Source organism: Streptomyces alanosinicus (assembly GCF_014650595.1).
GTDB lineage: Bacteria > Actinomycetota > Actinomycetes > Streptomycetales > Streptomycetaceae > Streptomyces > Streptomyces alanosinicus.
Genome location: NZ_BMVG01000009.1, coordinates 1 through 56702, shown reverse-complemented (window position 1 = coordinate 56702; position 56702 = coordinate 1). Strand labels below are relative to the sequence as shown.

Annotated in this window: 45 protein-coding genes and 5 pseudogenes (1 of these 50 running past the window's edge); 12 read left to right on the top strand and 38 right to left on the bottom strand. The window is 72.0% G+C overall.

Going from position 1 to position 56702, the window contains the following annotated elements; translation table 11 throughout:
- The 7 genes in view from IE277_RS20770 to pqqA are tightly spaced (at most 12 nt apart) and all read right to left on the bottom strand, a layout consistent with a single transcriptional unit that may run on beyond the window.
- Positions 1-3262 carry the 5' portion of a glycosyl hydrolase family 28 protein gene (locus IE277_RS20770; protein ID WP_229881875.1) on the bottom strand. It extends 212 nt beyond the left edge of the window, so only the first 3262 of its 3474 coding nucleotides appear in the window; its start codon is at positions 3260-3262; its stop codon lies beyond the left edge, outside the window.
- A 12-nt stretch (positions 3263-3274) separates the two neighbouring features.
- Positions 3275-4132 (bottom strand): heparin lyase I family protein, encoded by an 858-nt coding sequence (locus IE277_RS20765; protein WP_189954587.1) that lies wholly within the window; start codon positions 4130-4132, stop codon positions 3275-3277.
- Positions 4129-5331 carry a glycoside hydrolase family 88/105 protein gene (locus IE277_RS20760; RefSeq protein WP_189954585.1) on the bottom strand — a complete coding sequence of 401 codons (1203 nt, stop codon included), beginning with the start codon at positions 5329-5331 and terminating at the stop codon, positions 4129-4131. Before IE277_RS20760 ends, IE277_RS20765 begins: the two co-directional genes overlap by 4 nt.
- Positions 5328-6455 carry a pyrroloquinoline quinone biosynthesis protein PqqE gene (gene pqqE / locus IE277_RS20755; RefSeq protein ID WP_189954583.1) on the bottom strand — a complete coding sequence of 376 codons (1128 nt, stop codon included), beginning with the start codon at positions 6453-6455 and terminating at the stop codon, positions 5328-5330. Before pqqE ends, IE277_RS20760 begins: the two co-directional genes overlap by 4 nt.
- Positions 6452-6727, bottom strand: coding sequence for a pyrroloquinoline quinone biosynthesis peptide chaperone PqqD (gene pqqD, locus IE277_RS20750; RefSeq protein ID WP_189954581.1), 276 nt, complete (start codon positions 6725-6727; stop codon positions 6452-6454). Before pqqD ends, pqqE begins: the two co-directional genes overlap by 4 nt.
- Positions 6724-7440 (bottom strand): pyrroloquinoline-quinone synthase PqqC, encoded by a 717-nt coding sequence (pqqC, locus tag IE277_RS20745; RefSeq protein ID WP_189954579.1) that lies wholly within the window; start codon positions 7438-7440, stop codon positions 6724-6726. Before pqqC ends, pqqD begins: the two co-directional genes overlap by 4 nt.
- The gene (gene pqqA, locus IE277_RS20740) at positions 7437-7604 is read right to left on the bottom strand and encodes a pyrroloquinoline quinone precursor peptide PqqA (protein ID WP_189954577.1); all 168 of its coding nucleotides are present in this window, start codon (positions 7602-7604) and stop codon (positions 7437-7439) included. Before pqqA ends, pqqC begins: the two co-directional genes overlap by 4 nt.
- Before the next feature lie 315 nt (positions 7605-7919).
- Here pqqA and IE277_RS20735 point away from each other — a divergent pair, with 315 nt between their 5' ends.
- The gene (locus IE277_RS20735) at positions 7920-8756 is read left to right on the top strand and encodes an aldo/keto reductase (protein WP_189954574.1); all 837 of its coding nucleotides are present in this window, start codon (positions 7920-7922) and stop codon (positions 8754-8756) included.
- 111 nt (positions 8757-8867) lie between these two features.
- Here IE277_RS20735 and IE277_RS20730 read toward each other — a convergent pair whose 3' ends face one another.
- Complete coding sequence (locus IE277_RS20730; protein ID WP_189954572.1) at positions 8868-9479, bottom strand: hypothetical protein; 612 nt, start codon at positions 9477-9479, stop codon at positions 8868-8870.
- A 211-nt stretch (positions 9480-9690) separates the two neighbouring features.
- Here IE277_RS20730 and IE277_RS20725 point away from each other — a divergent pair, with 211 nt between their 5' ends.
- Positions 9691-10395, top strand: a complete 705-nt coding sequence (locus IE277_RS20725) for a glycoside hydrolase family 75 protein (protein WP_189954570.1) — start codon at positions 9691-9693, stop codon at positions 10393-10395.
- Between the two features lie 64 nt (positions 10396-10459).
- Here the strand turns inward: IE277_RS20725 and IE277_RS20720 are convergent, their stop codons facing one another.
- The 3 genes from IE277_RS20720 to IE277_RS20710 all read right to left on the bottom strand — a co-directional run bounded on the left by IE277_RS20720 (position 10460) and on the right by IE277_RS20710 (position 14784).
- Positions 10460-11389: a class I SAM-dependent methyltransferase gene (locus IE277_RS20720; RefSeq protein ID WP_189954567.1), complete on the bottom strand. Its 930-nt coding sequence runs from the start codon at positions 11387-11389 to the stop codon at positions 10460-10462.
- Between the two features lie 169 nt (positions 11390-11558).
- Positions 11559-13274, bottom strand: coding sequence for a glycoside hydrolase family 6 protein (locus IE277_RS20715; protein ID WP_189954565.1), 1716 nt, complete (start codon positions 13272-13274; stop codon positions 11559-11561).
- Between the two features lie 28 nt (positions 13275-13302).
- Positions 13303-14784: a cellulose binding domain-containing protein gene (locus IE277_RS20710; protein WP_189954564.1), complete on the bottom strand. Its 1482-nt coding sequence runs from the start codon at positions 14782-14784 to the stop codon at positions 13303-13305.
- Between the two features lie 260 nt (positions 14785-15044).
- Between IE277_RS20710 and IE277_RS20705 the strand changes: the two genes are divergently transcribed.
- Positions 15045-17975, top strand: a complete 2931-nt coding sequence (locus tag IE277_RS20705; RefSeq protein ID WP_189954562.1) for a glycoside hydrolase family 48 protein — start codon at positions 15045-15047, stop codon at positions 17973-17975.
- A gap of 18 nt (positions 17976-17993) precedes the next feature.
- Here the strand turns inward: IE277_RS20705 and IE277_RS20700 are convergent, their stop codons facing one another.
- From IE277_RS20700 to IE277_RS20690, 3 genes are all read right to left on the bottom strand, one after another.
- Positions 17994-18743, bottom strand: coding sequence for a class I SAM-dependent methyltransferase (locus tag IE277_RS20700; protein WP_189954560.1), 750 nt, complete (start codon positions 18741-18743; stop codon positions 17994-17996).
- Between the two features lie 5 nt (positions 18744-18748).
- The gene (locus IE277_RS20695) at positions 18749-19057 is read right to left on the bottom strand and encodes a 4a-hydroxytetrahydrobiopterin dehydratase (protein ID WP_189954558.1); all 309 of its coding nucleotides are present in this window, start codon (positions 19055-19057) and stop codon (positions 18749-18751) included.
- A gap of 87 nt (positions 19058-19144) precedes the next feature.
- Positions 19145-20281: an ADP-ribosylglycohydrolase family protein gene (locus tag IE277_RS20690; RefSeq protein ID WP_189954557.1), complete on the bottom strand. Its 1137-nt coding sequence runs from the start codon at positions 20279-20281 to the stop codon at positions 19145-19147.
- A 28-nt stretch (positions 20282-20309) separates the two neighbouring features.
- Here IE277_RS20690 and IE277_RS20685 point away from each other — a divergent pair, with 28 nt between their 5' ends.
- The 3 genes and pseudogenes from IE277_RS20685 to IE277_RS20670 all read left to right on the top strand — a co-directional run.
- Entirely contained in the window at positions 20310-21143 is an 834-nt protein-coding gene (locus IE277_RS20685) for a helix-turn-helix domain-containing protein (protein WP_189954555.1), read from the top strand.
- A gap of 98 nt (positions 21144-21241) precedes the next feature.
- Entirely contained in the window at positions 21242-22105 is an 864-nt protein-coding gene (locus IE277_RS20680; protein ID WP_189954553.1) for a Sco1979 family transcriptional regulator, read from the top strand.
- 174 nt (positions 22106-22279) lie between these two features.
- Positions 22280-22670, top strand: a pseudogene (locus IE277_RS20670) (respiratory nitrate reductase subunit gamma); the annotation flags it as partial.
- Positions 22671-22681: 11 nt separating this feature from the next.
- On the opposite strand, the gene dnaK reads toward IE277_RS20670, so the two are convergent.
- From dnaK to IE277_RS20650, 4 genes are all read right to left on the bottom strand, one after another.
- Positions 22682-24559, bottom strand: coding sequence for a molecular chaperone DnaK (gene dnaK / locus IE277_RS20665; RefSeq protein ID WP_189954551.1), 1878 nt, complete (start codon positions 24557-24559; stop codon positions 22682-22684).
- 137 nt (positions 24560-24696) lie between these two features.
- Positions 24697-25122 (bottom strand): OsmC family protein, encoded by a 426-nt coding sequence (locus IE277_RS20660; RefSeq protein ID WP_189954549.1) that lies wholly within the window; start codon positions 25120-25122, stop codon positions 24697-24699.
- Positions 25123-25267: 145 nt separating this feature from the next.
- A complete protein-coding gene (locus tag IE277_RS20655) occupies positions 25268-27352 on the bottom strand; it encodes a phage holin family protein (protein WP_189954547.1) in 2085 nt (694 codons plus the stop codon).
- Positions 27353-27508: 156 nt separating this feature from the next.
- The gene (locus tag IE277_RS20650; RefSeq protein WP_189954545.1) at positions 27509-27940 is read right to left on the bottom strand and encodes a hypothetical protein; all 432 of its coding nucleotides are present in this window, start codon (positions 27938-27940) and stop codon (positions 27509-27511) included.
- A gap of 85 nt (positions 27941-28025) precedes the next feature.
- On the opposite strand from IE277_RS20650, the gene IE277_RS20645 reads away from it, so the two are divergent.
- Both IE277_RS20645 and IE277_RS20640 read left to right on the top strand, forming a co-directional pair.
- The gene (locus tag IE277_RS20645) at positions 28026-28799 is read left to right on the top strand and encodes an MBL fold metallo-hydrolase (protein ID WP_189954916.1); all 774 of its coding nucleotides are present in this window, start codon (positions 28026-28028) and stop codon (positions 28797-28799) included.
- A gap of 74 nt (positions 28800-28873) precedes the next feature.
- Positions 28874-29428, top strand: a complete 555-nt coding sequence (locus tag IE277_RS20640) for a DedA family protein (RefSeq protein WP_189954915.1) — start codon at positions 28874-28876, stop codon at positions 29426-29428.
- Here the strand turns inward: IE277_RS20640 and IE277_RS20635 are convergent.
- From IE277_RS20635 to IE277_RS20625, 3 genes and pseudogenes are all read right to left on the bottom strand, one after another.
- Positions 29391-30598 (bottom strand): annotated as a pseudogene (locus IE277_RS20635) (MBL fold metallo-hydrolase). The gene IE277_RS20640 and the pseudogene IE277_RS20635 overlap by 38 nt on opposite strands.
- Positions 30595-31851 (bottom strand): aminotransferase class I/II-fold pyridoxal phosphate-dependent enzyme, encoded by a 1257-nt coding sequence (locus tag IE277_RS20630; protein ID WP_189954543.1) that lies wholly within the window; start codon positions 31849-31851, stop codon positions 30595-30597. The pseudogene IE277_RS20635 and the gene IE277_RS20630 overlap by 4 nt, the downstream one beginning before the upstream one ends.
- Before the next feature lie 130 nt (positions 31852-31981).
- Positions 31982-32695: a hypothetical protein gene (locus IE277_RS20625; protein ID WP_189954541.1), complete on the bottom strand. Its 714-nt coding sequence runs from the start codon at positions 32693-32695 to the stop codon at positions 31982-31984.
- A gap of 373 nt (positions 32696-33068) precedes the next feature.
- Here IE277_RS20625 and IE277_RS20620 point away from each other — a divergent pair, with 373 nt between their 5' ends.
- Positions 33069-33446 carry a DUF2795 domain-containing protein gene (locus IE277_RS20620; RefSeq protein WP_189954539.1) on the top strand — a complete coding sequence of 126 codons (378 nt, stop codon included), beginning with the start codon at positions 33069-33071 and terminating at the stop codon, positions 33444-33446.
- Between the two features lie 37 nt (positions 33447-33483).
- On the opposite strand, the pseudogene IE277_RS20615 reads toward IE277_RS20620, so the two are convergent.
- From IE277_RS20615 to IE277_RS20605, 3 genes and pseudogenes are all read right to left on the bottom strand, one after another.
- Positions 33484-33776: pseudogene (locus IE277_RS20615) on the bottom strand (DUF6158 family protein).
- 100 nt (positions 33777-33876) lie between these two features.
- Positions 33877-35496: an ABC-F family ATP-binding cassette domain-containing protein gene (locus IE277_RS20610; RefSeq protein WP_189954535.1), complete on the bottom strand. Its 1620-nt coding sequence runs from the start codon at positions 35494-35496 to the stop codon at positions 33877-33879.
- Between the two features lie 93 nt (positions 35497-35589).
- A complete protein-coding gene (locus tag IE277_RS20605) occupies positions 35590-36246 on the bottom strand; it encodes a histidine phosphatase family protein (protein WP_189954534.1) in 657 nt (218 codons plus the stop codon).
- Positions 36247-36471: 225 nt separating this feature from the next.
- On the opposite strand from IE277_RS20605, the gene IE277_RS20600 reads away from it, so the two are divergent.
- Positions 36472-37293, top strand: a complete 822-nt coding sequence (locus IE277_RS20600) for a class I SAM-dependent methyltransferase (RefSeq protein WP_189954532.1) — start codon at positions 36472-36474, stop codon at positions 37291-37293.
- Positions 37294-37348: 55 nt separating this feature from the next.
- Here the strand turns inward: IE277_RS20600 and IE277_RS20595 are convergent, their stop codons facing one another.
- Both IE277_RS20595 and IE277_RS20590 read right to left on the bottom strand, forming a co-directional pair.
- Positions 37349-38050 carry a GvpL/GvpF family gas vesicle protein gene (locus IE277_RS20595; protein WP_189954530.1) on the bottom strand — a complete coding sequence of 234 codons (702 nt, stop codon included), beginning with the start codon at positions 38048-38050 and terminating at the stop codon, positions 37349-37351.
- Between the two features lie 162 nt (positions 38051-38212).
- Positions 38213-40066: pseudogene (locus IE277_RS20590) on the bottom strand (transketolase); the annotation flags it as partial.
- Positions 40067-40272: 206 nt separating this feature from the next.
- Here IE277_RS20590 and IE277_RS20585 point away from each other — a divergent pair.
- Positions 40273-40620 (top strand): VOC family protein, encoded by a 348-nt coding sequence (locus tag IE277_RS20585; RefSeq protein WP_189954526.1) that lies wholly within the window; start codon positions 40273-40275, stop codon positions 40618-40620.
- Positions 40621-40670: 50 nt separating this feature from the next.
- On the opposite strand, the gene IE277_RS20580 is transcribed toward IE277_RS20585, so the two are convergent.
- The 10 genes and pseudogenes from IE277_RS20580 to IE277_RS20535 all read right to left on the bottom strand — a co-directional run bounded on the left by IE277_RS20580 (position 40671) and on the right by IE277_RS20535 (position 53545).
- Positions 40671-42665 carry a DUF5107 domain-containing protein gene (locus IE277_RS20580; RefSeq protein WP_189954525.1) on the bottom strand — a complete coding sequence of 665 codons (1995 nt, stop codon included), beginning with the start codon at positions 42663-42665 and terminating at the stop codon, positions 40671-40673.
- Between the two features lie 85 nt (positions 42666-42750).
- Positions 42751-43302, bottom strand: coding sequence for a GNAT family N-acetyltransferase (locus tag IE277_RS20575; RefSeq protein ID WP_189954523.1), 552 nt, complete (start codon positions 43300-43302; stop codon positions 42751-42753).
- Between the two features lie 190 nt (positions 43303-43492).
- The gene (locus IE277_RS20570; RefSeq protein ID WP_189954522.1) at positions 43493-45358 is read right to left on the bottom strand and encodes a CocE/NonD family hydrolase; all 1866 of its coding nucleotides are present in this window, start codon (positions 45356-45358) and stop codon (positions 43493-43495) included.
- A 74-nt stretch (positions 45359-45432) separates the two neighbouring features.
- Positions 45433-46356, bottom strand: a complete 924-nt coding sequence (locus IE277_RS20565; protein ID WP_189954520.1) for a S66 peptidase family protein — start codon at positions 46354-46356, stop codon at positions 45433-45435.
- Positions 46353-48305 (bottom strand): prolyl oligopeptidase family serine peptidase, encoded by a 1953-nt coding sequence (locus tag IE277_RS20560; protein ID WP_189954519.1) that lies wholly within the window; start codon positions 48303-48305, stop codon positions 46353-46355. Before IE277_RS20560 ends, IE277_RS20565 begins: the two co-directional genes overlap by 4 nt.
- A 16-nt stretch (positions 48306-48321) precedes the next feature.
- Positions 48322-49638, bottom strand: coding sequence for a M20/M25/M40 family metallo-hydrolase (locus IE277_RS20555; RefSeq protein WP_189954517.1), 1317 nt, complete (start codon positions 49636-49638; stop codon positions 48322-48324).
- Positions 49631-50464 carry a M55 family metallopeptidase gene (locus IE277_RS20550; RefSeq protein WP_189954515.1) on the bottom strand — a complete coding sequence of 278 codons (834 nt, stop codon included), beginning with the start codon at positions 50462-50464 and terminating at the stop codon, positions 49631-49633. The genes IE277_RS20555 and IE277_RS20550 overlap by 8 nt, the downstream gene beginning before the upstream one ends.
- 716 nt (positions 50465-51180) lie before the next feature.
- A pseudogene (locus IE277_RS49565) lies at positions 51181-51315 on the bottom strand (transposase); the annotation flags it as partial.
- Between the two features lie 236 nt (positions 51316-51551).
- Positions 51552-53135, bottom strand: coding sequence for a multicopper oxidase family protein (locus IE277_RS20540; protein WP_189954511.1), 1584 nt, complete (start codon positions 53133-53135; stop codon positions 51552-51554).
- The gene (locus IE277_RS20535; RefSeq protein WP_189954509.1) at positions 53132-53545 is read right to left on the bottom strand and encodes a hypothetical protein; all 414 of its coding nucleotides are present in this window, start codon (positions 53543-53545) and stop codon (positions 53132-53134) included. Before IE277_RS20535 ends, IE277_RS20540 begins: the two co-directional genes overlap by 4 nt.
- Positions 53546-53613: 68 nt before the next feature.
- On the opposite strand from IE277_RS20535, the gene IE277_RS20530 reads away from it, so the two are divergent.
- The gene (locus IE277_RS20530) at positions 53614-54066 is read left to right on the top strand and encodes a MarR family winged helix-turn-helix transcriptional regulator (protein WP_189954507.1); all 453 of its coding nucleotides are present in this window, start codon (positions 53614-53616) and stop codon (positions 54064-54066) included.
- A 59-nt stretch (positions 54067-54125) separates the two neighbouring features.
- On the opposite strand, the gene IE277_RS20525 is transcribed toward IE277_RS20530, so the two are convergent.
- Together IE277_RS20525 and IE277_RS48845 are read right to left on the bottom strand one after the other, a co-directional pair.
- Positions 54126-55025, bottom strand: coding sequence for an oxidoreductase (locus tag IE277_RS20525; protein ID WP_189954505.1), 900 nt, complete (start codon positions 55023-55025; stop codon positions 54126-54128).
- Between the two features lie 189 nt (positions 55026-55214).
- On the bottom strand, positions 55215-55349 hold the full coding sequence (locus IE277_RS48845; RefSeq protein WP_268252639.1) for a hypothetical protein: 135 nt from the start codon (positions 55347-55349) through the stop codon (positions 55215-55217).
- Positions 55350-56702: the final 1353 nt, after the last annotated feature.

Sequence of the window (56702 nt, the reverse complement as noted above, 5' to 3'; positions counted from 1 at the left end):
ACTGCCCGTTGTCGGAACGGGGGGTGAAGGCGGCCGCCGGTGTGGCGTACGACGTACCGATCCAGGCCTCGTCGATGCGCAGCCGCTGATAGCGGGTGGTGTCGGTGGCCGCCGCCCAGGTGCTGTCGACCTCCAGGCGCACGTAGCGGGCGGTGGCGGCGGCCAGGTCGATGCCCTGGATGCCGCGGGCGCTGGGGAGTTGGCCCTTCTTGACGGGGCTGCCCCAGTCCTTGCCGTCGTCGCTGACGTAGACCTTGTAGGCCTTGATCCGTGCGGACTGTTCGGTGGCCGAGCGGGCGTAGGCGACGGAGTCCTCACGCTGGTTGAGCCCGAGGTACCGCACCTTCTTCGAGGCGCCGAGGTCGAAGGTGAGGCTGACGGGCAGGGTCTTGTCGTTGTCCCAGTAGGTGAGGTAGTCGCCGTCCGCGGCGGCGGAGCCGGGGTGGCCGCTCGCGGAGGCGCTCGCGGTGACCTTGACGCCGGTGGCGATGCCCTGACGGCCGGCGGTGATCACCTTGAACACGGTGTCGTACGGGTCCCAGCCGCCGAGGCCGCTGAGGGTGAGCACACCGCCGGACTGCGACCAGGCGACCGGTGCCCCGGTGCGCAGGTCGGTCACGGAGGCGATGCGGTAGCCGTTGTCGCGGATCCGCAGGGTGCCGGTGCTCGGCGGGGTCAGGACATGGATGTACTGCCGGTCGGGGTCGTCCTTGGCGAGGGTGGTGACGCCGTGGGCGCCGTCGTTCCAGAAGCCGGGTGTGAGGCCGCCGTACATGTAGCCGCCGCCCTCGGTGCCGTGCAGCGACTCCCAGATGCGGTTCAGATAGCCGTCGGCGAAGCTGTTGAAGGCGGCCTGGTTGGCCGGGAACGTGCCGTTGACCTGGGCGGTCTCGGCCATCAGGGCCTTCACCGAGGAGCCCGCGTTGGTGACGAGCCGGCCGAGGGTGAGCCCCCGGTCGACGGTGGGGTCGGAGCCGTCGTACCACCAGGCGCCGGTCGACGGCAGCTTGAAGTCGGCCTCGGTGAGCCGGGGCTGGGCGGTGTAGACCGCCTGTGGGTAGTCGTAGGCGGGCGTCATGCCCGTCTTCTGCTCGTTGCTGATCATGTCCATGATCGGCGTGTCCTCGTTGTTGTTGCTGAGGGTGTAGTTCGGGCGCTTCTGGTAGATCTGCTGATAGAGGTTGTGGCTCAGCCAGTAGTCGTTGTCGTTGTCGATCCAGAAGCCGCCGAGGTCCGGGTAGCGGTCCATGACCTCGAAGAAGTTGTCGTAGCTGAACTGCCCGAAGCCGTCGCGGGTGGTCAGGTCGACGTTCCTGCCCTTGTAGGCGGAGTAGGCCGCCGAGTCCAGCCACTCGTGGCCGCCGTCGGCGTGCCACTGGGGGTCGTCGGTCATATAGAGGATGACCTTCATGCCCTTCGCCTTGGCGGCGGTGATCAGTTCGCCGAGGAAGTCCCGCTTGGTGGAGCAGGAGCCGGGGATCTTCGACGGCCAGGGGCGGGCGTAGCCGAGCCGGCTGTGAAAGGTCGCCAGCACGATGTACTGCGTATGCAGCTTCCTGGCTTCGTTCACCCAGTGGTCCGGGGTCCAGCCGCCGCTCGTGACGTCCTTCTCCCAGGCGCCGCAGTTGGTGTGGGCGGGGGCGGTGCGCAGCCCCCAGTGCAGGAAGAGGCCGCCGACGGAGGCCCGCAGGAAGGCCTGGCGCGGGTTCTCCACATCGCGCGGGCGGGCCGCCGCGGAGCAGTTCTGGCTCGATCCGCTCGCCGCGACGCGCAGTGCGCCGCCGGTGGTGGTGTGGCTGTCGGTGAGGCAGTAGCCCGTGACGTTCTGGAAACCGATGTCGTGCGGTGACCTGCTGCCCTTCTGGGCGGTGAACCGGGTCAGCCGGATGCCGCTCGCCGCGTCGGCGATGAGGGCGGGGCGGCCGTCGTCGGCGGCGTAGCGCACACCGCTGTCGGTGAACCGGATGTCGTCGGTGTTGTGCAGATACCAGCCGTAGGCCGGCCGGGTCCCGATGCTCCTCGGGTTGTAGTCGCCCGGGTCGTTGCCCGGCACCCCGGTGGACATGGTGCCGTTGCCGCCCGGGACCGTGATGTCGACGTTGTCGAACGTGACCCCGCTGATCCGGTGGCCCCTCTCGCCCCACAGGGTCGGGCTGAAGGAGGGGCTGTCGCCAGTGGCCGTGATGTCGTCGTACGTCACGTCGCTGATCGATCCGACACCCGGACTGTTGCCGCACCGTCCGCGCGTGCCGATCTTCTCCATGATCGGCGAGTGGACGCCGGTCATGGTGATGTCGCGGTAGTGGACATCGGAGATCTTCGCGCCGTCCATGGAGACCATGCCGAGGCCGGACTTGTCGGCGCCCTCGATGCGGATCTTCTCGAACTGGTAGTCCGAGAAGTCGCCGCAGGTCTCGGAGCCGAACATCAGGGCGTTGCAGCAGCGTGCCGAGAGGACCGAATCGCTCACCCGGACATGGCCGTTGGAGAGTTTGACGCCGAGGGCGTAGTCGCTCTTGAAGACGAGGGCGTCGTCGTTGGCGGCGATGTGCGCGTTGGTGATCGTCACGTTCGTGGTGGAGATGACGTTCCAGCCGTCGCGGTCGCTCGCGGTGTCGATGGTCAGATGGTCGGAGACGACGTTCGTGCAGCCGTTGACCAGGGCGGCGAAGTGGCCGCCGCGGCGCAGGGTGAGTCCGTCGCCGAGGCGCAGTCCCGCGCAGCGGGTCAGCGACAGGATCTTGTCGGCCTGGCCGGGCTTGGGGTTGCCGGTGACGAGGTTGCCCGCGCCGTCGATGACACCGTCGCCGGTGAAGCCGATGTCCGTCAGCTTGTCGCCGTAGATCATCGCGTTGTGGAAGTGGCTGTGCCCGTAGTCCTGGTACTTGTCGTTCGGGTTGGACTCGGGTGGATCGTAGGTGTTCGCCGAGGAGCCCTGGAGCGTGGCGCCCTTGTCGACCTGGAGCGTCACATGGCTCTTCATGTGGATGGTGTTCTTGGACTTGTAGGTGCCGGCCGGGAAGCGGACGGTGCCGCCGCCGGCTGCGTTGGCCGCGGTGATGGCCCTGTCGATGGCGGGGGTGTCGTTGGCGGAGCCGTCACCCTTGGCGCCGTAGTCGTGCACGTCGTACACGGCGGCGGGGCGGGGCGTCGTGGGGTGCGGGGCCGCGAGGGCGGCGGGGTGGGAGAGACCGAGGACGACGGCGAGGGCGCACAGGACGATCGCCGCCGGCCGTCTCGGGCCGGCGATGTGGGGTTTCACGGGACCGCTCCTCTAGGCGAGTTGGTAGCCGCGGAGGTTGGTGAGCAGCAGGTAGGTGTCCTGCAGGGAACCGGAGGTGTCGCCGAGGGAGCGGTAGATGCCCCACTTCGGGCGCACGCGGTCGGCGAGGAAGGTGTCGACACCGGTCCTGGACCTGTCGATCACGGTGGTGGATCCGCTCGTCAGGATCCAGCGGACGGAACCGGCGGAGCCGTTGCCGACCCTGATCCGGAAGTCGACGTCGGTCCATTTGTCGTGCAGCGGGTCGAGGTCGGTACGGCCGACGAGGATGTCGCCGGTGGCCAGCCGGAGTTCGATGGTCTGTTTCCCTCCCCCACGCTCGGCTCCGCTCGCGCGGGAGGTGCCCCCATCCCGCCGCAGCGACTGCACGACGATCGGCGCGGAACCGGCTCCCGGCTGCTTCATCTGCATGATGTGGGTGAAGGTGGTGGTGGCCTTGAGCGAGCTCGGGATGTACATCGAGTACGTGATCCGCCAGGTCTGGCCCTCGGTCCACTTCAGATAGCTGTGCGTGCCGGTGCGCAGGCCGGTGACCTCCTGGCGCTGGCGGTCGCTGGAGGTGTCCCGGTCGACGGTGTGGATGTCGAAGCGCCAGTCGTCGCCGGTGGCGAAGATGTGCGGATGGCCCGCCGGGTGGGAGTGCGCGCGGTCGTCCTCGACGGTTTCGAAGGCGCCGAGCCCGTCGGTGCGCGCCGACGGCGACCACTTCAGCTGCCAGGAGGCGGCGACGGGGGTACCGCCGGCGCGAGCGAGGCCGAGCGTGGGGGCGGCGGTGGCCGGCAGGCCGGTCGTGGCCGCCACGGCACCGCCGAACGCGGCACCCAGCACGGCCCTTCTGGACGTGCTCATGACGCTGCATCACCTTTCAGCTGCTCGTTCATGATCAGGAAGGCCCCGAGTCCATGGAAGTCGTTGACGGCCCGGGTGCGGCCGACGTAGTACGCGTAGTCGCCGACGTTGGTGCCGACCGAGATGTCGGCCAGGTTCGTACGGCCGTCGGAACCGACCGACAGCCGCGCCAGCACGCCCTGGTAGCCGCGCTGGGCCACCGCCTCGAAGTGCGGGTCCAGATAACCCTGCCGGGCGCCCCGGTCGAGGGCGTAGGTGAACATGCTGGAGCAGGAGGTCTCGGTCCAGTTGTCCGGCCGGGTGCCCTTGTCCATGACCTGGAACCAGCGCCCGGACGCCGGGTCCTGGTACTTCTCCAGCGCCGACGCCAACGTCCGGAAGATGCCCAGCAGTCGGGGTCGGCCGGCCTGGTTCGCGGGGGTCGCGTCGAGGACGTTCACGAGCGCCATGGCGTACCAGCCGACGGCACGGCACCAGTGCTCGGGCGCGAGCCCGGTGGCCGGGTCGGCCCAGCTCGCCGACTTCGACTCGTCAAAGGCGTGCCGCAGCAGGCCGTTCGCGACCTGGAGATGACGGCCGTAGACGGTCAGCTGCCGGGCGGCCTCGTCGCCCGTGGCGGCGCTGTCGGCGAACTCCTTGCCGTACTCGACGAGGAACGGGTTCACCATGTAGGCGCCGTCCGCCCACAGCTGGTGGGCCCGGCTGCCGGTGTCGGCGTGCCAGAAGCCGCCGTCGGAGGTGCGCGGATAGGTCCGCAGCCGGTCGCGGATCCTCTGTGCCGCCCTGCGGTAGCGGTCCTGCCCGGTCTCGTGGTGCAGGATCACCAGCAGCCGGCCCGCCTGCATGCTGTCGAGGCTGTTGAAGGACTGGTTGATACTGCCGTCGGCGCTCACGAACCGGTCGGCGTAGGCCTTGATGTACGACAGCAGGCGCGGGTCGTGGGTGCGCCGGTAGACGAGGTACTGGCCATAGAGGTACAGGCCCACCGGGTACGACCAGCCGCCGATGGTGGCCGGCGTGTAGCGCGCCATGGTGGAGTCGACGACGGCCGTCGACCAGTCACGGCCGGCGGCCGGGCGGGCCGGGGCCGGGGCCGCCGGGGCGGCGCTCGCCGGGGGTACGGCGGCGGGGAGCGCGGCCAGGGTGGCGGTGGTGAGCGCGGTCGCGGTCAGCGCCGCGCGCAGGCGTCGGCGTCTCATGGTCCTCCTTCACGGTAGGCGTACCCGGGTGGGTGGGGCGCGCGGGCGGCGTCGAGCAGCAGGACGTCGACGAGGGGGCGCTCCGGGGCGTGCCGGCAGGCGGGGTCGGTGCGGGCGGCGTCGCCGGTCAGGGCGTACGCCTGGCAGCGGCAGCCGCCGTGGTCGACGGTGCGCAGGGCACAGCCGCGGCACGGCTCGGGCAGCCAGGAATCGCCCCGGAAGACGCCGAAGATCTCCGACTCCTGCCATATCCAGGCGAGTTGACGGTCTCTCACATTCGGTGGGTCCAGACCGGGCAGGGTGCCGGCGGCCGGGCAGGGCAGTACCGTGCCATCCGGGGCGACGGTCAGGGAGACCGCGCCCCAGCCGCCCATGCAGGGCTTGGCGGTGGCGTCCACGAGATCGGGGGCCACCCACACCAGCTCCGGGGTACCGCCGAGCCGTTCACGCCAACGGGTCGCCCGGGCGCGGGCCCGCTCGACCTGGGCGGGCGTGGGCAGCAGGGCGGCGCGGTTGCGGGCCGCCCAGCCGTGGTACTGGGTGTTCGCCAGCTCGATCCGGTCGGCGCCCCAGTCCAGCGCGAGCCGGACCAGTGCGTCGAGGTCGTCCAGGTTGCCGCGGTGCAGGACGGCGTTCAGCCCGAGGGGCAGTCCCGCCTCGCGGACCAGCCGGGCGGCGCGCTCCTTCGCCGCGAACGACCGGGCCCCCGCGATGTGTTCGGCCGCCGCCGGGTCCGCGTGCTGCACCGAGAGCTGCACACTGCGCAGCCCGGCCCCGGTCAGCTCGGCCAGCCGCCGCTCGCCGAGCCCCACTCCGCTGGTGACGAGCTGGGTGTACAGGCCGGCGCCGTCCGCGGCGGCCACCAGCGCGGGCAGATCGCGCCGCAGCAGTGGTTCGCCGCCGGACAGATGAGTGTGTACGACACCGAGGGCGCCCGCCTGCCGGAAGACATCCGACCACTGGTCCGTGCTCAACTCTGCTGACCGGCCGATCAGTTCGACCGGGTTGGAGCAGTAGCCGCAGCGCAGCGGGCAGGCGTGGGTGAGTTCGGCGAGCAGGGCCCAGGGAGGGCCGGGGGGAGCGGGAGAGGGGTGGGGCGCGGGAGCCTCGGGGGGCGCGGTCATCTCAGCCAGCCCTCCTTCCGTAACCGGTGGAGAAACGCGGGGACTTCGGTGGCGACGGGCGCGCCGGGGTGGCGTACGGCCAGTTCGGCGACGACGGCGGGCACGTCCCGGACGCCGTCGCACAGCCGCAGCACACCGCCGGCGCCGCCTTCGAGCACCACCACCCGCTCGGGCAGCAGCAACAGGTCGGCGCCCCGGACCGGGTCGTGCCGCAGGACCACGCCGCGGGCGAGCGCGGGACGCCAGGGCGCGGCCGCAGGCATCGGTGTCATGGGCCGCTCCGGTCCACCGCGTCCAGCAGGGCCCACAGCACCTCGCACTTGAACTCCAGTGCCGTGACCGCCCGTTGCTGCTCCTCCGGGGTGCGGGCGCGGGCCAGGACCAGGGCGAGGGCCTGCTCGGCGTCGCGGGCGCCCTGGGTGACACGGGTGCGGAAGTAGGCGAGGCCCGCCGCCTCGATCCACGGGTAGTGGTGCTCGAAGGCGGCGATGCGGGTGCGCATCAGATCCGGGGCGGACAGCTCGGTCAGGGAGGCCGCGACGGCGTCGAGCACCGGGCGCCGGCGGCAGAAGGTGACGTACGCCTCCACCGCGAACCGCACCCCGGGCGGCACCCGGGAGGCGTCCCACAACTCCTCGCGGTCGAGGCCGGCCGCCTCGCCGAGCCGCAGCCAGCGCTCGATACCGCCCCCCGAAGCGTCGGTACCGTCCTGGTCGTGGATGCGGCGCAGCCAGGCGCGGCGCTCCTCGGGCCGGTCGAGCCCGGCGAGGATCAACGCGTCCTTCACCGGGATGTGCCGCTGGTAGTGGAAGCGGGCGGCGATCCAGCGGCGCAGTTCGGCGGGGGTCAGTTCGCCGCGGTGCATCCGCTGGTTGAAGGGGTGGCGGTCGTGGTAGCGGGTCGCGGTGACCGCGCGCAGCCGCGCGGTGAACTCGGCGGCCGGCCAGGCGGCGCGGCCGTCGAGTTCCGGGGTCACCGCGGTCATGCGGCCGGGGGCGGCTCGGGCGGGCGGCGGTCGGTGAGCGCGTACGCGGTCACCTCCAGCGCGGTCTCCACGACGTGGTAACCAGGGCTTCGCCAGACCTTTTCATCCGATGTCTGGGGCTCGAAGTGCTGTGTCACTGCGGACAGCGAAGAGTTCTCGGTCATGCGTGCGTACTCGCTTTCCTGAGGGTGGGGAATCTCGGAAGGGAGCCATGGAAGATGCGCCGGCCAGGTCAGGGCCGGTTCACATGTATGCACCGGGTTCAGCGACACGTCCGGTGGCGCGATACAGAGTTGCGGGACGACGGGCTGCGGTCAATGGTCCGGACCGAAAACGTCGGACGCGTTTCCGGCCAATCTCCGCTCGCGGAACTGACTGACCGGTCAGTTGAAAGAGTTCACCGTGTCAGGAATGCCGCGTGGCGCGTGATCGTTGAGGATGGAGTAACACCTGTCGACAACCGAAGGATCACGAGGCTCGTGAGCAGCAAGGTCCCCCCGATCATCCTCAACAACGGCATCGAGATGCCCCAGCTGGGTTACGGCGTCTGGCAGGTCCCGGACGACGAGGCCGAGCGGGCCGTCGCGACGGCAATCGAGGCCGGATACCGCAGCATCGACACCGCGGCGATCTACGGCAACGAAGAGGGCACCGGCAAGGCCATCGCCGCCTCCGGCCTGCCCCGCGAGGACATCTTCGTCACCACCAAGCTCTGGAACAGCGACCAGGGGTACGACTCCACGCTGCGCGCCTTCGACACCTCGCTGTCGAAGCTCGGCGTGGACTACGTGGACCTCTACCTGATCCACTGGCCGCTCCCGTCGAAGGACCGGTACGTGGACACGTACAAGGCGTTCGAGAAGATCCACGCGGACGGCCGGGCGAAGGCCATCGGCGTCTCGAACTTCCTGCCCGAGCACCTGGACCGGCTGACCGACCGGACGAACGTCGTCCCGGCCGTCAACCAGATCGAGCTCCACCCGCACCTTCAGCAGCACGCCCTGCGCGAGAAGCACGCGGAGCTCGGCATCGCCACCGAGGCCTGGTCGCCGCTCGGCCAGGGCAAGGGGCTGCTGGAGGTGCCGGCGATCGTCGCCATCGCGCGGAAGCACGGCCGTACGCCGGCCCAGGTCGTGCTGCGCTGGCATCTCCAGCTCGGCAATGTCGTGATCCCGAAGTCCGTGACGCCGTCGCGGATCAAGGAGAACATCGAGGTGTTCGACTTCAGCCTGGACGACGAGGACCTCGCGGCGATCAGCGCGCTCGACGAGGACCGGCGACTGGGCCCCGACCCGGCCACCTTCGACCTGGGCTGACCCACCCGGCGCCCACCACGCCCACCACCACGGCCGTCTGCCCCGCCTTCATCGCGGGGCGGACGGCCGTGAGCCGTCTGCGGCCCGCTGCGCCCTGCGCCGCCGGCGCCCTCAGTCGCCGCGGACGTCCGCGTGGACGATCTCGAACTCCTCCAGGCCGACCACCGTGACCTGCGCCTTGGCCGCGCCCTCGCGCCGGACCGCGGCCTGGCCGGCCCGGGACGCCGCGAGCGAGCCGCGATCGGTGAAGAGGGCTGCGACCATGCCGGCGCCGCGTTCGCGGTCCAGGAAGAGGGCCGCCCCGGCGAACCCGGGCAGGACCTCCAGGCGAGGCAGCACGCCGGCCTGGAAGGTGTCGGCGGCGAGATCCGCGTCCGCCGGCACGAAGCGCAGCCGGGTGATCCGCAGCCCGCCGCCGGCGAGGGTCCGCTGTCCGGCGTGGAAGACGACGGCCTCGTAGTTCTCGACCGCGACGGTACCGGCGAAGGGCTGCAGCAGCTCCGGCCGCCGCACGCTCATCACCTCGTCGCTGTTGTGCCGCGCCTCGGCGGACTCCCACCAGCTGACCGTGAGCAGTTTGCCGAGGTCGCGGTCGACGAAGACACCCGCGCCCCGATAGCCGGGCCGCTCCTCCAGCAGATCGTGGCCCTTGGTGTTCAGGGCCCGCAGGGCCGTGCTCAGCTGCGCCGGATCGCCGGTCGCGTACACCGTTCGTACGAACATGCGCCTCGCCTCCCGGAGCCGCGGCCCTACCGGCCGACGGCGGCGGACATATCAGGAAAAGTCAGTTCCTTCAGTCTTGCCACGGTCGTAAATCCCCGCAATACGCACAGGATTCGGGAGTTCGCAACCCGAGTCTTGACGGGGACATGCACACGGGTCCACCGTGTACGGCACCAGTAAGGAAACTTTCCTAACAGAAGGGCCCCCCACCGTGCGCCTTCGAACCCTGACCCTTGCCGCGGCCTCCGGTGCCGCGCTGCTCGCCGCTGGAGTACTGCCCGCGCACGCGTCCGCCGGCACGACGAGGACCGCCCCGGCCTCCGCCCGGGAGGGCTCGGTCAGCGCGGCCGACCTGCTCGCCAAGGTGACGTCCTGCTCGCAGATATCGAACGGGAAGTACAGGACGGACGACGAGACGTCGGCCACGGTCCCCGTGTGCGGCAAGAACGGCGCGGTGTTCTGGAAGGCCGACATGGACATCGACTGCGACGGCCAGACCACCACCAACTGCAACCACAGCCGCGACCCCTGGTACCAGAACGACACCGCCTTCCACCAGTCCGACGGCAAGCCGCTCAGGGCGGAGTCGCTGCCGTACATCGTGGTGCCCAGCTCCAGCAGCATCTGGAACTACTCCAGTGCCGGTATCAAGGGCGGCGGCGTGGTCGCGGTCATCTACAACAACAAGGTGGAGTACGCCGTCGTCGGCGACACCGGCCCCACGAAGATCATCGGCGAGGCCTCGTACGCCACCGCCAAGGCCCTCGGCATCGACCCCGACCCGAAGACCGGCGGGGCCGACTCCGGCGTGACCTACATCCTGTTCAAGAACTCCAGGGTCTCCCCCATCGAGAGCCACAGCGCGGCCGTCTCGCTCGGGGACCAGCTGGCCAAGAAGTTCCTGGCCGACAACTGACCCGTCTCGTACGTCAGGTCGTACGCGGTCCGGCCGGCCGTAGGCCGTGAGCGGGCGCCCCGGGTCAGACCGGCTGTACCGCCCGGTGCACCGTGTGGGCCTCCAGGACGAAGACGTCGGGGCGCCGGTGGACGCTGCCGGGGTCGGCGGGGTCGAGGAGGCGGTCGAGGGTCTCGCGGTCCTCGGTGTCCAGGGCATCGGCGAGGACGTCCCGCGCGCGGGTCAGCGCGCCGACGACGTAGGCGCGGGCCCGGTCCGGGACGGGGGCGGGGACATCGAGGAGGAAGCTGCGGGTGCCCGTGTGCTTCAGGCCCGCCGCGGCCAGCAGGGCGGGCCAGTCCTCGGTCTCGGCCACCGCGCCGGGCAGTTCGGCGCGCATCCGGGCGAAGCGCTCCTCCTGGACCGCGTCGAGGCGGGCCTGCAGTCCGGGGCGGCCGAAACCGATGTCGCGGGGCAGCCGGCGCCCGGGCAGGCCGCCCTCCAGGATCGCCAGTGTGCCGCCGGGTGCGAGCCGGGCCGCGAACGCGGCGAGGGCGGCCTTCTGGTCGCCGAGGTGGTGCAGACTGCGGCTGGCCCACAGCAGGTCCGCCGGGTAGTCCAACCCGGCCAGGGATTCCGGCAGTTCACCGACGAGGGTGTCGAAGCGGTCGGCGACGCCCTGGCGGGCGGCCCGGGCCCGGGCGCGCTCCAGAAGCGGTGCGGAGCCGTCGGCGGCGACCACCCGTGCGCCGGGAAACGTCTCCGCCATCAGACCGGCGATCACCCCGGGCCCGCTGCCCGCGTCCACGATCAGACCGGGCTCGGTCACCTCCTTGGCCAGCCAGGCCAGGGCCCGCGCATACGCCGGGGCGCACACCTCGGCCTCCACCTCCAGCATCTCCGCCATGGCGGCCCAGTCGGTGTCGCCGCCGTGCCCGTGGGCGTGGCCGTGGGTGTCGCCGCGGTGTGTGTGCTGCCCGTGGTGGGCGTGCTGATCGTGCTGGTCGGGTGCCATGGTGGTCAGCCTCTCGCTCGGGTGCGGACAGCGTGCGACGGCGCACGGCGAGAGGCCACTTTCCTTGCTGGTGCCGCAAAAAACCGGGTACGTGATCGGGCGTGCGATCCGCCGGGGCCTTGGCCTGTCGGTGTCCGGACCCCGGCGGGCGGCGGTCAGCGCGCCGGGGTCACGACAGCGGCGGGTAGGCGTTCCGCATCAGCTGCTGGAACTGCGCGGAGAACCAGTGCCCGGCCAGCGGCGCGTCGGGCAGCGCACCGGACATGTGGTAGTTGTTGCGGGCGTTGCCCGTGTAGGTCGGGTCGCACATCCGGTCGAAGCCCTTGCCCTCGTTGTTGGCGATGGCGGTGCTGGAGCCGTCGGACTCGCCCGGCGGCTTCATCCACACATAGGCGTCGATGCCGGGGGCCGGATCGGCCTGCGGGCGTTCGCCGAGTCCGGCACCGGCCTGGTTGCACCAGTTGCCGACATGGATCCGGCGGTCGTAGCGGCCGCCGTCGACATAGGTGTCCACGCTGGTCCTCGGGCCCGGTCCGGTCGGGCGCGCGGTGCCGCCCCAGCCGTTGCGGGAGGTGTCGATCAGCATGCCGATGCCGGAGTCGAAGCCGACCGAGACCAGCTCGCTGCGGAAGGCCTGGGCGAAGGACAGCTCGTCGGCGTAGCGGTTCCAGTCGACCCACGTGGACTGGCGGACGGAGGTGCCGTTGACCGAGTCGTCGACGGTGAAGTTGTCCTCCTTCAGGGCGCTGAAGTTCGCGGTGTTGGTGATGAAGCCCTGGACGTCCCCCACGGTCGCGCCTTCGCTGGTGGCCGCCTGCTTGAACATGTTCGCGGAGGCCGCGAAGTTGTCGTCCCAGCCGAGCCAGCCGTGGTGGCCGGCGTCGAGGTAGTTGTAGACGTTGGGGATGGCGCCGAGCTTGGCGAGGGCGTAGCCGACGCCCTTCACGTAGTTGCCGTTGGCCAGCATGGTGTTGCACATGTCCGTGGCGGTGGCCCGGCTGCCGGTGTTGGTGACGAGGTTGGGCAGCGAGTCGATCTCGATGGCGGTGACGATCCTGAGGGAGGCGTACTTGGGGTCGGCGAGGATCGCCGCGATCGGGTCGATGAACTGGGTCCTGTACTTGTCGATCTCGGTCGGCCCGAGTTCGCCGTTGGACGCGAGCGCCGAGCAGTCCCGGCCCGGCAGGTCGTAGACGACCAGCTGGACGACCTCCTGGCCGCTGCCCTTCTGCGCGAGGGCCGCGTCGAGGTGGTCGCGCAGGCCCATGCCGCCGTTCACCCCGTTGATCGCGGCGATACGGTCGAGCCAGACACCGGTCGGCTGGTTGGAGACGCGGCTGCCGCCCGGTTCGGCGGCGGCCTTCGCCGACCACTCCGGGTTCACGTACACCTTGGCGCCGGCGTAGGGATTGCCGACGCGGCCGCCGCCGGTTCCGCCGCCCGAGCCCCCTCCCCCGCCGGTCCCGTCGTCGACGTTGCAGGTGACGCCGTCGAGGGTGAAGGCGGTGGGCAGGGCGTTGCTGCCGCTGTAGGAGGCGTTGAAGCCGAAGCTGACCGAACCGCCGGTCGCCAGGCCGCCGTTGTAGCTCTCACTGGCAGCGGTGACGCTGCTGCCGCTCTGGCTGATCCGCGCGTTCCAGCCGCTGGTGACCTGCTGATTGCCGGCGTACGACCACTTCACCGACCAACTCGACTTGGCGGCCGTGTTGTTGATGACGGTGACGGCGGCGGTGAAGCCGGTGTCCCACTGGTTCTGCACCGTGTAGTCGACGGTGCAGGGGACGGCGGCGGGCGCCGCCGTGGCCGGGGTCGTGGTGAGCGCCGTCCCGGACGCCGCGGCGACCAGCGCCAGGGCAGCGAGCAGCGATGTTCTGGTACGAGTCATGAGTGCGGGTTCCTTCTCCGGATCGGGGTCATGGGTTCAGGGCGCGCAGGTGATCGCGCAGCCCGATGCCGTACGCGGTGGGTGTGCCGTCGTAGGCGGAGATCAGGGACGGTCCCGAGGAACAGTCCCAGGTGTTCCAGGTCCAGCCCAGGTAGGACAGGCCCCGGTCGTCGAACCACTTCATGAGCTGGTCGACGAACCCGTGCGCGCAGGTGTTCTCGCCGGCCTCGCCGGCGATCAGCGGCACCTGGGCCGCGACCGGGGCGAGGGTGGAGTTCCAGCAGCTCTCCGTGGAGCAGGTGTTGAAGTTGTAGCCGTGGTAGGCGGCGGCGAGATTGCCGAGCGGGTCGGTGGGCCGGTACGCGGTCCACCGGCTGAGGTCGTTCGCGTACGCGAGACCGCCGGCCATGATCACGTTCTGCGCCCCGGCGCCGCGCACGCTGTCGACCAGCTCCTGCATGCCGGCGACCCGGTACGGGATCCCGGGGCAGGTCCCGCCGTCCCGCCAGCATGTCCAGGCGTCGGTCGCGCTCGCTGCCGCCCGGTCCGGGTACGGCTCGTTGAACAGGTCGAACACCGCGGCCGGGTCGTCCTTGAAGGCGCTCGCCACCGATGCCCAGAACGACGGGCTGTACTGCTGGTCGGGCATCGGTTTCTGGCAGGTGGCGTGCACATCGGAGCAGCTGGCCGAGTTGCCGGTGTACTGGCCGTAGGACCAGTGGAGGTCGAGGACCGGGGTCAGGCCGTGCGCCTCCACACGGGCGACGAGGTCCTTGACGGCGTCGATGTAGTGCGTGCCCCCGTACTCGGGCCTGATATCGGAAAGGCCCAGCCAGCACTCCTCGTTGAGCGGGATGCGTACGGCGTTCGCCTTCCAGTCGGCGATCGCCTTGATCGCGGCGTCGTCGACCGGGCCGTCCCAGATGCCACGGCCCTGCACACACATGAACTCGCCGCCGGAGCGGTTGACGCCGAGCAGCCGGCGGGTCGTGCCGGCGGCGTCGACGAGGCGGTCGCCCACGACATGCAGGGCGGGCGCGGCGCCCGAGGCGGGTGGCGGTTCGGTGGGCGGGGGTGTGGGCGGGGGCGGCTCGGGACCGGTGTCGCAGGCCGTGCCGTTCAGCCGGAACACCGTGGGCACGGTGTTGCTGCCCGACCAGGAGGCGAGGAAGCCGGCCGTGACGCTCGCGCCGGTACCGAGGGTGCCGTTCCAACTCTCGTTGGCCGCGGTCTCGGTGGTGCCGGATCGGGACCACCGGGCGTTCCAGCCCTGGGTGACCTGCTGGCCGTCGGCGAAGTCGAAGGTGAGACGCCAACTGCTCAGCGGGGCTTGGTTGTTGGTGAGGGTGACCGAGCCCTGGAAGCCGTCCGCCCACTGGTTGGTGACGGTGTACCTCACCGTGCAGGCGGGTGTGGCTCCCTGGGCCGGCAGCGCCGGGACGAGCGCGCCGGTGACGAGCACGGCCGCACCGGCGGTGGCTAAGAGTACTGAAGGCGGGGGGTGTCGCATGAGCGACTCCTCACAGCTGGGCACACCGTGACCGGCGCGCCGACTGACCGGAACCGCTCCCACTGGTGCGAAGGAAGGTAGCGCCAAGTGGCGTGAATGCCCAGGGGAGTTGCCGACTTTTCCGCGACGGGGCCCGTCGAATCTTTTCGACTCTTCAAGCACCTTGACCCCGCACAGGGCCGTCTCCACTATGGGAGCGCTCCCACTGGTTCAAGCCTTGACTTCTCCCCGAGCAGCTCGCCGCAAGGAGGAACCAGCACATGGATCCCGGACACAACCCCGGGCGCAGACGCGGAGCCGTGCGGCGGTGGTGGACCGCCGTGGCCGCCGCGTTCGCGCTGCCCCTGTCCATGCTCGCCACCGGTGCCACGGCCGCACACGCGGCGTCCGTGCAGTGCAGTGTCGACTACCGGACCAACGACTGGGGTTCCGGCTTCACCGCCGGCCTCACGATCACCAACCGCGGTACGGAGGCCCTCGACGGCTGGACGCTGAGCTACACCTACAGCGGCGACCAGACGCTGTCGAACGGCTGGAACGGCACCTGGTCCCAGTCCGGCCGGACCGTCACCGTGCGCAACGCCTCGTACAACGGCACCGTCGCCGCGGGCGGCGCCGTCTCCACCGGCGCGCAGTTCGGCTACAGCGGCACCAACACCGCCCCGACGTCCTTCACCGTCAACGGCACGACCTGCGCGGGCGCGCACCAGCCGCCGATGACGGTGCTGACCGGCCCGAGCGCCGGCGCGGTGTACACCCGAGGGGACGCGGTGCCGCTCGCGGCGACCGCGGCGGCGGCCGACGGCGCGACGATCAGCAAGGTGGAGTTCTACGACGACACCACACTGCTCGGCACGGACACGAGCGCGCCCTACACGCTCTCGGCCGCCTCTCTGGCCGTGGGCGGTCACTCGCTGGTGGCGAAGGCGTACGACAGCCTGGGCGCCTCCGCCGAGTCCACACCGGTGGGCATCACGGTCGCCCCGGGCCCGGCGGTCGTGGCGTCACCGGCCCAACTGGGTGTGCGGCAAGGCACGTCGGGCACCTTCGACGTGAAGCTGTCGACGCGGCCGAGCGCGAACGTGACGGTGGGGGTGGCCCGCACGGACGGCACCACCGGCCTGTCCGTCACCGGCGGCTCCTCCCTCACCTTCACCCCGGCGAACTGGGACACCGCACAGCCGGTGACCGTCACCGCGGACTCCTCCGGTACCGGTTCGGCCACCTTCACCGCCTCGGCCACCGGCCACACCGAAGCGAAGGTCACGGTGACCGAACTGGCAGCGACGAAGGCGTACGACGCCCGCTTCCTGGACCTCTACGGGAAGATCACCGACCCGGCGAACGGCTACTTCTCCCCGCAGGGCATTCCGTACCACTCGGTGGAGACACTGATCGTCGAGGCCCCGGACTACGGCCATGAGACGACATCGGAGGCGTACAGCTATCTGCTGTGGCTGCAGGCGATGTACGGCAAGGTCACCGGCGACTGGTCGAAGTTCAACGGCGCGTGGGCCCTGATGGAGAAGTACATGATCCCCACACCCGCCGACCAGCCGTCGAACTCCTCCTACAACGCGTCCAAGCCGGCGACGTACGCGCCCGAGGAGGACACCCCGAACGAGTACCCGGCGAAGCTCGACACCTCCGTGCCGGTCGGTTCGGATCCGCTCGCCGGCGAACTGAAGAGCGCCTACGGCACGGACGACGTCTACGGGATGCACTGGATCGAGGACACCGACAACGTCTACGGCTACGGCGACACACCGGGCGGCACCTGCGAGGGCGGTCCGACGGCGAGCGGCCCGTCGTACCTCAACACCTTCCAGCGCGGACCGCAGGAGTCCGTCTGGGAGACGGTCCCCCAGCCGACCTGCGACGCCTTCAGATACGGCGGCAAGAACGGCTATCTGGACCTCTTCACCGGCGACAACTCCTACGCCAGGCAGTGGAAGTACACCGACGCCCCGGACGCGGACGCCCGCGCGGTGCAGGCGGCGTACTGGGCCGACGTATGGGCGAAGCAGCAGGGCAAGGGCGGCGAGGTGTCCGCGACGATCGCCAAGGCCGCGAAGATGGGCGACTATCTGCGGTACGCGATGTACGACAAGTACTTCAAGAAGATCGGCGGTTGTGTGGGTCCCTCGGCCTGCGCGGCCGGCACCGGCAAGGACGCCTCGCACTATCTGCTGTCCTGGTACTACGCCTGGGGCGGGGCCACGGACTCCAGTGCGGGCTGGGCCTGGCGGATCGGCTCCAGCCATGTCCACGGCGGCTACCAGAACCCGCTGGCCGCCTACGCGCTCAGCAGCTACCCGGACCTGGAGCCCAGGTCGGCGACGGGCACGGCGGACTGGGGCAGGTCGCTTGCGCGGCAGCTGGAGTTCTACCGGTGGCTCCAGTCGTCCGAGGGCGCGATCGCGGGCGGCGCGACGAACAGCTGGCAGGGCCGCTACGCCACCCCGCCGGCCGGCACGCCGACCTTCTACGGCATGTACTACGACTGGGAGCCGGTCTACCACGATCCGCCCTCCAACCAGTGGTTCGGTTTCCAGGCGTGGTCGATGGAACGGGTCGCCGAGTACTACCGGCAGACCGGGAACGCGACGGCCAAGGCGATCCTCGACAAGTGGGTGACGTGGGCGCTGAGCAAGACCACGATCAACCCCGACGGCACCTACAAGATCCCCTCGACCCTCCAGTGGTCCGGTCAGCCGGACACCTGGAATCCGTCGGGGCCCGGCTCCAACGCCTCGCTTCATGTCACGGTCGCCGACTACACGAACGACGTCGGCGTGGCGGCCGCGTACGCCAAGACGCTGACGTACTACGGCGCCGAGTCCGGTGACGCCGCGGCGAAGTCGACGGCGAAGGCGCTGCTGGACGGCATGTGGGACCACTACCAGGACAGCCTGGGCATCGCCGTCCCCGAGACCCGCAGCGACTACAGCCGCTTCGGCGACAGCGTGTATGTGCCGAGCGGCTGGAGCGGCAGGATGCCGAACGGCGACACGGTCGACTCCTCGGCCACGTTCACCTCGCTCAGGTCCTTCTACAGGAACGACCCGGCGTGGTCGAAGATCGAGAGCTATCTCAAGGGCGGCGCCGCGCCGGTCTTCACGTACCACCGGTTCTGGGCCCAGGCGGACATCGCACTGGCCATGGGGTCGTACGCGGAGCTGCTCGAATAGCCCTGGCGGCGCGTGCCGTCAGTCGGCCCCCGGCTTGCGGAACGCGCGCAGCGCGAACACCGGATCGGGGCGGGGCCGGTCCTGGTCCGGGAGGCGGGCGAGGCGCGCGGCGAACTCCTCCGTGCGCGCCTCGCCCGGTGGCAGCCGGGTGAACCAGCCGCGACGCAGGTCGGCGATGGTGACGAGCGGGCTGCGGCCCTGGCCGACGCCGGGGAACGCGGTGTCGCCGGCCGGCCGGAGCCCGTGCCGGGCGGCATGCGCGGTGACGGTGGCGGCGGCGTCCTGGGCGGGGCGGCGCGGACGGGGAGCGAGGACGGCGTCGATGTCACTGCCGACGTCGTGGGCCTCGGCCTTGTCGACGGTGGTGACGTAGACACCGCCGGGCCGCAGCACCCGCGCGCACTCGGCGACGATCGCGCGGACGTCCTCGGGGTCGTCCAGCAGATGCAGCAGCCAGATGCTGGTGACCGCGTCGAAGGAGCCGGTGCGGAAGGGCAGGCGCCGGCTGTCGGCCCGGACGATCGCGCCGGGCAGCCGGGACCCGGCCATGCGCACCATCGCGGCGGCGACGTCGGCGCCCGTCACCCGCAGCCCGGGGCGGTCGGCGGCCAGCCGGCGGGTGACGATACCGGTGCCGCACGCCACGTCGAGAAGATGACCGGGGCCTTCGGGGACGAGGCCGAGAACCGCTCGCGTGGCAGCCAGGGCACGGGCCTCGCCGCCGCGGGACGCGTCATACGCGTCGGCTTCCTTGTCGTAGTTGAGCACGCACCTCAGTGTGCGTTGTGGCCTGGGGCGATGTCCTCCACCCTGCGGGCGAGACCGAAATCCTTCGCAGTGACGGCGCCACCCGCGCTGTGGGTGTGCACGGTGAGGGAGACCGTGTGGTAGCCGAGGGTGAGATCGGAGTGGTGGTCCAGCTCGTCCTGGACGGCGGCGATGTGCATGACCAGCGCCGCCGCCGCGACATGCGAGCCGAGGCGGTAGGAGCGGCTGAGCCGGCCGGCGTCGTCCACCGACCAGCCGGGCAGCTCCGCGAGCCGGTCCTCGATCTCCTTCTGCGACAGCGGTTCCACGGCCATGGCCGGATCTCCCTCCGAAGGGCGGGCGCGGGGTACGTCTTCAGCCTGCCACGCCGGCCCGGCCCGTACTCCGCCCCGAACCCGTCGTCAGCTCCGCGCGCACTCCGCCGCCAGGTCGTCGGCGAGTGCGGCGATCGTGGCCCGGCCCTCCACCCGGGCCACCCAGGCGTGCGGCAGGCCGGTGTCGCCGTACAGCGTGCCCAGCAGGTTGCCGCAGATGGAACCGGTGGAGTCGCTGTCGCCCGAGTGGTTGACGGCGAGCAGCAGCGACGGCTCGGGGCGGGGCTCGGCGAGCGCGCAGTAGACCGCGATGGCGAGGGCCTCCTCGGCGACCCAGCCCGCGCCGAGGGACTCCACCTTCTCGGCCGTCGGCGTCCCGCCCGCGGCGAGGTCCAGCGCCGCACGCAGGGCGGCCGAGGTCTCGGCGTGGCCGTGGTGCCGCTCCAGCAGCCGCAGGGTGCGCAGCACCGCGCCCTCCAGGGAGTCCCCGGCGACCAGGTGCGCCACGATCGCGGCGAACGCGCCCGCCGCGTAGTAGCCGGTGGGGTGGCCGTGGGTGATCTGGGCGCCGCGTGCCGCCATGGCGAAGGCCGCGTCGGCGGGGGCCGCGAGGCCGAACGGGGCCGAGCGCATGACCGTGCCGCAGCCCTTGGAGTCGGGGTTCACCTCGCCCGGCGAGCCGTCGAGCGGGAGTCCGGGGGCGGGCGCGTACCGCTGGGCGACGCCCGACAGGCAGGCGTTTCCGGGGGCGCGGCGGGAGTACAGCCAGGCCTCGGTGACCAGGCCGCCTGCCGGTGCGCCGGGCCGGTCCGGCGCGCCGTACGGCGAGGCCGACGACTGGGGGCCCGACTGGGCCGGCGCCGGACGCTCCTGGGTCTGAAGCCAGCGCTCGTAGGCCTGGCGCAGCAGCTCGGGCCAGGCACCGCCGACGCCCTTCTCGCGCTCCTGTGCGTGCGCCTGGATCAGGGCCTCGGCGGTGAACAGGGTCATCTGGGTGTCGTCGCTGATCAGGCCGACCGCCGACCCGTGCGGGCCGGGGCCGAGACCGGTGACGCCGCGCGGTCCGTGCGCGGCGCGGATCCGGTCCAGGGAGGAGAACTCCACCTGGTAGCCGAGGGCGTCACCGAGCGCGCCGCCGAGGAGACAGCCGCGGACTCTGGCCCGGTACACGGCGGCGGTCTGAAGGGACGGCGTGTGCCACGGCTGCGGGCACGGCTCGTTCATGCGTAACTCCTCGACTACGGTCGGATGCATGACCATTGTCGCCACCGGCCCCGCCGGGTCGTCCACCGCCCCCGCCGCCGACAAGGGTGTCGGCCCGCTGCTGCGCGCCTGGCGGGAGCGGCGCCGGGTCTCCCAGCTGGAGCTGGCGCTGCGCGCCGACTCCTCGGCCCGGCACATCAGCTTCATCGAGACCGGCCGGTCCCGGCCGAGCGAGGAGATGGTGCTGCGGCTCGCCGAGCATCTGGACGTACCGGTGCGCGAGCGCAACTCCCTGCTGCTGGCGGCCGGTTACGCCCCGCACTATCCGGAGACCCCGCTGGACGACCCGGCGCTGGACGCGTTGCGCGACGGCATGGAACGCCTCATCCAGGGCTACGAGCCCTATCCGGCGCTGGTGGTCGACGCCACGTACACGGTCGTCGCCGCGAACCGGGGCATCACGATGCTGCTGGAGGGTGTGGCCGAGAAGCTGTTCTCCCCGGCGCCGAACGCGATGCGGCTGACGCTGCACCCGGAGGGGATGGCGCCGCGCATCCGCAATCTGCGCGAGTGGCGCGGGCATCTGCTGGAGCAGATGGAGCGGCAGATCGCCCTGCAGCGCTCGGACCGGCTGCGCGCCCTGTACGAGGAGGTGGCGGCCTATCCGCTGCCCGAGGACGCGCGGGACGACGAACCGGCCGGGCCCGTCGCGTATTTCGCGCTGCCGCTGCGCATCGAGCATGACGGCCGGATCCTGTCGTTCGTGTCGTCGATCTCCACGTTCAACACCCCGATGGACGTCACCGTCGCCGAACTCGCCATCGAGACGTTCCTGCCTGCTGACCCGGCGACCGCCAAGTATCTGCACACGCTGGCCGGTTGACCGCTCTCCGGGTACCCCTGATCCCCTCGGACCCGTGTGCGAAAGCGGATCACATGGCAGACTGCCCGGGTATCTCTGCACGATGGGGAGGGCGTGGCGTGAGTGAGCGGCGGGCTGCGCCCACCGTGGGCCAGGTGGTGCTCGGCAAACGGCTGCAGGAACTGCGCGAGGCCTCGGGCCTGAGCCGGGAGGAGGCCGCCCGGGTCCTGCGGGTGGCGTCGGCGACCGTACGGCGGATGGAGATGGCCGAGGTCGCCCTGAAGATCCCCTACGTACAGGTGCTGCTGGACACCTACGGGGTGGCCGAGGAGGAGGCGGCCGCGTTCGTGCGGCTGGCCGAGGAGGCGAACCAGCCGGGCTGGTGGCAGCGGTTCCACGACGTGCTCCCGGACTGGTTCAGTCTGTACGTCAGCCTGGAGGGCGCCGCCCGGATCATCCGCTCCTACGAACCGCACTTCATCCCCGGTCTGCTGCAGACCGAGGACTACGCACGGGCGGTGCTGGAGGCCGGGACGATCGGGCAGACCTCGCCCGAGGCCGTGGAACGCCATGTGTCGCTGCGCATGGAGCGCCAGCGGCTGCTGGAGCGGGACGATCCGCCCCATCTATGGGTGATCATGGACGAGACGGTGCTCAGACGCCCGGTGAGCACCCGGCCCGAAGTACAGCGCGACCAGTTGGACAAGCTGCTGGAGTACGCCGGGCGCGACCGGATCACACTGCAGATCGCCGAGTTCGCGGCGGGCCCGCACCCGGGGACGTACGCGCCGTTCACGCTGTTCCGCTTCGCCGAGCCGGAGCTGCCGGACATGGTGTTCACCGAGTATCTGACGGGCGCCCTGTATCTGGACTCCCGCCGTGAGGTCTCCGCGCATCTGGAGGTGCTGGACCATATGACGGCGCGGGCCGCGTCGGCGCAGCGTACCCAGAGCCTGCTGCGGGAGTTCCGCACGGCCTTGTGACCGGACAGAACGACCCGTCGGGCCGGTGCACGCGGGGGGGGCGGTCAGACGATGACCCGTACGGGTCCGTGAAAAGGTGCGCCTCCGTGCCCGCTCCAACTACGACACACCGTACGCGGCCGTCCTGGACGCGGTGTGCGCCACACTGCCGACCCTCAACACCGGAGTGCGCCCATGACGACACTGCTGGTGGCCGGTCTCGTCCGGCGCTACCGCTACGACAAGTACGGCTGGACCACCCACTCCTCGCCGGTGTTCCACTACGGCATCCCGTTCGTGCTGGTTCTCTCTGTACGGCGGTACGGCGGCCCGGGTGCTGACGGTCGCCGGGATCGTGCCGCTCGGCGCGATCGCGCTCGGCATGGCCGCCAAGCTGTCGCACGCCGCCGGCGACGGCTACAACTACCGTGAGACGATCGGCCCCTGGGCGCGCAGCCTGTTCACACTCCAGCCGAAGACCCACCTCATGACGGGGGTGCCGGTGCTGTACCAGGTGCACGCGGTGATCGGCATGCTGCTGATCGCGTTCGTGCCGTACAGGCGCCTGGTGCATATGTTCAGCGCGGCCGGGAACGGCTAGGCGGCTCCGTCCTTGCGGCCGGGTTCGTCGTCCACGATCTCCGCGTCGACCACACCGTCCGCGTCGGCGGCGGGTTCGCTCTCCGGTGCGCCCTGACCATCCGGTGCGGCCTGAGCGGCGGAAGCGGCGTCGGCGTACATGGCCTGCCCCATCTTCTGGCTGACGGTGGCGAGTTTCTCCACTCCGGCGCGCAGGGCGGCGGTGTCGGCCTTGCGGTCCAGGAGGGCCTTCAGTTCCGTGGCCGCCGCCTCCACCTCGCCGCGGGTGCCGGCGGGGATGCGGTCCTCGTTGTCGCGGAGGAACTTCTCGGTCTGGTAGACGAGTTGCTCGGCCTGGTTGCGGGTCTCGGCGGCCTCCCGGCGCGCCCGGTCCTCCTCGGCGTACTGTTCCGCCTCGCGCATCATGCGGTCGATGTCGTCCTTGGGCAGCGCGGAGCCACCGGTGACGGTCATCTTCTGCTCGCGGCCCGTGGCGAGGTCCTTGGCGGAGACATGCATGATCCCGTTGGCGTCGATGTCGAACGCCACCTCGATCTGCGGGATGCCGCGCGGGGCGGGCGGCAGCCCGGTGAGGTCGAAGACACCGAGTTTCTTGTTGTAGGCGGCGATCTCGCGTTCGCCCTGGTAGACCTGGATGCCGACCGAGGGCTGGTTGTCGGTGGCGGTGGTGAAGATCTCCGCACGGCGGGTGGGGATCGTGGTGTTGCGTTCGATGAGCTTGGTCATGATGCCGCCCTTGGTCTCGATCCCGAGGGACAGCGGGGTGACATCGAGCAGCAGCACGTCCTTGACGTCGCCGCGCAGGACACCGGCCTGGAGGGCGGCGCCGACGGCGACCACCTCGTCGGGGTTGACGCCCTTGTGCGGGTCCTTGCCGGTGAGTTCGCGCACCAGGTCGGTCACGGCGGGCATCCGGGTGGAGCCGCCGACGAGGATGACGTGGTCGATCGCGGACAGCTGGATCCCGGCGTCCTGGACGGCCTGGTGGAACGGCTGCTTGCAGCGGTCGAGCAGGTCGGCGGTCAGCTCCTGGAACTGGGCACGCGTCAGTTTCTCGTCCAGGTGCAGCGGGCCGGCGGCGGAGGCCGTGATGTAGGGCAGGTTGACCGAGGTCTCCGAGGACGACGACAGCTCGATCTTGGCCTTCTCGGCGGCCTCGCGCAGCCGCTGCACCGCCATCTTGTCGGCGGTCAGATCGATGCCGTGACTGCCCTTGAACCGCTTCGCCAGATGCTCGACGATCCGCTGGTCCCAGTCGTCGCCGCCGAGGAGGGTGTCGCCGTTGGTGGCCTTCACCTCGATGACTCCGTCGCCGATCTCCAGCAGGGACACGTCGAAGGTGCCGCCGCCGAGGTCGAAGACCAGCACGATCTGTTCCTCGCCGCGGTCCAGGCCGTAGGCGAGGGCAGCGGCGGTCGGCTCGTTGATGATCCTGAGCACCTTCAGGCCCGCGATCTCGCCGGCCTCCTTGGTGGCCTGCCGCTGCGCGTCGTCGAAATAGGCGGGCACGGTGATCACCGCGTCCGTGACGTCCTCGCCGAGGTAGGCCTCCGCGTCCCGCTTCAGTTTCTGCAGCACCCGCGCGGACAGCTCCTGGGCGCGCAGCCGGGAGCCGTCGATGGTGCCGCTGTCCGGGAAGCGCCAGGCGGCGTCGCCCATGTGCCGTTTCACCGAGCGGGCCGTGCGCTCCACGTTCGTCACGGCCTGCCGTTTGGCGACCTCGCCGACCAGTACCTCACCGTTCTTCGCGAACGCCACCACCGACGGCGTGGTGCGCGCACCCTCCGCGTTGGTGACGACGGTGGGCTCACCGCCCTCCAGGACGGCCACCACCGAGTTCGTCGTCCCGAGATCGATCCCGACCGCATGTGCCATGGTCCGTCCCCTTCCGCCAGGGCGTCTTCGGCACATCCAGCAGAAAACGCGCGTACGGCGCTGTCAATGCCACGATGCCCGCGAACAGCGATGCCGCGCCCCTTCGACGGGACGCGGCATCCGGCGGCGTACGAGCGTCAGGCCAGCTCGGCCGTGAGGGTGATGGTCGTACCGGTCAGGGCCTGGCTGACCGGGCAGTTCTTCTTGGCGTCCTCGGCGGCCGAGGCGAAGCCCTCCGCGTCCAGACCCGGCACCTCGCCGCGCACGGTGAGGTGGATGCCGGTGATGCCCTCGCCCGGCTGGAAGGTGACGTCGGCCTTGGTCTCCAGCCGGGTGGGCGGGGTGCCGGCGCCGGCCAGGGCGTGCGAGAGGGCCATGGAGAAGCAGCTGGAGTGGGCGCCGGCGATCAGCTCCTCGGGGCTGGTCCTGCCGTTCGCGTCCTGGGAGCGCGAGGCCCACGTGACCGGCTGCTCGCCGATGCCGGAGGAGTCGAAGGTGACGACGCCGTTGCCCTGGAGCAGGTTGCCTTCCCAGACGGTGTGCGCGGTGCGCGTGGTGGCCACGGTGCTTCCTTTCGCGGGTGGTCGGCCCGGGTTCCGGGCTTCCGTGCCCCTATCCGATCACATCCGGGCCCGTCACACACCGAAGACCGGCCCACGCGCGGTGAACGCGAGGTGACGTCGTGTTCCGGCCGCCGTCGCACGCCGGTCAGGCCGCCCGCTCCGCCACGGTGTCGGCGGTCAGCGGCACCTCGGGGCCGCACAGTTCGCGCAGCCAGCGGCGCAGCACGCGGTGCACCTGCTCGGCGCCGGCCGGTGCCGCCTCCCGGTCGCCGGCCGGTGCGGACAGCTCCAGCGGCGAGAGCAGGAACGGGTGCGACTGGGCGCCGCCGAGCCCGCCGTGGGAGCCGATCTGCTCCTCGAAGGCGAGCACCTCGCCGTCGGCCGGGTCGTGCGCCGAGTTCACCATGATGTCGGCGGTGTGCGGGAAGGAGTGGGTGCGCCGGACGGCGTCGGCGGCGCCGGCACCGAACCGGGCCAGCGGGCCGGTCTCGTCGTCGAGGTCGGCGAGCGGGATCTGGGCACCGTGGGCTCCCAGCACCACGCCGTCGTGCTCCTCGCTCCGCACCAGCAGGAAGCCGATGCCGGGGTGGTTGGCGAGGGTGGTGAGCAGGGCGGGGTGGCGGGCGTCGATCTCCTCCCTGGTCATGCGGTGCGGCACGTCCGGGAAGGAGATCAGGCCGAGGTTGCCGGAGGCCAGCACGATCGGCGCGGAGCCGGGGGCCGGGCGGTGCTGTCCGTCCTTCTCCTCCACGGGCCGGCGCAGCGCGGCGCGGACGGCGGCGCGGGCCTCGGCGCCGCTGTGGGTGTGTTCCGCCCGGCGCGGCACCGGCAGCCCGCAGCCGGCCCGGACGAGGTCGCCGAGGGTGAGGCCGTAGCGGGCGCGGAAGGTCTCACCGGGGCTCTGCCCGTGGTCGGAGAGGACGACGAGACGGTACGGGCGGGGGGCGTGTTCGGCGACCCGCTGCAGCAGGGCGAGGCAGCGGTCGAGGCGCTCCAGGACCTTCTCGGCGTCCCGGCTGCGCGGTCCGGAGTGGTGGGCGACCTCGTCATAGGCGACCAGGTCGGCGTAGACGGCGCTGCGGCCGGCGAGCATGTCGCCCATCACCGCGGCGACGACGACATCCCGCTCGACGACGGTGGCGAAGGCGCGGACCAGCGGATACAGGCCGCCGCGGCGCACCCGGGGGCGCTGCCCGCGCAGCCGGGCCCGGGTGGACTCGCCGATCTCGCGGGCCACCTCGGCGACGAAGGACAGAACCGTGCGGACGGCGCCCGCGGGGTCGGAGAAGTAGGCGAAGTAGCCGGCACGGGAACGGTTCTCCCGGCTGCGGCGGCGGGTCGCGATGGACAGCACGAGGGCCTGTTCGCCGGCTCCGCCGCTGAAGAGGTTGCCCCGGCTGGCGCCGTCCACGGTGAGCAGTCCGCCCTCGCCGGTCCGCAGGACGGCGCGGCGCTGCAGTTCGGCGGCGCTCGTCGGCCGGTTGCACACCATCACCTCCCCGCGGTCCTTCTCGTACCAGCGGAAGGCCGGCACGTCGAAGGTGCTGCCGTGCAGGATCCCCAGCTGGCTGGCACCGGTCTGGCTGGACCAGTCGGTGCGCCAGGGGGTGAGGCGATGGGTCGCCGGCGGCATGCCGTCGCCCGCGCCCAGCAGGCATGCGACCGCCGGCATCAGGCCTTCCTGGACCGCGTCCACGAGGACGTCGTGGCCGACGCCGTCGAGCTGGACGAAGACCAGGCCGGGGGCGGCGGGACAGGGCGGGTCGGATCGGCGCCGGCGGGCGGCGAGTCGGTGCAGCCGGCGGCGGTAGGCCTCGTCGTCGCGCACGGCGAGGGCCGCGCCGGTGGCCGAGGCCACGGCGGACATCACGGCCGCCACGATCACGGCGGTCTCGGGGGCCACCGCGCCGCGGCCGGAGGGGTTGATACGCAGCGCGAGCAGCAGCAGGGAGCCGTTGAGGAAGAAGACCAGCAGGCCGAGCACGAGGGCGGGCACGAGCAGCAACAGCCGGACCAGCAGCGGCCAGACCACGGCCGACAGCACACCGAAGGCGCCGGCGCCACAGGCGGCGGTGACGGCGATACGGGTGGCGCTGTCACCGTCGGCGGACTGGAGCTGGAAGTCGGGCAGGACCGCGGCGAGGACCAGCATGGTGAGGGTGGAGACCGCCCATACAGCGATGCTCCGCCCGATCTGACTGGCGACCCGCCGCCACCGCACGCCTCGCACGCCCCGTACACCTCGTGTCCCGGCCCTCCCCCGCCCCTGCGGCGGGAAGCGCCCGTCTCGCCTCGCCGGCCGAACAGACCGCCGTCCACCTTGTCATACCGGTCATACCGACGCGGGGGCCGTATGCCGCGGGGGGCGTGCGTGACGGCGCAGGCGTCAGCGGCCGTCGTAGCCGGCTGTCGGCATGGACAGCCGGCGGTGCACGCGTGCCTTCATCTGTGCGTCGTACGCCGGCTCGGCCCGCCCCACGGTCTCCACGCGTACGCCGCGTCGGGCGCACTCGGCGGTGAACGCCTCGACCGAGGACAGGGCCCGCCTGAGCACCCGCAGGCTGGGGGCGACGAAGACATCCACTCCGGGCCGGACGCCGTCCCACAGTGCGCAGTGATCGAAGCGCAGTCCGCCGACGAGCAGTTCCCGGGCGATGACATATCCGTGTTCGGCGGCCCAGCGGGCGCACATGGCGTGCTGGCTGCGGGAGTCGACGAGGAAGGGGTCGGCCTCCAGCTCCTCCAGGGGCGTCAGACTCGCGATGGCGATGACCCGCACGGCCCCGGGCACGGCGGAGGAACCCCGCACCTCTCCCATGGCGTCCCCCCTCACCTCCGGGTTTCGTCGCAGACCCTACTCCTGCCCGTAGGCTTCGGGGAGTCGCGTGAAGGGGGCGAAGAGGGTGCCGGTGGAGATCACCTGGTGGGGTCACGCCACCTGCACGGTGCGGGATGCGAACACACGGGTGCTCACCGATCCGCTGTTCGCCCGCCGGCTGGCGCATCTGCGGCGCCGCCGGGGTGCCGTGCCCCCGGCCGAGGCCCGCCGCGCGGACGCGGTGCTCGTCTCGCATCTGCACGCCGACCATCTGCATCTGCCCTCGCTGGCCGCCCTCGACCCGGGCACCCGGCTGCTCGTGCCCCGGGGCGCCCCCCGGGCGGTGCCGGGTCTGCGGCGGCTGCCCGGGCTCTGGGTGACGGAGGTGGCGCCCGGGGACGAGGTGCGGATCGGCGAGCTGCTGGTGCGGGTGGTGCCGGCGCTGCACGACGGGCGCCGGCTGCCGGTGGGACCGCATCGCTCGCCCGCGCTCGGCTATGTCGTCCAGGGCGAGGCACGGACCTATTTCGCCGGGGACACCGGGCTGTTCGACGCGATGGCCGAGGAGGTCGGGCCGGTGGACGTGGCGCTGCTGCCGGTGGGCGGCTGGGGGCCGTATCTCGGCGAGGGGCATCTGGACGCGGGGCGGGCGGCACGGGCGCTCGCGCGGCTGGCGCCGCGGGCCGCGGTGCCGGTGCACTACGGCACGTACTGGCCGATCGGGATGGACGCGGTGCGCCCGCACGAGTTCCATGCGCCGGGCGACGAGTTCGTGCGGCTGGCGGCGGCGCTGGCGCCGGAGGTGGCGGTGCACAAGCCGAGGCACGGCGAGAGTGTGCGGCTGGAGATCGCGCGGTGAGGTGGCCGGCCTCCGCGGCGGCGCTCGCCGTCACCGCCACATCGACCGCGCCGCCGGAGTCGACACAGCAGGCGATCGGCTATCCGTCGCTGTTCCTGCTGGTGCTGACCGGGGCGCTGGTGCCGGTGGTGCCGACCGGGGCGCTGGTCAGTTCGGCCGCGGTGGTGGCGTTCCATCAGACGGCGCCGTTCTCGCTGGCCCTGGTCTTCGTGACGGCGTCGCTCGCGGCGTTTCTGGGCGATGCGGCGCTGTACTGGCTGGGGCGGCGCGGGATGCGGTCGCGCAACGGGTCGCGGTGGCTGGAGGCGATCAGGGCACGGGCGCCGGCGGAGCGGGCCGCGCAGGCGCGGGGCAGGCTGGCGGAGCACGGGGTCGCCGTGCTGGTGCTGTCCCGGCTGGTGCCTGCCGGTCGGATTCCGGTGATGCTGGCCTGTCTGATGGCGGAGTGGCCGCTGAGGCGGTTCGTGCGGGGGAACCTGCCCGCGTGTCTTGCCTGGGCGGCCACGTATCAGGTGATCGGGATTCTGGGGGGTTCGTTGTTCGAGGAGCCGTGGGAGGGGGTTGTGGTGGCGGTGGGGCTGACCGTGGCGATCAGTGCGATGCCGGGTGTGGTGCGGCGGCTGCGGTAGCGCCCCGTGCCCCGGACGGAGCGCTCCACTCCAGCACTCCTGAGGCTCCGACCGGCAGATCCCACAGGTCCGCGCGCTCCAGTCCCGCCTTCTCCCAGGCCGCTCTGACCCTTGTGAGGGGTTCCAGGACCGGTTCGGCCGAGAGGACGAAGGTGCCCCAGTGCATGGGGGCCATGTGGCGGGCGCCGGCGTCGAGGGTGGCCTGGACGGCTTCCTCGGGGACGCAGTGGACGTCGCTGAGCCACCAGCGGGGGTCGTAGGCGCCTATGGGCATGAGGGCGAGGTCGATGCCGGGGTAGCGGCGGCCGATGCGGGAGAACCAGTGGCCGTATCCGGAGTCGCCGGCGAAGTAGAGGCGTTGTCCGTCGGAGTCGGTGAGGACCCAGCCGCCCCAGAGGCTGTGACAGGTGTCGGTGAGGCCGCGCTTGGACCAGTGATGGGCGGGGACTAAGTCGAAGCGGACCCCGGCCAGTTCGGCGCCTTCCCACCAGTCCAGCTCGGTGACGCGGGTGAAGCGCCGGCGGCGGAACCAGCGGCCGAGGCCGGCCGGGGCGAACACCGGGGTGCGCCGCGGGAGTCGGCGCAGCGTGGGGGCGTCGAGGTGGTCGTAGTGGTGGTGGCTGATGACGACGGCGTCGACGGGCGGCAGGGTGTCCCAGGGAACCCCGACGGGGGTGATACGGGCCGGGGTGCCGAGGATACGACGGGACCAGACGGGGTCGGTGAGGACGGTCAGGCCGCCGATCCGGACGACCCAGCTGGCGTGTCCGGCCCACGTGACGGCGAGGGTGCGGGCGCCGGCGCGGGGCAGCGGGGCGGATGTGCGCGGGAGCCGGGGGCGTCGGCGAGGCCGCCGCGTCCGGGGCGTACGGCGCCGTCGCGGGCGAAGCGCGCGAGGGCCTTGAGGCCGGGCAGCGGTGCGGTGAGCCGGTCGTGGAACGTACGTGGCCACACCCGGTGTTCGCCGAGGGGGCGGGGCTCGGCGAGCGGCGGGAAGGGAGCGGCGAGGGGCTGCGGCGCGGCGGTGCCGGGGGCAAGGGCCGTCGTGGACAGGGGAATCGCCGCGGGCGCCTGGGGGATCGAGGTCGTCGGGTCGGATCCGGGCTTGCGCGTCGTGGGCTCGTGCGTCTCGGGCTGCTGCGTCTCGGCCTGCCGCGTCCGCTGCGTCATCGGGGAGGCTCCCATCGCTGAGCGTTGTCGCGGAGATCGTCGAGGACTGACGTCAAGGAGATCAACGCGCGTTGCACGTGCGGCAGTTCCAACGGTGCGGGGGTGGTGAGGCATTCCGCGCGTTCCTCGTCCGTGCCGCCCAGCAGGGGCCCGGTCGCGAGCCGTACGCGCAGTGCCCCGAGGTCGTCGCCGAAGCGGTGGCCGCCGGGCGCGGGCATGCCGAGCCGGCCGGTGAGCAGATCCTCCAACTCCTGGGCGTCGCCCACGCCTTGAGCGGCGAGGGGCTCACGCAGCGGGCCGAGATCGACGTACAGGTGGCGACCCGCCTGCGGGGGACGGACGAGCCCGCCCGCGGCGACGACGGCGGCGTGCGCGGCGGCGGCCACGCGCGCGTGCAGCCGTACGGCGGCCTCGCGGCGCTCGGTGACGGGCGGGGGTTCGTCCAGGGCGTAGCCGGCCGCCGTGGCCACAGGGGCGGCGACGCGGGCGCCGAGCGCGGTGAGGATGTCGAGCACGCGCGCGTGGAGGTGTCGTCCGGGTGCGGTGGCCGGGAAGCGGGCGACGGCGGCGGGCCAGCCGGGCGGCAGCAGCGATCCGGCGAGGTCCGTGACGACGGTGACCTGGTCGGGGAGCATCTCGGCGGGGCTGAGCAGGACCGTGTCGTGGGGGTCGTGCAGGGTGTCGCGCCATGTCTCGTCGCTGACCAGGTGCAGTCCCTCGGCGGTGGCGGCCTCGATGGTCTCGTGGAGCAGTTCGGGCGGGGCGACGGTGGCGGTGGGGTCGTCGGCGACGGACAGCACGAGCAGCCTGGGCTCGCCGCCCTCGGCACGGACCCGGCGGACGGTCTCCAGCAGGGCGTAGGGGTCGGGGACGCCACCGCTCTCGGCGGGGGTGGGCACGTGGTAGACGGGCCGGCCGAGCAGCCGGGCGTACGGCGCCCACCAGGCGGCGCAGGGGCGGGGGACGAGGACGTCGACGCCGTCGGTGGCGAGTGCGGCGGTGACGGCGAGCAGCAGCGCGGGGGCGCCGGGGCCGGCGGCCACCTGGTCGGGGACGGTCGGCAGCCCGCGCCGGGTCCAGTAGCCGCAGGCCGCTTCGAGGAGGGCGGGGGCGCCGCCGACGGGCTGGGCGGTGGCGCGGCCGGCCGCGGCGGCGAGCACGGCGGTGAGCTCGGGGAGCACGGGAAGGCCGTCGTCGGGCAGGGGCGGGCCGTAGCGGACCGGGCCGTGGCCCTCGGGGTCCGTCCGCCGCATGTACGCCTCCGCGCGGTCCTGGTGCCGTGTGCCGCCCTGCCGGGTTCCGGGTGGCCGGGGCGGGCCGTGTCGTCGTGGGGGTGTGTACCCGCCGGGCGGACCGCCATGGGAACGGCGGACGGCGCCCGGGTCACATGTCTGTGGGCCCGCCTCCCGAGGCGCGCCGGCGGCCGAAGAGCCGGTAGCCCGCTCCGCCGCAGGCCGCCGCGATGAAGGCGGTGCCGGCGGCGAGCGCGGGGACGGAGTCGGTGAAGCTGCCCCCGTCGCCGGCCGCGACTCCGTGCTGCACGCCGGGCGGGGTGCATCCGTCGCCGCCGTGATCCTGCCGGTCGTCGGGGCCGCCGCAGCCGTGGCCGTCGTCGGAGCAGGCCCCGGCCCCGGTGCACTGATGACCACCGGCGTCCCCACCACCACCGCCGCCACCGCCACCCCAGTCGCTGTCACCGGTTCCGTCCGCACAGGCTCCGCTCCCGCCGCCGCCCACGCACTGGTGACCACCGCCGTCGCCCTGGCACTGGCCTGTCTGATGGCATGGGGTGTGTCCGGGACAGGTCTGCCCCTGCGTACAGCCACTGCCGTCCTGGCAGGGCCCGCCCGCCTTGCAGGCCGTGCCGGGACCGTCCTGGCAGGGCCCGCCGTCCCGGCAGGCGGTGGGTCCGGTCTGGGACGTGCCGCACTGCTGCGGTGCGGCGCACGCACCGGGGACGCCCTCGGGGGCGGCGACGGTGCTGGTCGGGGGCACGGTGCCGGGGCCGACCTCGGCGGCGGACGCGGCGGGCCCGGCCAGGGCGAGCGCGGCACCGGCGACGAAGGCGACGGACAGGGCACGGACGGTGCGGCGCATGGAACGGGCTCCTCGGCATGCACGGCGGGACGGTCGGCGGGGCTGCACCGGACACCGGCACGGCAGTACGTCCGCCACCGGTAGGGCGGTGCGTCGGGCACCGGTACGGCGGACGGCCGGGCGGTGTCGCGGCTACGGGGCACAGGGTGTGCCCTCGCTGCCATCACAGCCCGTGCGGCGCCGGGGCGCGCGCGGCCGGACCCCATTCGCGGGACACGCGCGGCCGGCCGGGTGACGGGAACCGTCCGTCAACCGTCCGTGCCGGCCGTATCACGCCTCCGGGGTGGCCCGTGAGGTTTTCCGTCCTGCTCGCAGGTGACTCGGTAGGTGTTGACCGGCCGAGGAAAAGGCCGTGCCCTCTGTGGAGGCAGACATGCAACGAGGCAGTGACCGGCTGAGTGCGCACCGGGACGACGAGATGAAGCACGAGCTCAAGGACCTGCTGAGGTCCGGGCATCCGACACGCGTGGAGGAGTGGCACGATCCGGAACCGGCCGCCGACGACGACCCCGAACTGTGGCGCGGACCGGTGGGCGGCCTGGGGTCACCGGCGTCGCTGGAGCGGGTGCGGTCGGAGCTGGCCCGCACCTTGAGCCGTAGCGCGTTCCCGGCGACCACGCGTGATCTGGCCCGGATGCTGCGCCGGCGGAACGCGCCCGCCGCGCTGGTCGACGCGGTGGCCCACCTGCCGCGCTCGGCGCACTACGAGAACGTGCAGCAGCTGGCCGAGGCGCTGGCGAGCGGCGGATGAGCGGTGCCCGGTCCGCCGCGGCCGGGCGTCCGGCCGCTCAGGTGCCGGAGGTGTCCGGCGTCGCGGCCTCGGCGCAGCAGCGGTCCCGGGCGCCCTCGCGGGTGCGGCCCGCGCTGACCAGGCGGCGCGGGTTGCGGCGCAGATACTCGCCCTCCAGCTGGGCCATCCGCTCGTTGTGGGTGCGCAGCGCGTCGTTCGAGCCGTACAGGAGGGTGTCGTGGCGCGTGCGGTGGATCGTCTCCAGCTCCTTCATGAGCTGCTGGTCGTCCAACCGGCTGGGGTCGACTCCGGTCATGTGGTGCCCCGCTCGTCGTGTCCGTCTCCCTGGATGGATCCATGGAGCTCGCGTTCCTGAGTCCACAGTCCACTGTACGAAGTTCCCGGTCCCCGGGCCTCCGCATGCACCGACGGCCCGCGGACGGGCCTGACCCTAGCGGGCGCGCTCCACGCGGCGTTCGTCCCAGACCGGCTCCGGGGTCTCGCGGACGCGGCCGTCGCTGCCGAAGACCAGGTAGCGGTCGAAGGAGCGGGCGAACCAGCGGTCGTGGGTGACCGCGAGGACTGTGCCGTCGAAGGCCTCCAGGCCCTCCTGGAGGGCCTCGGCGGACTCCAGGTCGAGGTTGTCGGTCGGCTCGTCCAGCAGCAGCGCGGTGACGCCCTGAAGTTCCAGCAGCAGGATCTGGAAGCGGGCCTGCTGGCCGCCGGAGAGCCGGTCGAAGGACTGCTCGGCCTGCTGGGTCAGCTCGTAGCGGCGCAGCCTCGACATGGCCGCGCCACGGTCCTGGGAGTGCTCCTTCCACAGGATGTCGAGCAGGGTGCGGCCCTGGAGCTCGGGGTGCGCGTGGGTCTGCGCGAAGTGGCCGGGTACGACGCGCGCACCGAGCTTCCACTGCCCCGTGTGCGCGACGTCCTCGCCGGCGAGGAGACGCAGGAAGTGTGACTTGCCGGAGCCGTTGGAACCGAGGACGGCGACCCGTTCGCCGTAGAAGACCTCCAGGTCGAACGGCTGCATCAGGCCGGTCAGTTCAAGTCCCTTGCAGGTGACGGCCCTTACGCCGGTACGGCCGCCCTTGAGCCGCATGGTGATGTCCTGCTCGCGCGGCGGCTCCGGCGGGGGTCCGGCCTCCTCGAACTTGCGCAGCCGGGTCTGGGCGGCGGCGTACCGGGACGCCAGCTCATGGGAGACGGAAGCCGCCTGACGGAGACTCAGCACGAGCTTCTTCAGCTGGGCGTGCTTCTCGTCCCAGCGGCGGCGCAGTTCCTCGAAGCGGGCGAAGCGTTCGCGGCGGGCCTCGTGGTAGGTGGCGAAGCCGCCGCCGTGCACCCAGGCGTCGGCGCCGGCCGGTCCCGGCTCCACGGAGACGATCTTCTCGGCGGCGCGGGCGAGGAGTTCCCGGTCGTGGGAGACGAACAGGACCGTCTTGCGGGTCTCCTTCAGCTGCTCCTCAAGCCACCGCTTGCCGGGTACGTCGAGGTAGTTGTCCGGCTCGTCCAGCAGCAGGACCTCGTCGGTGCCACGCAGCAGGGCCTCCAGGACGAGGCGTTTCTGCTCACCGCCGGAGAGGGTGCGCACCTGGCGCCACTGGGCGCGTTCGTAGGGCATGCCGAGTGCGGCGGTGGTGCACATGTCCCACAGGGTCTCGGCCTCGTAGCCGCGCACCTCCGCCCAGTCGGCGAGGGCCTGCGCGTAGGCGAGCTGGGCGGCTTCGTCGTCGACGGTCATGATGGCGTGCTCGGCCTCGTCGACGGCCCGGGCGGCCGCGCGGATGCGGGGCGGGGCGACGGACACGAGCAGGTCCCGTACGGTCGTCTCGTCGCGTACGGAGCCCACGAACTGGCGCATGACGCCGAGGCCGCCGCTGACCGTGACGGTGCCGGCGTGCGGCTTCAGCTCGCCGGAGATCATCCGCAGAAGGGTCGTCTTGCCGGCGCCGTTCGGGCCGACCAGGGCGACGGCGGCGCCTTCGCCGACCCGGAAGGAGACGTCCCCGAGCAGGGTCCTCCCGTCGGGGAGGTGGTACTCGAGGTGCGCGGCTTCCAGATGTCCCATGGGCAGGCATTCTCCGGGGCGGCCCGGACCGGGGCAAACCGTTATCCGAGCGGGCCGGACGCCGGCCCGCCGGTGCGGCCCGAAAGGCAGGCTCTAGCCCGCCGTCGCCACCGGCTCCCCCGTCGGTCCGGCCTCTCCCGCCGGTTCGACCGTGGCGCCCTCCCAGGACAGGGCCTTCCAGCCGTCGGCCGGGGAGCCCTCCAGGACGACGACGCCGGTGTTGCTCAGGGGGTGGGCGGCGGCGAAGGCGACGTCGACGTTGCCGGCGCGGGCGGCGACCCACAGGCGGATCGCGGCGCCGTGGCTGACCATGGCGACGGTGCCCGCGCCGCTCGCGGCGGCCTCGGCCGTCACGGCGTCGTACCGCGCGAGGGCCTCCGCGCCGCTCTCCCCGCCGGGAACGCGCAGGGCGGTGTCGCCGGCCGCCCAGGCGAACACGGTCCGCATGTACTCCTGGCCCTCCGGGGACTCTCCGGGCAGCATCTCCAGATCGCCGGCGGACACCTCGCGGATGCCGTCGCGGACGATCGTGTCGAGGCCCCGGGCCGCGGCCAGCGGGGCGGCGGTGAGCTGGGTGCGCAGCAGCGTGGAGACGTAGAGGGCCTCGATGTCCTCCCCGGCGAGCGCCTCGGGCAGTGCGGCGGCCTGTGCCTCGCCGAGCGGGGTCAGCGCGGGGCCGGGCACGGCGGTGTCCAGCAGGTGGTCCACGTTGGAGGGGGTCTCGCCGTGGCGGACGAGGAGCAGGCGCATCCGGGGATTCTCCTTACGCACCGGTCGTGCGCCCGGCGCGGACAGGCACGAGAAACGGGCACTTCAGGGTAACCGGGCCGCACAGTCGCGGCCCTCGCCCCCGCCCCCGTCATCCGCCCTGGCCACACACACCGTCGTCCAAAATATGAAACACCAGTCTCATTATTCGGCACACGCGCGTACCGTGTCATGCACCAGCGGAGACAAGGGCGAAGGGGAACGGCCATGCCGAAAGCACGGGAGACCGCCGTCTACACGCACGGGCACCACGAGTCGGTGCTGCGTTCGCACACCTGGCGGACCGCCGCCAACTCCGCGGCCTATCTGCTCGGCTCCCTGAAGCCGCACATGAAGATCCTGGACATCGGCTGCGGGCCGGGCACCATCACCGCCGACCTGGCGGAACTGGTCCCGGACGGCCACGTCACCGGCGTCGACCACGCGCCGGGCATCCTGGAACAGGCGCGGGCCACCGCCGCCGGGCGCGGTCTGGCCAACGTGGACTTCGCGGTCGCCGACGTGCATGCCCTGGACTACCCGGACGACACGTTCTGCGTGGTCCACGCCCACCAGGTGCTGCAGCACGTCGGGGACCCGGTGCAGGCGCTGCGCGAGATGCGCCGGGTGACGAGGCCGGGCGGGTTCATCGCCGTTCGCGACGCGGACTACGCGGCGATGACCTGGTATCCGGCGGTGCCCGGGCTGGACGAGTGGCTGGACCTGTACGAGCGGGTGGCCCGCGCGAACGGCGGCGAGCCCGACGCCGGGCGCCGGCTGATGTCATGGGCGCTGGCCGCGGGCCTGCGGGACATCACGGCCACGTCCGGCACCTGGACGTACTCCACGCCCGAGGAGCGGGCCTGGTGGAGCGGTCTGTGGGCGGACCGCACCCTGGCCTCCGCCTACGCGGACCGGGCCACGCAGGGCGGGCACGCGACCGAGGAACAGCTGCGGGCGGTGTCCGCGGCGTGGCGCGAGTGGGGCGGGCGCCAGGACGGCTGGTTCGCGGTGCTGCACGGGGAGATCCTGTGCCGCAAGGAGGCCTGAGCCAGGAAGCCTGAGCGCGGAAGGCCGAGCGCGGAAGGCCGACGGGTGGGCAGCGCTACGACACCACCTCTTCCCCCGTGAAGGAATAGGCGGCCCAGGGGCCGGTGAGTTCCACCCGGATTCCGGTCGCCTCCTGCCGCGCACGGTCCACCAGTTCCACGAATTCCTCGGAGTGCGCGCGGGGCACCAGATAGGCGGCGTCGAAGACGTTCGGGCCGGGCACGGCGGCGGGTCCGGGGGGCTGCGGGGTGTGCAGCCGGCAATCCTCGGCGTACCGGGAGAGAAGCTCGTGCAGCGACCGGGCGAACGCCTCGGCCCGCGCGGGGCCGGGCTCGGCGGGCTCCGGCTCCGGCTCCGGCTCCGGCTCCAGATACAGCTTCACGCCCCACTCCACCCGGCCCTCCAGCCGGTCGAGGGTGCGCCCGAATTCGTCCTCCCGGGCCTCGATCATCATGCGCACCGACCAGTCGTCCTGGAAGACGATCCCGGGCCGGAGCGGCAGCGGGGTGGTGACCGTGGTGAGCGCGTCGATCACGCCCTCGTGGGCGCGGGCGGTCGCGGCCAGCCAGTCCTGGTCCGCCAGGTGCGCCCGCAGCGCCTCCTCGCAGCAGTCCGCCACCGGGACCGTGCTGACGACCGCGATCAGGTCGTGGTGGCGCAGCAGCGCCGGCTGGGCGCCCCCGACACCTCTCAGCTCGGCCTGCAAAGGCGTCCCGAAGGGGCGGCAGACGGCATAGACGTAGCGCGGTCCGGTCATGATCCCTCCTTCGGCGCGGCCCGGTGACCTGCCGCTCCCCTCGGGGTGACGAAAACGGGCAGGGTGGAGCGGCCGGCGACGTCCTTCAGCTACAGACTGGCCCGGCCGCCCCGGGCACGCCACCCATCGCCGGACCACCGGTCGCCGTGGCGGGCGCGGAGCTCAGCGCGGGATCGTCTCCTCCACCAGGAGCCGGGCGGTCGCGGCGATGCCCAGGGCGTCGATGCCGGCCGCGTGCAGCTGCTCGTCGGGCGCGGCCGAGCCGGGCATGGTGCGCACCGCGAGCCGGACCAGCCGGGGCACGGGCCGGCCGTCGCCGAAGGCCTCCGCCACGGCGTCGCCCAGGCCGCCCTCGGCGTGGTGGTCCTCCACGGTGAGCAGACAGCCGGTCTCGGCGGCCGCCCGGCGCAGCGTGTCCGTGTCGACGGGCTTGACGGAGTACAGGTCGATCACCCGGACCAGGATGCCGTCCGCGGCGAGCCGGTCGGCGGCGGCCAGCGCCTCGGGCACGGTGACCCCGGCCGCGACGACCGTCAGCCGGTCCTCCGCGCTCGTACGGAGCGTCTTGCTGCCGCCCACCGGGAACTCCTCGTCGGGGCCGTAGATCACCGGTGTCTTCCCGCGCGAGGTGCGCAGATAGCGGATGCCGTCCAGGCCGGCCATGGCCGCGACCAGCCGGGCGGTCTGGTTGGCGTCGCACGGGTACAGCACGGTCGAGCCGTGCACGGCGCGGAACATGGCCAGGTCCTCCAGGCCCATCTGGGAGGGCCCGTCCTGCCCGATCCCGACACCGGCGTGCGAGCCGACCAGGTTGATGCCGGAGCCGCTGACGGACGCCATGCGCACGAAATCGTAGGCGCGGCTGAGGAACGCGGCGAACGTCGAGGCGTAGGGCAGCCAGCCGCGGGCGGCCATGCCGACGGCGGCGGCCACCAGCTGCTGTTCGGCGATGTAGCACTCGAAGAACCGGTCGGGGTGCGCCTTGGCGAACTCCTCGGTGCGGGTGGAGTCGCCGACCTCGCCGTCCAGGGCCACGACGTCGCCTCGGGCGGCGCCGAGCGCGGCGAGCGCCGCGCCGAAGGCGTCCCGGGTCGCGACCTCCGCGCCCTCGTCGTAGCGCGGGAGCAGGAGCACCTCGGTGGTCAGATCGCGCAGCGCGGCGGCGGCCGGCGGCTCGTTCACCCGGATGCGCGCATCGCGTGGTCCGCCGAGTTCGGCGATGGCCTCCGCGGCGTCCGGCAGCGGCTTTCCGTGGTGCCCCTCGCGGTCCTCGACGGCGGCGACGCCCTTGCCCTTGAGCGTGCGGGCCAGGACCACGACGGGCTGCCCGGACGTGGCGAGGGCCGCGCCGAAGGCCCGGTCGACGGCGTCGACGTCATGGCCGTCGACCTCGATGGCGTGCCAGCCGAAGGCCTCGAAGCGGCGGGCGTAGGCGTCCAGGTCATGGCCGTGCCGGGTGGGGCCGCGCTGGCCGAGCCGGTTGACGTCCACGATCGTGATCAGGTTGTCCAGATGCTCGTACCCGGCGTGCTCGGCGGCCTCCCACACCGAGCCCTCCGCCAGCTCGCTGTCGCCGCACAGCACCCAGACCCGGTAGCCGGTGCGCTCCAGGCGCTTCCCGGCGAGCGCGATGCCGACCCCCACCGGCAGGCCCTGGCCGAGGGATCCGGTGGCCGTCTCCACCCAGGGCAGCCGCCGGGGCGTCGGATGCCCCTCCAGCCGGCTGCCGAGCTTGCGGAAGGTGAGCAGTTCGCCGTCCTCGATGACACCGGCGGCCTTGTACGCGGAGTACAGCAGGGGTGTGGCATGTCCCTTCGACAGCACGAAGCGGTCGTTGGCGGGGTGTTCGGGGCGTTCGAAGTCGTAGCGCAGATGGCGGGCGAGGAGTACGGCCATCAGATCGGCGGCGGACATCGAGGACGTGGGGTGTCCGGATCCCGCGGCATCGGACGCCCGCACACTGTCGACCCGCAACTGCTGTCCCAGTTCGGCGAGTTCATCGGTGTTCATGAGTCTCCTTGCGCGGCGTCGAGCGGGACCGTCCCACGGGGCGCCTCCGGCGGGGTGGCCTGTCCGAGGCATTCCGCGTATCCGGGGCCGCGCCACGTAAACGCTCCGCCGGTCACCCGTATGGTGGGGAGGGTGGTTCGGCACGCGCCGCCTCAGGCCGGCTGCCCGGCCGTCGGCTGAAAACACTCCGCCGCCCAACTAGGCTCGTCCGCATGGAGATTATGGGCGCCTCGCTGCGTATCTGCGTCGACGACCTCGAAGCCGCGGTCCCGTTCTACGAGGCTCTGGCCGGCGGCAGAGCCATGCGGTTCGAGCGGGGTGCGGTGCAGGTGGCCGCGATCGGCTCCTTTCTGCTGATGAGCGGGCCGGAGGCGGAGCTGGAGATCCTTCGGAAGGTGGCCGCGACCATCGCCGTCAAGGACGTGGAGGAGGCGCAGCGGCTACTGACCGACCTCGGCGCCCGGATCCTCGTGGGACCCGTGCCGACGCCCGCCGGCCGGAACATGCTCGCGATGCATCCGGACGGCTCGCTGTTCGAGTACGTCGACCAGCACGGCTGAGCCGGCCGGGAGCACGTCGGGCCGCCGGGCGCAGCACGCACGGCGGCCCGTCAGGACGGCTCCGGCCGCATCCGGAAGTCGAGGCGGACGGGCAGCGGCTCGTCCGTGAGGCGGGCCCACAGCCGGCCGAGCACCTCCTCGCCCTCCCGCAGGTCGGCGACGTCGAACCCCGCCTCGAAGACGGCCCGCGCCCGGTCGGGCCGCCCCTCGGCGAGCAGCAGCTCGGCCTCCAGGAGCCGGAACCGGCCGCGCCGGCGGACGGCGGGCAGCAGCCGCTCCCAGACGGTACGGGCGTCCGCCGTCCGCCGCACCCGCAGCAGCGCCCGCAGGGTCTCCCGGCCGAGCGCGGCCACGGCGGCGGTCCAGGTCTCGCCGTCGTCGCGCCGCTCGCGGCACAGGTCGTCGAAGGCGTCCGCGTACCGTTCGGCGGCCCGCTCGTGGTGACCGGACTCCTGATCGGCGACGGCCAGGCAGCGCAGCAGGGGCCAGAGGGAGGGCGCCAGCGGAAGGGCGCGCTCCCAGCTGCGGACGGCCTGGGCGCGGTCCCCGGCGTGCCATTGGGCGACGCCGAGGTGGTACTCGGTGTGCGGGGTGGCGGGCGCGGTCTCCAGCATGTCCCGCCAGTGCGGGGCGACCAGCGTCTCGCCGGGCGGCCGTACCCGGCGCGGCTCCGGCAGGGAGCCGGTGCGCAGCAGTTCGCGCCAGGGGGCCTGGGCGTCCCCGAGGGTGGACTCGGGGAACGGGGTGCCGGGCAGCTTCCAGTCGGCACGCAGTACTTCGAGTGCGCCCCAGCCGGATCCCGTGGCCAGGATCTCGCCGGGTTCGGAGTCGGCGGACGGCCGCCAGGCCGCGTACGCGTCGTCGACGCGGGCGCGGGGCAGGGCGGCGGCGAGGCGTTCCTCGGCGGTCCGCACGGCCCGGGTCCACTCGCTCTCGGGCGGCACGTCGAGCGGTCCGTACGCCTCCAGCCAGGACACCTCGCTGCCGGCCTCCAGGCGGACGTGTTCCAGCTGGGTGCGGGCGAGTCCGGCCTGGATCTCGCAGTAGCCCGCGGTGCCGGGTGCGGTGAGCCACTCCTGCCAGCGCCGGCCGCCGGGCCGGTGGCCCCACACGAAGAGCTTGCGGCCGCGCAGCACGTCGGTGGAGGTCTGCACCAGCCCGTGGCCCTCCGCGTCGAGGGCGGCGATCCAGCGGCGGCGGCCGTCCGGCACCTCGTAGAAGTAGTCGGCGGCGTAGGGGCTGTTGAGGGGGAGGGTGCGGTCGATCCCGTCGTACGACGGGACGGGTACGCGGCGCAGGCGGCGTTCATAGCCGAACTGCCAGGCCTCGTCGGCGGGGGCCAGGACTCTGCGCTCCTCGGGTACCGCGATGTTGGACCACCAGTACGTCGGCACCGGGCGCTCGTGCGGGTTGCGGACGCGGACACCGACGTAGAGGAAGTCGGAGCCGTCGGGCAGCCACAGGTCGACCTGGAAGGGCAGGTCGCGCAGCCGTTCCCACTCCCACAGACGCAGCATGTCTCCCCCACTGCCTGAACGGCGTGGGTGGTGCCCCCAGCTGTCGGGGGCGGGGACGCGGGCGGCGTGCAGGGGTGCGCAGGAGAGGGTGGTGTGGCCGGTGGCGCCGATGTTCCATTCGATGCCGCCGGAGTACCAGGCGCCGTTGAGGGCGAAGTTGGCGGGCTGGAACACCGGGTTGCGGTAGAGGAGTTCGCGTCCGGTGGGCAGGTGCAGCAGGGAGACGACGCGACCGCCGAGGCCGGGCAGGACGGTGGCGCGCAGCCGGTCGTTCTCGATCACCAGGGCGTCGAGGGCGCGCGGTGCGCGGGTTCTGTCGTAGCCGTCGCGGACGCGGACCGGGAGCAGGCTCGTCAGCGGCTCGTGGCCGAGCTGGCGGGCCATGTCCGCGGGCATGCCGTCCCGGTCGCGGTCCTCGATGCCGTGGACCTCGTCGAGCGGACGCAGCGGGGGCAGCGGATTGTCCGGGCCCAACTGCGCGGCGGGCAGCGTCAGTACCTCACGTCGGATCCTCGTCACGATCACCATGGAACCGGGCGCGCGTTGTCCCGGCCAGGGGACGTGCCGGTCAGGATTGCGCAAAGGCGTCCACGACGGGGTGGAACGGCGAGGATCAGGCGGTGGCGCGCATCTCGGCGGTGAGGGCCCAGCGTTCGTGGTCGCGCCAGGCGCCGTCGATGTACAGCATGTCCGGGGAGAAGCCCTCCAGGCGGAAGCCGGCGCCCCGGGCCAGGGCGATCGAAGCGGCGTTCTCCGGCTGCACGTTGATCTCCAGCCGGTGCAGCCCGAGCGGGCCGAAGGCGTAGGTGATGACCAGGTCGAGGCCCTCGCGCATCAGACCGCGACCGGCGGCGTGCGCGAAGGCTCCGTATCCGAGGGCGCCGCACTGGAAGCCGGCGCGCACGATGTTGTTGATGTTGATGAACCCGGCGATGTCCCCGCCGTCCTTCTCGCACACCAGGAAGCCGGCCTTGGCCGGGTCCTCGATCAGCCGGCTCGCGTAGGCGGCGTACGCGTCGTCCGTGTCCGGCGGGAACAGCCAGGGCCGGTGCAGGTCCTTGCTCTCCCGGGTTCGCGCCGTGAACTCGGGACCGTCCGCGAGGGCGAGATGGCGGATGGCCACGCGGGGGCCTTCGGCGAGGTAGTGGGGTCCGGTGTGCGGCATCCGGCCAGCCTACGGCGGCGGCACCGGCCGGGTCTCCCGAATTCCCCCCACCACCGGCAGGCCGCAGCCCCGTCACGGCAGGCCGCAGCCCCCGTCACAACGGACCGCAGACCCCGTCACAGCAACCCGCAGCCCCCCGTCACGACGGGCCGCGGCCACGGCGCGCCAGCCGGGGTCCCTCCGTGCGGGCTCAGCCGCCGACGACCGGCAGGCGGAGCACCCCGGTGTCCCCGGGTGCGCTCACCACGGTCACCGGCTTGATCCCCCGGTTGCCGACGTAGGCGTCGTCGCTCGCCGCGATCACGAAGCGCAGCCGGTGGCCCGCCGGGTACCGGTGCACGATGCCCGGCAGGGTGACGGTGAAGCGCTTGGTCACATCGGGCACCCGGACGGGTGCGACCAGCCGGTGGACGAGGGTCTGGGTGCCGTCGGGCGCTACGTCGTACAGCTTGGCGAACAGCACCAGTTTGTCGGCGGCGTCAGAGGAGTTCTGGGTGCGTTCGGCCTGCGGGGAGAGGACCCTCAGGGTGATCTGCGGGGCGCCGGCGACATCGAGGTCGCCGCTGAGGGGGGCGCCGGTCCAGGCGAGGTAGGTGCCCTTGGTGTCGAACGGCCCCGGGTCGGGCAGGCCGAGGGTGCCGGCCAGGGAGTTGTCCGAATGACTCGTCGGGACTGGCCAGTTGGTGTAGCCGCGGCTGCCGCGCGTCACCTGCGCGGGGCTGTCGGCCAGGGTGCCGTCCCCGGACAGATAGAGGGTGCGGCCGAGCGCCGGGACCCGGTCGGCGGTGGCGTAGGTGCGGGTGGGGTCGGTGATCCAGTCGCGGTAGTAGGCCACGGCGGGACCGGTGTCGGTGTGCGTGTCCTTCCTCAGGTAGCGGTCGAACCAGGCGAGGATGCGACGGCCGACGTAGCTGCTCTCCAAGTTGCCCTGGACGAGGTTGAGTTCACCGGCGGCGGGGTCGTTGATGCCGCCGCTGTGGCCCCAGGACTGCCAGATGAGCGCGGTCGGGGTGCCCTGGGCCTTGAGCGTGCGGTAACTGGCCGTCGCCTCGTTGAGGTTGAACAGAGTGTCGGCCTGTCCCTGGACCAGCAGGGTGGGTGCCTGGACGCGGGAGAGGTACGTCGTCGGGGAGACGCTGCGGGCGTAGGCGAGCATCCGGGCCGTGCGGTCGGCCGGGTAGCCGCCGGAGTCGAGGGTGTGCACGGTGTCGCAGGCATCGGTGACGAAGTGCAGACAGGCCAGCGAGTTGATCCGGGACGGGTCCAGGTTCGGGACGGTGATCGGCTGGGACTCGCCGCTCAGATAGAAGCCGTTGGTCCACTGCCATTTGAAGGCGCCGGGCACGTCGCGGGCGCCGGCGGCGTTGTTCGGGTCCAGGGAGTAGACGAGGTCGTTCCAGGTGATGAGCGGGACGAGGGCGTCGACACGGTGGTCGGCGGAGGCGGTGGCCAGCTGGATCGCCCCGCCGTAGGAGCCGCCGATCATGCCGACGCGGGGGTCGCCGGGGGCGTCGAGGGTGACGAAGTCGGCGCGGGTGCCGTCGTCGGCGGCGCGCTTGCCGCCGAGGAAGTCGACCAGCCGGGAGGCGGCCCTGCCGTCGATGCCGGGGTCGTCGAGGGAGATCAGACACCCGGTGTGGCCGAAGCCGAGGCCGGAGTAGACGAGGGAGACATAGCCGCGCTCGGCGAAGGCCTTGCCGATGGCGTCGGTGGAGCCGTCGGACTTGCTGCCGCCGAAGCCGTTGGTGGCGAGCACGGCCGGTGCGGGGTGGGCGCGGTCCGCTCCGGCGGGCCGGTACAGGTCGGCGTCGACCGCGCAGGTGCGGCCGCCGGCCCGCACGGTGAACGTCAGCGGGGTGACGGTGTACGGGCTGCCCGCGTGGGCCGGGCCCGCGGTGAGCGCGAGGGACGCGGTGAGGCCCGCGCCGAGCAGGGCGGCGAGGGCGGCACGGGTTCGGGACACACGGCGGGGTGCCGGTCGGGGCACACGTCGGGGCAACGGGACCTCCACGCTGAGGTGCACGGACACCGGCCAGTTGATCCTGGCCGACAGCATGCTGTGACACGTGTCAGATACCGGTCAATCCCCTGGAGGTGTGGTTTCCTGACGGAAAATCAGTGCATGGCCGCTCAGCGCAGCGCGGGCTTTTCGAGCGTCAAGGTGCCGGAGTCGGCGTCGAGTTCGGCGGCCACCCCGAAGGGGACCGTCAGCGCGTCGTCGCAGTGTCCGAAGCCGAGCTCCTCGACGACCGGCACACCGAGTCCGCCGAGCCGGTCGGCGAGGACCGGGCGCAGCTCCTCGTACCGGCCGCAGTCGCGCCAGGATCCGAGTCCGACGCCGGCGACCCCGTCGAGCCAGCCGGAGCGCAGCAGCTGGGTCAGCAACCGGTCGACGCGGTACGGCGCCTCGCCGACGTCCTCCAGGAGCAGCAGCCCGCCCCGGGCGCCGGGCCGGGCGAACGGGGTGCCGAGGTCGGTGGCCAGCAGGCTCAGACAGCCGCCGAGCGTCACCCCCCTGGCCCGCCCCGGGGCCAGTGCCGCCCCGGCCGAGGTGAGCGTCCGTGCCGTCTCCGGGGCGAACAGGGTGGCCCGCAGATGTTCCTGCGCGCGGGCGCTCTTGATGAAGTCGGCCCCGCCGGCGACCGGTCCGTGCAGACTGACCAGGCCGAGCCGGGTGGCGAACGCCTGGTGCAGGACGGTGGCGTCACTGAAGCCGACGAACACCTTGGGGCCGGCCGCGCGCATCGCCTCCCAGTCGAGCAGGTCGACCAGGCGCTGGGCGCCGTAGCCGCCACGGGCACACAGCACCGCGTCCACGGACGGGTCGCACCAGGCCCGCTGCAGATCGGCGGCCCGGTCGGCGTCACCGCCCGCGAGATAGCCCAACTCGCCGTGTCTGTCGAGCACATGGGGAGCCGCCACCGGGTCCAGGTCCCAGCCGCGCAGCACGTCGAGCCCCGCCTGGACCCGTTCCTCGGGCACCGGTCCGCTGGTGGCGACGACGGCCACCCGGGCGCCCGGGGCGAGTCGGCTCGGCCGGGTCAGTTCCTTCACGGGCGCAGCTCCAGTCTCGGCACATCGGGTACGTCGATTCCGAACACCTGAGCGTACAGGGACAGCTCGGCCTCCAGGGCGCGGACCAGGGTCTCCGCGCGCCGGAACCCGTGCCCCTCGCCCTCGAAGGCGAGATAGGCGTGCGGCAGGCTCCGGCCCTCGATCCGGGTGAGGAGGCGCTCGCACTGCGCGGGCGGGCAGATCACGTCGTCCAGGCCCTGGAGCAGCAGGAACGGGACGGTGAGCCGGTCGGCCTGGTGGGCCGGCGACCGTTCTGCGTACCGGGCCGGTACCTCGGCGAGCGGGCCGATCAGCGACTCCAGATAGCGGGACTCGAAGTCGTGGGTCTCGTCCGGACCCCAGGTGGCCAGGTCCAGGACCGGGTAGCGGATGGTGCCGCAGGCGTAGAGGTCGGTCGTGGTCAGGGAGGCGGCCGTGGTCCAGCCGCCCGCGCTGCCGCCGCGGATCGCGAGCCGGCCCGGGTCGGCGGTGCCCTCCTCGGCGAGGGCGCGGGCGACCGCCGCGCAGTCCTCGACGTCGACCACGCCCCACATCTCGCGCAGCCGTTCGCGGTAGGCGCGGCCGTATCCGGTGGAGCCGCCGTAGTTCACCTCGGCGACACCGATGCCCCGCGAGGTGAAGTAGGCGATGTCCAGGTCCAGCACGAGCGGTGCCCGGCCGGTCGGGCCGCCGTGCGCCCAGACGACGTACGGCGCCGCCTCGCCGTCGGGCGCGGCCCGTTCGGGGTGGTGCGGCGGGTAGACATGGGCGTGCACCTCGCGGCCGTCCGGTCCGGCGAACGTGCGGATCCGGGGCTCGGGGTAGTACGCGGGGTCGACGGCGTCCCGGTGCCGGGCACCGACGGCGCGGGCCCGGCCGGTGGCGATGTCCAGCTCGACCACCTCGTACGCGGTGCGCGGGCCGGCGCCGACGCCGACCACGCGCCCGCCGTGGACGGCGAGGGTGGTACCGAACTCGGTCCAGGGCCCGGCGGCGTCGACCATCTCCCCGGACTCCGGGTCCAGTACCCCGAGCACGGCCTGCCCCCGGCCGTGGACGACCGCGATCAGGCCGTTGTCCAGGGGCGCGAACCAGCGCAGCCCCGGCTTCCACAGCGGGCCGGCGAACTCCTCCTCGCGCGGGCACAGCGGGGCGCCGTCCCGGTAGAGGTTCCACCAGCCGTCACGGTCGCTCGCGTACAGCAGACGGTTGTCGGCCGACCACTCGGCCTGGGCGATCGCCTCCCGCGGCCCGCCGGCGACGGTGCGGGCGCCGTGCAGCAGGCCGTCGTCGCCGATCTCGCCGACGAGCAGTTCCGTGCCGTCCCACGGCATCCGCGGATGGTCCCAGGCGAGCCAGGCCGCCCGGCGGCCGTCGGGCGAGACGCGCGGCCCGGTGACGAATCGGTGCCGGCCGTCGGTGAGTTCGCGTACGGCGGACCGGTCGCCGGCCGCGGATCCGTCCAGCGGTACGGCCGCCAGGACGCGCCGTACGTCGGACGGACGGTCCCCGGTGAACTCCTCCAGCACGCACCACACCTCGCCGCGCGCGAGGTCCAGCCGCGGGTCGGCCCAGCGCAGTCCCCCGCCGACCGCGGAGAGCGGGGTCAGCGGACAGGGCTCGCCGCCGGGCTCGTACCGGTACAGCCGCTGGTCGGCGAAGTGCGTGAACACGATGAGGGGCGCGCCGCCGCGCAGCGTCCCGGTCCAGGGCCGACCGCCGTACTCCACCACCCGGTTGCGCACGTTCCACGGCGCGGGCAGCACGGGCTCCTCGGCGCCTTCGGCGGTCCGGCGCACCAGCGTCCGGCGGCCGTCCTCGGCCGGCCGGGGCTCGGTCCACCACACCTCGTCCCCGACGAAGCCCACCCAGTCCGGCTGGCCGTCGTGCGCGGCGGCCAGCGCCGCGTCGACCGGCGACGGCCATGATCCGTACGGCGCCGTCAGCATCCCGTCCCCCTGTCCCCTAGGCCGTGCGCAGAAAGCGGTCGAGTACCCGTACGCCGAAGTGCAGTGCCTCGACGGGGACGCGTTCGTCCACGCCGTGGAACAGTGCCTGGTAGTCGAGGTCTTCGGGCAGCTTCAGCGGGGCGAAACCATAGCCGGTGATGCCGAGCCGGGAGAACTGCTTGGCGTCCGTGCCGCCCGGCATGCAGTACGGCACCACATGCCCCTCGGGTGCGAACTCCTCGACGGCGGCCCGCATCCCGGCGAAGGCCGGCGTGTCCACCGGGGCCTGCAGGGCCACCTCGCGGTGCGCGAACTCCCAGTCCACGTCCGGGCCGGTCAGATGGTCGAGGGTGGAGGTGAACTCCTCCTCGCCGCCCGGCAGATACCGTCCGTCGACGAAGGCGACCGCCTCACCCGGGATCACGTTGACCTTGTAACCGGCCTCCAGCATGGTGGGGTTGGCGCTGTTGCGCAGGGTCTCCTCCACCAGCCGGGCCGCCGGGCCGAGCTTCTGGAGCAGCCGGTCCACATCGGTGAAGTCGGGCTCGACGCCGTACAGGGCGGCGAGTTCGGTGAGCGCGGCCCGGACGGTCGGGGTGAGCCGGGGCCGCCACGCGTGTTCACCGATACGGGTGATGGCGGCGGCGAGCCGGGTCACCGCGTTCTCCTTGTTCGCCTTGGAGCCGTGCCCGGCCCGGCCGCGCGCGGTGAGCTTCAGCCAGCCGGTGCCGCGCTCCCCCGCCGCGACCGGGTAGAGCTGCCGGCCGGCGCCGTCGTGGAAGGTGAAGGCGCCGCACTCGCTGATGCCCTCCGTGCAGCCTTCGAACAGCTCGGGGTGGTGGTCGGCGAGGAATCCGGAGCCGTCCTCGGCACTGGCCTCCTCGTCGGCGGTGAACGCGATGACGAGGTCCCGGCGGGGCCGTACGCCCTGCCGGGCCCAGCCGCGGACGACCGCGAGGATCATCGCGTCCATGTTCTTCATGTCGACGGCGCCCCGCCCCCACACCAGCCCGTCGCGGATCTCGCCGGAGAACGGGTGCACCCTCCAGTCGGCGGCCTCGGCGGGCACCACGTCGAGGTGTCCGTGGACCAGCAGCGCGTCGGCCGAGGGGTCGGTGCCCTCGATCCGGGCGACGACGTTGGTGCGGCCCGGGGTGCGCTCCAGCAGCAGCGGCTCAAGGCCCGCGCCGGCCAGCCGCTCGGCGGCGTACTCGGCCGCGGGCCGCTCCCGGCAGTCCCCGCCGCCCCGGTTGGTGGTGTCGATCCGGATCAGGCCGGAGGTGAACTCCACGGCCTCGTCCAGCGCCAGCTCGTCGGCCTGCTGGTCAGCCATACTGCTCCTCCACGGCGGCGGAGACGATCGTGGTGACCGCCTTGAACGTCCTGATCCCCTCGTACATGGTGGCGCTGGTGTACGCGACCTTCCGCTCCCCGGTCCGCTCGGCCCCGGGCACGACGGTGGCGGCCATCGCCAGATGTTCCGCGTCGAACTCGACGGCAACGGTGAACGGCCCGCCCTCGACGGGCGTGTGACGCACCGCCAGCCGGGCGGCCTCCTTCGCCGCGGCGCGGATGTCGCCGGCGGTGCGGGCCGGGGTCCGGCACACCGCCGCGTACCGCGACACATGGTCCTTGACGGCGACCTTCAACGCCTCCGGGGCATAGCCGAGGGCGTCCTCGCAGGCCACGTCGTCGCCGGTGACGAGGACGACAGGGACGCCGTACTCGGCGACGACATGCGCGTTGAGCAGGCCCTCGCTGGCGCGGACGTCGTTGAGCCACACTCCGGTGATCTGGTTGGCGAGGTAGGTGTGGGCGAGGACGCCCTCCATGCCGGCGCCCGCGTGATAGCCGACGAACGCGATACCGTCGACGTCGCCGTGCTGGACGCCCTCCACCATGGACAGCGTCTTGTGGCGTCCGGTGAGCATCTCGACCCGGTCGTCGAGCCGCTCCAGCAGCAGGTTGCGCATGGTCCAGTGGGCCTCGTTGACGAGCACCTGATCGGCACCGCCGTCGAAGAAGCCCTCCACGGCGGCGTTCACGTCCGAGGTGAACATCGCCCGGCACCGCTCCCACTGCGGCGTCCCCGGCAGCACGTCGGCCGGCCAGGTGACCCCCGTGGCGCCCTCCATGTCGGCACTGATGAGGATCTTCATGCTGCTTCACGTTACGCGCCGACGAGGGAACTTCCTACGAGGCGGGGAGGAGGTTGCGCACTCCCCCACCTCGACACCGCTGCGCACTCGACATGATGCGTCATCGGGATGACATGCGCCGCTGGCAGCCGCTGCCCGATTCTCTCGAACCGGAGACCCAGGACCTCCTGGAGCGCATGCGAGCCCTCAAGGACTCGATCGGCATGAGCTTGGCCGAGCCGGCGGCCCGCTGCGGCCTGGGCACCGAAAGACGGCCCTCCGGAAGACCTCAGCTTGTCGTTCCTTCGACACCTTCTGACGGGCGTCGTGCCGATCGGGCAGTGCGTACCGCCGGGTGGCGGCGGAAGGGCGGGCGGGTCAGCAGCCAGGCCCAGGTAGCCGCCAGCAGCGGGCGGATGTGTTCGGCCGCGCAGTGGGTGGCGCCCGGCACGATCCATACCGTGGTGTTCCGGAGGGCGGCCAGGCGAGCGGTGTCACCGCGCGGGATGAACTGGTCGTGCGCGCCGTTCACGGCCAGCAGCGGCACGCAGTTGTCCGCGTCGTCCGCAAGTTGGTCCAGCAGCCCCTGGCGGGGAGAACGCGGCCAGCACCCCGTCACCTGGGCCGGGTCGGGTCGAGCTGGCCGGCGAAAAAGCGCTGGCGGTCCGCAGGATCTCGTTCGCGCGACGCAGTTCCTTCACCTCCCGCCGCAGCTGCGCGAGCTCATCCTTCCCGGCGGTGGTCAGCCGGTCATCCCGCTCACCGCGGTCGGCCTCGGCCTGCCGGATCCACCCACGCAGGGCCTCAGGGTGCACGCCGAGATCGACGGCGAGTCGCTTGATCTGGGGCTTGGGGTCGGAGGTGCGATACATCTGCACCGCACGCTCACGCAACTCCAGCGGGTACTTTCTGGGAGCAGCCATGGTCAGATTTCCTCTCACGAAACCCATCTGACCCTCTGCCAACTTCTTCCGCATCCCGGGGGAGGCTCAGGGCGACGGCTGATCGGACACCGCCCGTTCCGCGTCCTCGTGGGCTTGTAATGTTCGACGCGGTGGTGGACGTATGAATCCGCCACTGCGTCATCCAGGAGGCCCCTGGGGCTCGTTCACTCTGCGACGAAGTCGGCCATCATGGCCATGTCCTCGTGTTCCAGGTTGTGGCAGTGCAGCAGGAAGCGGCCCGGGTAGTCGGTGAAGCGGGTGACGATCTCCACGGATTCGGCGGGGTGCATGTCCACGGTGTCCTTCCAGCCCGCGTCGTACGGGCCGGGTGAGCGGCCGTTGCGTGCGATCACCTGGAAGTGGTTGAGGTGGAGGTGGACCGGGTGGTGGAAGTCGGTGACGAACCGCCATAGCTCGGTGGTGCCGAGCTGCACGGTGGCCAGGGGGCTGCCGGGCTCGTAGGGGCTGCCGTTGATGGTCCAGCCGGCGGATCCGGCGCGCCGCTGGAAGTGGAACGTTCGGGTCGCCGCGGCCCGCTCCGGCCGCGGCGCGGGTATCGCAGACAGCCGCTCCGGTATGCGTGAGTCGTCGGCCGGTGGCCGGGCGGTGGAGACGTCGAAGCGCATGACGTCCGCCGTGCTGCCGCTGCCCAGCCGGTTCACCAGCCGCACACGGGTGCCGGGCCGGTATCGGGAGAAGTCGACGATCACGTCGAAGCGCTCGGCCGGCGCGATATCCAGGGCGTCGTGCGCGAGCGGCCTTTCCAGCAGCCCCCCGTCGCCGCCGATCTGCACGAGCCCCCCGCCGCCCGGCGGCGGGGGGTCGAGTGCCAGACGATAACGGCGCGCGTTGGAGGCGTTGAGCAGGCGCAGGCGGTAGCGCAGCCGCTGTGTCTCCAGTACCGGCCAGGGTGCCCCGTTGACGAGAAGGACGTCGCCGAGGACGCCGTCCATGTACGGGTCGCTGACACCCGGTGTGTGTTGTGCCGGGTCCAGGGCGGGATACCGGAAAGACCCGTCGGCGGCGAAGGCCCGGTCGGCGATCATCAGGGGGATGTCCCGTCCACCGCGGGGCAGATGCAGTGCCTCTTCCTCGTCGTCGTGGACGAGGTGGAAGCCGGCGAGGCCGTGCCAGACGTTCGGGCCGGTGAAGCCCATGCGGTGGTCGTGGTACCAGAGAGTGGCGGCCCGCTGCTCCATCGGATATGTGTACGTCCGCTCGACCACGGCCTCGTCCCGTGAGCCGGCCGCGCCGGACATCGGCATCCCTGCCATGGCGTCAGCGTGGGAGGCCGTGCCGCCCTGCGGCAGGATCAGCGCGGTCGGATAGCCGTCGCTGCCGTATGGGGTGTGCCCCCCGTGCAGGTGGACCACGGTCGGGTGCGGCAGTCCGTTGCGGTGCCGTACCACCGTCCTACGGCCCGAACAGGAGACCAGGGTCGGCCCGGGGAAGCTGCCGCCGTACGTCCAGGCGGTCGTCTCCAGCCCGGGAAGGATCCGCAGACGCGCTGTCTGCTGGATGATCTCGTATGCATCAGTCGTACCGCTGGAGTGTGCCGGTGTAAGCACCGACGGGACGGGCAGCGGCACTGTGTACGGCCGCGGCAAGGGTGCCTGGCTGCGCAGCAGCAGCCCCGACTGACCGGGCGTCAGTGACCCTCCGGCCATGGCCCATCCGCCCACGGTGAGCGCACCGCCGCCGAGGGCGGCAGCGCCGAGCAGGCGACGTCGGGTGATGCCCCCGGTCATACGCGCTCCTCAAGCGTGGCGCGGGTCCGGCCTGCTGCCGGGCGCCAGGCCCAGACGAGCATGAGGAACGTGCAGGCGATGATCGCCACACCCAGCGGGACGTGAATGGCGAGCACGCGCCCGTACCCCATGGCTATCTGTCCCGCCTCCGCGCCGAAGAGTGTGAACCCGGTCAGGGCCGGCCAGACGGGCCCGCCGCCGGGCCGCCACAGCAGCAGCGCGGCCACGACCATGGCCACCGCGGTCAGCCCGGTGGCCATGGCGTTGAGGGCGTGCAGGTCGAGGGCTCCGTAGTGACCGGACAGGAAGCTGCCGGCCAGTACGGCCTGACCGACGGCGAGGGCGGCCTCACAGGTCACCAAGGCGCGGAACAGCGCGAGCGCCCAGGGCCGCACAGTCGAATTAGGCATGGGCGAGATAGTGCCACATGAGACTATCCCAAGGGAATCAATCTCGGTCTGACCTATGCTGGAGGACCATGAACACGCCCGACTCCCCCTCCCCCGCGCTCGGCACCGGTCCCGCACGCATCGGTCCGCTGCTCCGTCTCGCCCAGCGACGTGCCGCGCGGACGTTCACCGAGGCCCTGCGCCCCATGGGCATCGAAGGCCGGCACTACGGCGTCCTGCTCAACCTCGCCACGCACGGGCCGCTCAGCCAGCGACAACTCATCGATCTCACCGGCAGCGACAAGTCCACGATGGTGCGCACGGTCGACGACCTGGAGGCTCGCGGCCTGGCCGTGCGGCGGCCGTCCCCCGCCGACCGGCGCGCCTACGCGGTGGAGATGACCGACGAGGGCAGGACGCTGTTCGCCGACGCCTCACGGATCAGCAATGAGGTGGGTGCCCGGCTCCTCGACTGCATGGAGGAGGACCAGGAGCAGCTGTGCGTGCTCCTGGAACGCTTCATCAAGGCTCCAGGAGCCTAGAGCCTGTCTCCCGATCAAGACCGGTGTTGAATCTGCTCACGCGTCTGCTGGCAGTCGATTCAGGGTGCAGTGCAGTTGATCGAATCGAGGACGTCGAGGTCTTCCTTTGTCAGATGCAGTGAGCCTGCCGCCAGGTTGTCGATGAGGTGGTCCGGGTTGCCCGTTCCCGGTATGGCCAGGACATGCTTGCCCTGTCGCAGGATCCATGCCAGGCGTACCTGCGCCGGCGACACTCCGTGCGCACGGGCGACGGTGAGGATCTGTTCCGGCTCAGTGTGGACGGCGCCTGCTTCGCGTCCCTCGCCGGCGATGGAGAAGAAGGGCACGAACGCGATGCCGTGTGCGGCGCAGGTGTGGAGCAGCTCGGTGCTGGTGCGCGCGTCGATGCCGTAGCGGTTCTGGACGCACACGACGGGCGCGATGGCTTGGGCTTGGGCCAGGTGAGTGGGGCGTGCGCCAGAGATGCCGAGGTGGCGGATGAGTCCGGCATCACGCAGCTCGGCGAGGGCCCCGAAGTGCTCGCTGATCGAGTCCTGGCCCATGAGGCGCAGGTTGACCACGTCGAGGAGGTCGCGGCCGAGCTGACGCAGATTCTCCTCGACCTGGCCACGCAGCTGATCAGGCCGGGCCGGGGTCGTCCATTCACCGGACGCGTCCCGTGTGGGGCCGACCTTGGTGGCGATCACCAGGTCGTCCGGGTACGGAGCCAATGCCGAGTTGATCAGCTCATTGGCGGAGCGCAGCCGCGAGAAGTAGAACGCTGCGGTGTCGACATGGTTGACGCCGAGTTCGACCGCGCGGCGCAGTACGCCGATCACCCGGCTGCGGTCGCGCGCGATGCCCGGATGGAAGGCGGTACTGCCGGTCAATCGCATGGCACCGAATCCGATCCGGTTGACCGTGAGGTCTCCCAGCAGCCAGGTGCCTACGGTCCCCGCAGAGACTGTCTCCAGCGTCATCTTTTCCATCAGCCCCTTCGCAACAGCCCACGCGCATCAATGATTTGAGGCGGAGTAAGCGTGGGTATGCCCAGCTGAGAGCCGTGACGAGAAGGCGCCTGATGGCGGAGGAATGTCACAGCCCAGACGGGAATCTACGCAGGGAACGCACGGTTGTTACTTGTGTCGCTTTCGCCCCGTGAACTCGGCTCACGAGCGCAGCCAGATGAGGAGAGCGGCGGCGGTGACAGTGCCGAGGTAGACGTATCCGCGCTTGTCATAGCGAGTGGGTGTGCCACGAGGCGCCAGTACGCCGTGAGGCGCGGTGAATCGAAGGAGGTGCAAGACCTCCTCGCCAGGTTGTCGCAGCAGCCTGGTGGGAGCTGAGCGCAGTCCGAGCCGGGAGACGCCGGGGAGGGCGGGAAGCAGCGCTGACAAAGCCGGGACTGCTCGGAACTACCAGACGGGCCGGGTCCGGCAAGCGAGATCAGAGGGCGCACGAGAGGAACTAGCGGTAAGGGGCCTCCATGGATGGAGCCCGTACGGACCCCGCTCGCACCGAGTGCCGACACCGGCAACGACCCACGAAGTACCGCCAAGAGACAGTAAAGCCGAACCGTCTGCACCCGGCACTCCACCCAGCGCCATCTTCACGAAACCCGGCCTGACACCCCATCAGAACGTGCGTCAAACGTGCGTCGTTCGTGCGTCAAGATATCGCCCGTAACGCCCACAGCACACATAACGCACACTGCTTAAAACAGCAGGTCAGGATCCCTTTCCGGCAGACTCAAGGATCGCCACGCACTCCACATGATGCGTCATCGAGAACACGTTGATCCTGTTACCCGGCCGAGTCCCCGTCTCCTTCACCAACCGGCAATTCCATCGGTCTGGCGCTATCGCACAACGACACGTCGAGAAGATCATTCCAAACCGCTACCGAAAGCAGGCGGCGATCAGCCGTGCAGCCGCTGCCTGTGCACGCCACGATACTTCGAGTCAACTGATGAACAGCCCTACCGCCAGCCGGTGGACCGCGACGAGCCAGCACTCCTGCCGTCTTCCTGACTTCTTCGACTGCGGCAAGCCGCAGATACCCGAACTTCCGCCCACGCCTCAGGCCCCCTCCGGCCAAAACCGGAGGGAGTCTGCACACGCAGAGACAAGGCGCAGGGCGTGCCACGACGGCTCCAACGGCCGACTACCAGGAGTGATACCACCAGGGACCTGACATCAGTTCTGACATCGTCCGCCTTGGGCCGCAGTGGGTTTGTGTGGCCATCAGCAACCCGGCGACCTGCCACGCCCCGCGGCGCGCCGCAGGTCACGAAACCATCCCCAAGAGATGAGGATCTTCATGCTGCTTCACGTTACGCGCCGACGAGGGAACTTCCTACGAGGCGGCGAGGAGGTTGCGCACACTCCCCCGCCAAGCCCTCCTAGGGCCTGTCCGGCGGATCCTGTCGCGGACGCGGGGGCCGGCACGCCTGCGCCGATGAGGCGCCGTCACTTTCCCGCGACCTGATCCGCCGGACAGGCCCTAGTCGCCCGCGCCACGGAGGAGACGATGAAGCACCAACCCGGCTTCATCTGCATCAACTTCCACGCCGCCCAGGACGGCGAACGCGTCATCAACTAGTGTCCCGTGATCCGGTTCGTGTCAGTTCGCATTGTTGTTGACGAGTTTCTTCACGT

Bases quoted from the DNA above. Each gene is read 5' to 3' on its own strand.
- IE277_RS20765 (WP_189954587.1), bottom strand. From the start codon at position 4,132: ATGAGCACGTCCAGAAGGGCCGTGCTGGGTGCCGCGTTCGGCGGTGCC.
- IE277_RS20760 (WP_189954585.1), bottom strand. From the start codon at position 5,331: ATGAGACGCCGACGCCTGCGCGCGGCGCTGACCGCGACCGCGCTCACC.
- pqqE (WP_189954583.1), bottom strand. From the start codon at position 6,455: ATGACCGCGCCCCCCGAGGCTCCCGCGCCCCACCCCTCTCCCGCTCCC.
- pqqD (WP_189954581.1), bottom strand. From the start codon at position 6,727: ATGACACCGATGCCTGCGGCCGCGCCCTGGCGTCCCGCGCTCGCCCGC.
- pqqC (WP_189954579.1), bottom strand. From the start codon at position 7,440: ATGACCGCGGTGACCCCGGAACTCGACGGCCGCGCCGCCTGGCCGGCC.
- pqqA (WP_189954577.1), bottom strand. From the start codon at position 7,604: ATGACCGAGAACTCTTCGCTGTCCGCAGTGACACAGCACTTCGAGCCC.
- IE277_RS20730 (WP_189954572.1), bottom strand. From the start codon at position 9,479: ATGTTCGTACGAACGGTGTACGCGACCGGCGATCCGGCGCAGCTGAGC.
- IE277_RS20720 (WP_189954567.1), bottom strand. From the start codon at position 11,389: ATGGCACCCGACCAGCACGATCAGCACGCCCACCACGGGCAGCACACA.
- IE277_RS20715 (WP_189954565.1), bottom strand. From the start codon at position 13,274: ATGACTCGTACCAGAACATCGCTGCTCGCTGCCCTGGCGCTGGTCGCC.
- IE277_RS20710 (WP_189954564.1), bottom strand. From the start codon at position 14,784: ATGCGACACCCCCCGCCTTCAGTACTCTTAGCCACCGCCGGTGCGGCC.
- IE277_RS20705 (WP_189954562.1), top strand. From the start codon at position 15,045: ATGGATCCCGGACACAACCCCGGGCGCAGACGCGGAGCCGTGCGGCGG.
- IE277_RS20695 (WP_189954558.1), bottom strand. From the start codon at position 19,057: ATGGCCGTGGAACCGCTGTCGCAGAAGGAGATCGAGGACCGGCTCGCG.
- IE277_RS20690 (WP_189954557.1), bottom strand. From the start codon at position 20,281: ATGAACGAGCCGTGCCCGCAGCCGTGGCACACGCCGTCCCTTCAGACC.
- IE277_RS20685 (WP_189954555.1), top strand. From the start codon at position 20,310: ATGACCATTGTCGCCACCGGCCCCGCCGGGTCGTCCACCGCCCCCGCC.
- dnaK (WP_189954551.1), bottom strand. From the start codon at position 24,559: ATGGCACATGCGGTCGGGATCGATCTCGGGACGACGAACTCGGTGGTG.
- IE277_RS20650 (WP_189954545.1), bottom strand. From the start codon at position 27,940: ATGGGAGAGGTGCGGGGTTCCTCCGCCGTGCCCGGGGCCGTGCGGGTC.
- IE277_RS20630 (WP_189954543.1), bottom strand. From the start codon at position 31,851: ATGCGGCGGACGGACCCCGAGGGCCACGGCCCGGTCCGCTACGGCCCG.
- IE277_RS20625 (WP_189954541.1), bottom strand. From the start codon at position 32,695: ATGCGCCGCACCGTCCGTGCCCTGTCCGTCGCCTTCGTCGCCGGTGCC.
- IE277_RS20620 (WP_189954539.1), top strand. From the start codon at position 33,069: ATGCAACGAGGCAGTGACCGGCTGAGTGCGCACCGGGACGACGAGATG.
- IE277_RS20610 (WP_189954535.1), bottom strand. From the start codon at position 35,496: ATGGGACATCTGGAAGCCGCGCACCTCGAGTACCACCTCCCCGACGGG.
- IE277_RS20605 (WP_189954534.1), bottom strand. From the start codon at position 36,246: ATGCGCCTGCTCCTCGTCCGCCACGGCGAGACCCCCTCCAACGTGGAC.
- IE277_RS20600 (WP_189954532.1), top strand. From the start codon at position 36,472: ATGCCGAAAGCACGGGAGACCGCCGTCTACACGCACGGGCACCACGAG.
- IE277_RS20595 (WP_189954530.1), bottom strand. From the start codon at position 38,050: ATGACCGGACCGCGCTACGTCTATGCCGTCTGCCGCCCCTTCGGGACG.
- IE277_RS20585 (WP_189954526.1), top strand. From the start codon at position 40,273: ATGGAGATTATGGGCGCCTCGCTGCGTATCTGCGTCGACGACCTCGAA.
- IE277_RS20580 (WP_189954525.1), bottom strand. From the start codon at position 42,665: ATGGTGATCGTGACGAGGATCCGACGTGAGGTACTGACGCTGCCCGCC.
- IE277_RS20575 (WP_189954523.1), bottom strand. From the start codon at position 43,302: ATGCCGCACACCGGACCCCACTACCTCGCCGAAGGCCCCCGCGTGGCC.
- IE277_RS20570 (WP_189954522.1), bottom strand. From the start codon at position 45,358: ATGCTGTCGGCCAGGATCAACTGGCCGGTGTCCGTGCACCTCAGCGTG.
- IE277_RS20560 (WP_189954519.1), bottom strand. From the start codon at position 48,305: ATGCTGACGGCGCCGTACGGATCATGGCCGTCGCCGGTCGACGCGGCG.
- IE277_RS20555 (WP_189954517.1), bottom strand. From the start codon at position 49,638: ATGGCTGACCAGCAGGCCGACGAGCTGGCGCTGGACGAGGCCGTGGAG.
- IE277_RS20550 (WP_189954515.1), bottom strand. From the start codon at position 50,464: ATGAAGATCCTCATCAGTGCCGACATGGAGGGCGCCACGGGGGTCACC.
- IE277_RS20540 (WP_189954511.1), bottom strand. From the start codon at position 53,135: ATGACCGGGGGCATCACCCGACGTCGCCTGCTCGGCGCTGCCGCCCTC.
- IE277_RS20535 (WP_189954509.1), bottom strand. From the start codon at position 53,545: ATGCCTAATTCGACTGTGCGGCCCTGGGCGCTCGCGCTGTTCCGCGCC.
- IE277_RS20530 (WP_189954507.1), top strand. From the start codon at position 53,614: ATGAACACGCCCGACTCCCCCTCCCCCGCGCTCGGCACCGGTCCCGCA.
- IE277_RS20525 (WP_189954505.1), bottom strand. From the start codon at position 55,025: ATGACGCTGGAGACAGTCTCTGCGGGGACCGTAGGCACCTGGCTGCTG.